At 72.3% G+C, this 56,208-nt stretch carries 50 protein-coding genes and 4 pseudogenes (1 of these 54 only partly in view); 37 read left to right on the forward strand and 17 right to left on the reverse strand.

Annotation, left to right across the window (positions count from 1 at the left end; translation table 11 throughout):
- From IE153_RS23290 to IE153_RS23310, 5 genes and pseudogenes are all read left to right on the forward strand, one after another.
- Positions 1 to 397, forward strand: a pseudogene (locus tag IE153_RS23290) (alpha-glucosidase C-terminal domain-containing protein); the annotation flags it as partial.
- A complete protein-coding gene (gene treS, locus IE153_RS23295; protein WP_189591767.1) occupies positions 394 to 2,130 on the forward strand; it encodes a maltose alpha-D-glucosyltransferase in 1,737 nt (578 codons plus the stop codon). The pseudogene IE153_RS23290 and the gene treS, both read left to right, overlap by 4 nt.
- 28 nt (positions 2,131 to 2,158) lie before the next feature.
- Positions 2,159 to 3,529, forward strand: a complete 1,371-nt coding sequence (locus tag IE153_RS23300) for a maltokinase N-terminal cap-like domain-containing protein (RefSeq protein ID WP_189591768.1) — start codon at positions 2,159 to 2,161, stop codon at positions 3,527 to 3,529.
- Positions 3,530 to 3,532: 3 nt separating this feature from the next.
- Positions 3,533 to 5,740 carry a 1,4-alpha-glucan branching enzyme gene (gene glgB, locus IE153_RS23305; RefSeq protein ID WP_189591769.1) on the forward strand — a complete coding sequence of 736 codons (2,208 nt, stop codon included), beginning with the start codon at positions 3,533 to 3,535 and terminating at the stop codon, positions 5,738 to 5,740.
- 111 nt (positions 5,741 to 5,851) lie between these two features.
- On the forward strand, positions 5,852 to 6,940 hold the full coding sequence (locus IE153_RS23310; RefSeq protein WP_189591770.1) for a glutamate--cysteine ligase 2: 1,089 nt from the start codon (positions 5,852 to 5,854) through the stop codon (positions 6,938 to 6,940).
- Between the two features lie 28 nt (positions 6,941 to 6,968).
- Here IE153_RS23310 and IE153_RS23315 read toward each other — a convergent pair whose 3' ends face one another.
- Entirely contained in the window at positions 6,969 to 7,202 is a 234-nt protein-coding gene (locus IE153_RS23315; protein ID WP_189591771.1) for a DUF6480 family protein, read from the reverse strand.
- 151 nt (positions 7,203 to 7,353) lie between these two features.
- On the opposite strand from IE153_RS23315, the gene IE153_RS23320 reads away from it, so the two are divergent.
- Positions 7,354 to 9,252 carry an AMP-dependent synthetase/ligase gene (locus IE153_RS23320; protein ID WP_189591772.1) on the forward strand — a complete coding sequence of 633 codons (1,899 nt, stop codon included), beginning with the start codon at positions 7,354 to 7,356 and terminating at the stop codon, positions 9,250 to 9,252.
- A 117-nt stretch (positions 9,253 to 9,369) separates the two neighbouring features.
- Positions 9,370 to 9,804, forward strand: a complete 435-nt coding sequence (locus IE153_RS23325; RefSeq protein ID WP_097214726.1) for an ATP-binding protein — start codon at positions 9,370 to 9,372, stop codon at positions 9,802 to 9,804.
- Positions 9,805 to 9,889: 85 nt separating this feature from the next.
- Here the strand turns inward: IE153_RS23325 and IE153_RS23330 are convergent, their stop codons facing one another.
- Positions 9,890 to 10,261 (reverse strand): PRC-barrel domain containing protein, encoded by a 372-nt coding sequence (locus tag IE153_RS23330; protein WP_189591773.1) that lies wholly within the window; start codon positions 10,259 to 10,261, stop codon positions 9,890 to 9,892.
- A 348-nt stretch (positions 10,262 to 10,609) separates the two neighbouring features.
- Here IE153_RS23330 and IE153_RS23335 point away from each other — a divergent pair, with 348 nt between their 5' ends.
- The 9 genes and pseudogenes from IE153_RS23335 to IE153_RS23375 all read left to right on the forward strand — a co-directional run bounded on the left by IE153_RS23335 (position 10,610) and on the right by IE153_RS23375 (position 20,168).
- Entirely contained in the window at positions 10,610 to 11,002 is a 393-nt protein-coding gene (locus tag IE153_RS23335; protein ID WP_142166099.1) for an STAS domain-containing protein, read from the forward strand.
- Positions 11,003 to 11,267: 265 nt separating this feature from the next.
- Positions 11,268 to 12,155: an STAS domain-containing protein gene (locus IE153_RS23340; protein ID WP_189591774.1), complete on the forward strand. Its 888-nt coding sequence runs from the start codon at positions 11,268 to 11,270 to the stop codon at positions 12,153 to 12,155.
- Positions 12,152 to 12,571, forward strand: coding sequence for an STAS domain-containing protein (locus IE153_RS23345; RefSeq protein WP_189591775.1), 420 nt, complete (start codon positions 12,152 to 12,154; stop codon positions 12,569 to 12,571). Before IE153_RS23340 ends, IE153_RS23345 begins: the two co-directional genes overlap by 4 nt.
- Positions 12,571 to 13,011 carry an anti-sigma regulatory factor gene (locus IE153_RS23350; protein WP_189591991.1) on the forward strand — a complete coding sequence of 147 codons (441 nt, stop codon included), beginning with the start codon at positions 12,571 to 12,573 and terminating at the stop codon, positions 13,009 to 13,011. The genes IE153_RS23345 and IE153_RS23350 overlap by 1 nt, the downstream gene beginning before the upstream one ends.
- Positions 13,011 to 13,502, forward strand: a pseudogene (locus tag IE153_RS23355) (anti-sigma regulatory factor); the annotation flags it as partial. The gene IE153_RS23350 and the pseudogene IE153_RS23355, both read left to right, overlap by 1 nt.
- 423 nt (positions 13,503 to 13,925) lie before the next feature.
- A pseudogene (locus IE153_RS41735) lies at positions 13,926 to 14,531 on the forward strand (SpoIIE family protein phosphatase); the annotation flags it as partial.
- Complete coding sequence (locus tag IE153_RS23365; protein WP_189591776.1) at positions 14,528 to 16,255, forward strand: PP2C family protein-serine/threonine phosphatase; 1,728 nt, start codon at positions 14,528 to 14,530, stop codon at positions 16,253 to 16,255. The pseudogene IE153_RS41735 and the gene IE153_RS23365, both read left to right, overlap by 4 nt.
- 217 nt (positions 16,256 to 16,472) lie before the next feature.
- Positions 16,473 to 17,840, forward strand: a complete 1,368-nt coding sequence (locus IE153_RS23370) for an NAD(P)/FAD-dependent oxidoreductase (RefSeq protein WP_189591777.1) — start codon at positions 16,473 to 16,475, stop codon at positions 17,838 to 17,840.
- Between the two features lie 84 nt (positions 17,841 to 17,924).
- Positions 17,925 to 20,168 carry an FUSC family protein gene (locus IE153_RS23375; RefSeq protein WP_189591778.1) on the forward strand — a complete coding sequence of 748 codons (2,244 nt, stop codon included), beginning with the start codon at positions 17,925 to 17,927 and terminating at the stop codon, positions 20,166 to 20,168.
- A gap of 30 nt (positions 20,169 to 20,198) precedes the next feature.
- On the opposite strand, the gene IE153_RS23380 is transcribed toward IE153_RS23375, so the two are convergent.
- The 6 genes from IE153_RS23380 to IE153_RS23405 form a co-directional block, all read right to left on the reverse strand.
- A complete protein-coding gene (locus tag IE153_RS23380; protein WP_031113368.1) occupies positions 20,199 to 20,633 on the reverse strand; it encodes a hypothetical protein in 435 nt (144 codons plus the stop codon).
- Between the two features lie 28 nt (positions 20,634 to 20,661).
- Positions 20,662 to 21,498 carry a DUF1206 domain-containing protein gene (locus IE153_RS23385; protein WP_189591779.1) on the reverse strand — a complete coding sequence of 279 codons (837 nt, stop codon included), beginning with the start codon at positions 21,496 to 21,498 and terminating at the stop codon, positions 20,662 to 20,664.
- A gap of 124 nt (positions 21,499 to 21,622) precedes the next feature.
- Positions 21,623 to 22,477 (reverse strand): ANTAR domain-containing protein, encoded by an 855-nt coding sequence (locus IE153_RS23390; RefSeq protein ID WP_189591780.1) that lies wholly within the window; start codon positions 22,475 to 22,477, stop codon positions 21,623 to 21,625.
- 114 nt (positions 22,478 to 22,591) lie between these two features.
- Positions 22,592 to 22,855: a DUF5133 domain-containing protein gene (locus tag IE153_RS23395; protein WP_189591781.1), complete on the reverse strand. Its 264-nt coding sequence runs from the start codon at positions 22,853 to 22,855 to the stop codon at positions 22,592 to 22,594.
- Between the two features lie 29 nt (positions 22,856 to 22,884).
- Entirely contained in the window at positions 22,885 to 23,745 is an 861-nt protein-coding gene (locus IE153_RS23400) for a SigB/SigF/SigG family RNA polymerase sigma factor (protein WP_189591782.1), read from the reverse strand.
- Between the two features lie 199 nt (positions 23,746 to 23,944).
- Positions 23,945 to 24,379 (reverse strand): ATP-binding protein, encoded by a 435-nt coding sequence (locus IE153_RS23405; RefSeq protein WP_184907033.1) that lies wholly within the window; start codon positions 24,377 to 24,379, stop codon positions 23,945 to 23,947.
- A gap of 268 nt (positions 24,380 to 24,647) precedes the next feature.
- Between IE153_RS23405 and IE153_RS23410 the strand changes: the two genes are divergently transcribed.
- The 3 genes and pseudogenes from IE153_RS23410 to IE153_RS23420 all read left to right on the forward strand — a co-directional run bounded on the left by IE153_RS23410 (position 24,648) and on the right by IE153_RS23420 (position 26,142).
- Positions 24,648 to 24,869 (forward strand): hypothetical protein, encoded by a 222-nt coding sequence (locus IE153_RS23410; RefSeq protein WP_189591783.1) that lies wholly within the window; start codon positions 24,648 to 24,650, stop codon positions 24,867 to 24,869.
- A 277-nt stretch (positions 24,870 to 25,146) separates the two neighbouring features.
- A pseudogene (locus IE153_RS23415) lies at positions 25,147 to 25,407 on the forward strand (Orn/Lys/Arg family decarboxylase); the annotation flags it as partial.
- 279 nt (positions 25,408 to 25,686) lie between these two features.
- Positions 25,687 to 26,142, forward strand: coding sequence for a cyclic nucleotide-binding domain-containing protein (locus IE153_RS23420; protein ID WP_189591784.1), 456 nt, complete (start codon positions 25,687 to 25,689; stop codon positions 26,140 to 26,142).
- A 4-nt stretch (positions 26,143 to 26,146) separates the two neighbouring features.
- On the opposite strand, the gene IE153_RS23425 is transcribed toward IE153_RS23420, so the two are convergent.
- Both IE153_RS23425 and IE153_RS23430 read right to left on the reverse strand, forming a co-directional pair.
- On the reverse strand, positions 26,147 to 27,439 hold the full coding sequence (locus IE153_RS23425) for an MFS transporter (RefSeq protein WP_189591785.1): 1,293 nt from the start codon (positions 27,437 to 27,439) through the stop codon (positions 26,147 to 26,149).
- Positions 27,440 to 27,521: 82 nt separating this feature from the next.
- Entirely contained in the window at positions 27,522 to 28,139 is a 618-nt protein-coding gene (locus IE153_RS23430) for a LysE/ArgO family amino acid transporter (RefSeq protein WP_189591786.1), read from the reverse strand.
- Between the two features lie 69 nt (positions 28,140 to 28,208).
- On the opposite strand from IE153_RS23430, the gene IE153_RS23435 reads away from it, so the two are divergent.
- Positions 28,209 to 29,108: a LysR family transcriptional regulator ArgP gene (locus IE153_RS23435; RefSeq protein ID WP_189591993.1), complete on the forward strand. Its 900-nt coding sequence runs from the start codon at positions 28,209 to 28,211 to the stop codon at positions 29,106 to 29,108.
- Between the two features lie 4 nt (positions 29,109 to 29,112).
- Here IE153_RS23435 and IE153_RS23440 read toward each other — a convergent pair whose 3' ends face one another.
- On the reverse strand, positions 29,113 to 29,820 hold the full coding sequence (locus tag IE153_RS23440; RefSeq protein WP_189591787.1) for a TetR/AcrR family transcriptional regulator: 708 nt from the start codon (positions 29,818 to 29,820) through the stop codon (positions 29,113 to 29,115).
- A 103-nt stretch (positions 29,821 to 29,923) separates the two neighbouring features.
- On the opposite strand from IE153_RS23440, the gene IE153_RS23445 reads away from it, so the two are divergent.
- From IE153_RS23445 to IE153_RS23455, 3 genes are all read left to right on the forward strand, one after another.
- Positions 29,924 to 31,141 (forward strand): saccharopine dehydrogenase family protein, encoded by a 1,218-nt coding sequence (locus IE153_RS23445; RefSeq protein ID WP_189591788.1) that lies wholly within the window; start codon positions 29,924 to 29,926, stop codon positions 31,139 to 31,141.
- A gap of 103 nt (positions 31,142 to 31,244) precedes the next feature.
- Positions 31,245 to 31,499, forward strand: coding sequence for a WhiB family transcriptional regulator (locus IE153_RS23450; protein WP_030844076.1), 255 nt, complete (start codon positions 31,245 to 31,247; stop codon positions 31,497 to 31,499).
- Between the two features lie 117 nt (positions 31,500 to 31,616).
- Positions 31,617 to 31,967: a DUF488 domain-containing protein gene (locus tag IE153_RS23455; RefSeq protein ID WP_189591789.1), complete on the forward strand. Its 351-nt coding sequence runs from the start codon at positions 31,617 to 31,619 to the stop codon at positions 31,965 to 31,967.
- An 18-nt stretch (positions 31,968 to 31,985) separates the two neighbouring features.
- Here IE153_RS23455 and IE153_RS23460 read toward each other — a convergent pair whose 3' ends face one another.
- Both IE153_RS23460 and IE153_RS23465 read right to left on the reverse strand, forming a co-directional pair.
- Positions 31,986 to 33,659, reverse strand: coding sequence for an FAD-binding dehydrogenase (locus IE153_RS23460; protein WP_189591790.1), 1,674 nt, complete (start codon positions 33,657 to 33,659; stop codon positions 31,986 to 31,988).
- Between the two features lie 17 nt (positions 33,660 to 33,676).
- Complete coding sequence (locus IE153_RS23465; RefSeq protein WP_189591791.1) at positions 33,677 to 34,315, reverse strand: TetR/AcrR family transcriptional regulator; 639 nt, start codon at positions 34,313 to 34,315, stop codon at positions 33,677 to 33,679.
- A gap of 103 nt (positions 34,316 to 34,418) precedes the next feature.
- On the opposite strand from IE153_RS23465, the gene IE153_RS23470 reads away from it, so the two are divergent.
- From IE153_RS23470 to IE153_RS23480, 3 genes are all read left to right on the forward strand, one after another.
- Positions 34,419 to 35,042, forward strand: a complete 624-nt coding sequence (locus tag IE153_RS23470) for an alpha-ketoglutarate-dependent dioxygenase AlkB (RefSeq protein ID WP_189591792.1) — start codon at positions 34,419 to 34,421, stop codon at positions 35,040 to 35,042.
- A 119-nt stretch (positions 35,043 to 35,161) separates the two neighbouring features.
- Complete coding sequence (locus IE153_RS23475; RefSeq protein ID WP_189591793.1) at positions 35,162 to 35,908, forward strand: MBL fold metallo-hydrolase; 747 nt, start codon at positions 35,162 to 35,164, stop codon at positions 35,906 to 35,908.
- A gap of 41 nt (positions 35,909 to 35,949) precedes the next feature.
- Positions 35,950 to 37,182, forward strand: a complete 1,233-nt coding sequence (locus tag IE153_RS23480) for a DUF4032 domain-containing protein (RefSeq protein ID WP_189591794.1) — start codon at positions 35,950 to 35,952, stop codon at positions 37,180 to 37,182.
- A 13-nt stretch (positions 37,183 to 37,195) separates the two neighbouring features.
- On the opposite strand, the gene IE153_RS23485 is transcribed toward IE153_RS23480, so the two are convergent.
- The gene (locus IE153_RS23485; RefSeq protein ID WP_189591795.1) at positions 37,196 to 38,077 is read right to left on the reverse strand and encodes a universal stress protein; all 882 of its coding nucleotides are present in this window, start codon (positions 38,075 to 38,077) and stop codon (positions 37,196 to 37,198) included.
- Positions 38,078 to 38,141: 64 nt separating this feature from the next.
- On the opposite strand from IE153_RS23485, the gene IE153_RS23490 reads away from it, so the two are divergent.
- The 5 genes from IE153_RS23490 to IE153_RS23510 all read left to right on the forward strand — a co-directional run bounded on the left by IE153_RS23490 (position 38,142) and on the right by IE153_RS23510 (position 45,122).
- On the forward strand, positions 38,142 to 38,495 hold the full coding sequence (locus tag IE153_RS23490) for a VOC family protein (protein WP_189591796.1): 354 nt from the start codon (positions 38,142 to 38,144) through the stop codon (positions 38,493 to 38,495).
- 106 nt (positions 38,496 to 38,601) lie between these two features.
- Positions 38,602 to 40,278: an FAD-dependent oxidoreductase gene (locus tag IE153_RS23495; protein WP_189591797.1), complete on the forward strand. Its 1,677-nt coding sequence runs from the start codon at positions 38,602 to 38,604 to the stop codon at positions 40,276 to 40,278.
- The gene (locus tag IE153_RS23500; RefSeq protein WP_189591798.1) at positions 40,275 to 41,720 is read left to right on the forward strand and encodes an ATP-binding protein; all 1,446 of its coding nucleotides are present in this window, start codon (positions 40,275 to 40,277) and stop codon (positions 41,718 to 41,720) included. The genes IE153_RS23495 and IE153_RS23500 overlap by 4 nt, the downstream gene beginning before the upstream one ends.
- Positions 41,717 to 42,070, forward strand: a complete 354-nt coding sequence (locus IE153_RS23505) for a UBP-type zinc finger domain-containing protein (RefSeq protein ID WP_189591799.1) — start codon at positions 41,717 to 41,719, stop codon at positions 42,068 to 42,070. The genes IE153_RS23500 and IE153_RS23505 overlap by 4 nt, the downstream gene beginning before the upstream one ends.
- A gap of 76 nt (positions 42,071 to 42,146) precedes the next feature.
- Positions 42,147 to 45,122, forward strand: a complete 2,976-nt coding sequence (locus IE153_RS23510) for a helix-turn-helix transcriptional regulator (RefSeq protein WP_189591800.1) — start codon at positions 42,147 to 42,149, stop codon at positions 45,120 to 45,122.
- Here IE153_RS23510 and IE153_RS23515 read toward each other — a convergent pair.
- The 3 genes from IE153_RS23515 to IE153_RS23525 form a co-directional block, all read right to left on the reverse strand.
- Positions 45,094 to 46,362 (reverse strand): SGNH/GDSL hydrolase family protein, encoded by a 1,269-nt coding sequence (locus IE153_RS23515; RefSeq protein WP_189591801.1) that lies wholly within the window; start codon positions 46,360 to 46,362, stop codon positions 45,094 to 45,096. The two genes, IE153_RS23510 and IE153_RS23515, sit on opposite strands and share 29 nt — an antisense overlap.
- A 123-nt stretch (positions 46,363 to 46,485) precedes the next feature.
- The gene (locus IE153_RS23520) at positions 46,486 to 48,318 is read right to left on the reverse strand and encodes an alpha-galactosidase D (RefSeq protein WP_189591802.1); all 1,833 of its coding nucleotides are present in this window, start codon (positions 48,316 to 48,318) and stop codon (positions 46,486 to 46,488) included.
- A gap of 23 nt (positions 48,319 to 48,341) precedes the next feature.
- Positions 48,342 to 49,529, reverse strand: coding sequence for an ROK family transcriptional regulator (locus tag IE153_RS23525; RefSeq protein ID WP_189591803.1), 1,188 nt, complete (start codon positions 49,527 to 49,529; stop codon positions 48,342 to 48,344).
- Positions 49,530 to 49,772: 243 nt separating this feature from the next.
- Here IE153_RS23525 and IE153_RS23530 point away from each other — a divergent pair, with 243 nt between their 5' ends.
- The 6 genes from IE153_RS23530 to IE153_RS23555 form a co-directional block, all read left to right on the forward strand.
- Positions 49,773 to 51,068 (forward strand): CAP domain-containing protein, encoded by a 1,296-nt coding sequence (locus tag IE153_RS23530; protein WP_189591804.1) that lies wholly within the window; start codon positions 49,773 to 49,775, stop codon positions 51,066 to 51,068.
- A gap of 73 nt (positions 51,069 to 51,141) precedes the next feature.
- A complete protein-coding gene (locus IE153_RS23535; RefSeq protein WP_189591805.1) occupies positions 51,142 to 51,819 on the forward strand; it encodes an AIM24 family protein in 678 nt (225 codons plus the stop codon).
- Positions 51,820 to 51,991: 172 nt separating this feature from the next.
- A complete protein-coding gene (locus tag IE153_RS23540) occupies positions 51,992 to 53,050 on the forward strand; it encodes a tetratricopeptide repeat protein (RefSeq protein WP_189591806.1) in 1,059 nt (352 codons plus the stop codon).
- Positions 53,047 to 54,267, forward strand: a complete 1,221-nt coding sequence (locus IE153_RS23545; protein WP_229829128.1) for a polyprenyl synthetase family protein — start codon at positions 53,047 to 53,049, stop codon at positions 54,265 to 54,267. Before IE153_RS23540 ends, IE153_RS23545 begins: the two co-directional genes overlap by 4 nt.
- Positions 54,268 to 54,388: 121 nt before the next feature.
- On the forward strand, positions 54,389 to 55,348 hold the full coding sequence (locus IE153_RS23550) for a threonine/serine dehydratase family protein (protein WP_189591807.1): 960 nt from the start codon (positions 54,389 to 54,391) through the stop codon (positions 55,346 to 55,348).
- 339 nt (positions 55,349 to 55,687) lie between these two features.
- A protein-coding gene (locus IE153_RS23555; protein WP_189591808.1) for a serine/threonine protein kinase crosses the window boundary here: on the forward strand, positions 55,688 to 56,208 show its beginning. It continues 1,126 nt past the right edge of the window; only the first 521 of its 1,647 coding nucleotides appear in the window; the start codon lies at positions 55,688 to 55,690; its stop codon lies off the right edge, out of view.

Below are 56,208 nucleotides of genomic sequence, written 5' to 3' on the forward strand. Positions count from 1 at the left end.
CGAACGCGAGGGCCGCACCATCGCCCCGCTGCTCACCCGCCTCAACACCATCCGGCGGGAACACCGGGCACTGCACCAGCTCAGAAACCTCCGCTTCCACCACACCGACAACGACGCGCTCATCGCGTACAGCAAGCGCAGCGGATCCGATGTCGTCCTGGTGGTGGCCAACCTCGACCCGCATCACGCCCAGCAGGGCACGGTCTCGCTCGACATGCCGCAACTCGGCCTGGACTGGCACGAGTCGGTGCCGGTGCGCGACGAGCTCACCGGCGAGACCTACCACTGGGGCAGGAACAACTACGTGCGGCTGGAGCCGGGGCGGGCTCCCGCGCACGTCCTTCACCTCCAGTCCCCGCCCGCCGCGCACGCGACCCCAGGGGCAGGAACGTCATGACCGTGAACGAGCCCGTGCTGGACACCTTCGAGGACACCCCCGCGAGGGACCGGGATCCTGACTGGTTCAAGCGCGCCGTCTTCTACGAGGTGCTCGTCCGCTCCTTCCAGGACAGCAACGGCGACGGCGTCGGCGACCTCAAGGGCCTGACCGCGAAGCTGGACTACCTCCAGTGGCTCGGCGTCGACTGCCTGTGGCTGCCCCCCTTCTTCAAGTCCCCCCTGCGCGACGGCGGCTACGACGTCTCCGACTACACGGCCGTGCTGCCGGAGTTCGGCGACCTGGCCGACTTCGTGGAGTTCGTCGACGCCGCCCACCAGCGCGGCATGCGCGTGATCATCGACTTCGTCATGAACCACACCAGCGACCAGCACCCGTGGTTCCAGGAGTCACGCAAGGACCCCGACGGGCCCTACGGCGACTACTACATGTGGGCCGACGACGACAAGGGCTACCCGGACGCGCGGATCATCTTCGTCGACACGGAGACCTCGAACTGGACCTTCGACCCGGTGCGCGGCCAGTACTTCTTCCACCGCTTCTTCTCCCACCAGCCGGACCTGAACTACGAGAACCCACGCGTCCAGGAGGAGATCCTGGCCGCCCTGAAGTTCTGGCTGGACCTGGGCATCGACGGGTTCCGGCTGGACGCGGTGCCCTACCTCTACGCGGCCGAGGACACCAACTGCGAGAACCTGCCCGCCTCGCACGCGTTCCTCAAGCGCGTCCGCCGCGAGATCGACGCCCTGTACCCGGACACGGTGCTGCTGGCGGAGGCCAACCAGTGGCCCGAGGACGTCGTCGACTACTTCGGCGACTACGCGACCGGTGGCGACGAGTGCCACATGGCGTTCCACTTCCCGGTCATGCCCCGAATCTTCATGGCGGTGCGCCGCGAGTCCCGCTACCCCGTCTCGGAAATCCTGGCCAAGACCCCGGCCATCCCCTCGGGCTGCCAGTGGGGGATGTTCCTGCGCAACCACGACGAGCTGACGCTCGAGATGGTCACGGACGAAGAGCGCGACTACATGTGGGCCGAGTACGCCAAGGACCCCCGCATGCGCGCCAACATCGGCATCCGCAGGCGCCTGGCCCCGCTGCTGGACAACGACCGGCACACCATCGAGCTGTTCACCGCGCTGCTGCTCGCCCTCCCCGGTTCGCCGATCCTGTACTACGGCGACGAGATCGGCATGGGCGACAACATTTGGCTCGGCGACCGGGACGCCGTCCGGACCCCCATGCAGTGGACACCGGACCGCAACGCCGGCTTCTCCACCTGTGACCCGGGCCGCCTCTACCTCCCGGCGATCATGGACCCGGTCTACGGCCACCAGGTGACCAACGTCGAGGCGTCGATGTCGTCGCCGTCGTCGCTGCTGCACTGGACCCGCCGCATGATCGAGATCCGCAAGCAGAACCCGGCCTTCGGACTCGGCTCGTACACCGAACTGCCCTCCTCCAACCCGGCGGTGCTGGCGTTCCTGCGGGAGGCCCCCGTTTCCGGGGAAGGAGAGGACGACCTGGTCCTGTGCGTCAACAATTTCGCGCGGTTCGCGCAGCCCACCGAACTGGACCTGCGCGAGTTCGCGGGTCGGCACCCGGTGGAGCTGTTCGGAGGGGTGCGCTTCCCCGCCATCGGCGAGCTGCCGTACCTGCTGACCCTCGGGGGCCACGGCTTCTACTGGTTCCGGCTCACTCGAGTCGCATCCCGCATCGGCCGGCGACTGTGAGCCTGCGCCGAGACAAGGAGGCGTGACCATGCCGAAGACCGCATCCCTGCGCTCGGACCTCCCGCGCCTGGCCGAGCCCATGGAGTCGCTCGGCGGGCTGCTGCGCGACTGGCTGCCCCGGCAGCGCTGGTTCGCGGGCAAGGACCGGCCGGTCACCGAGCTCGGCCTGCTGTCGATGACCGAGCTCTTCCCGGGCTGTCTGCATCTGCTGGTCCACGCCGGTCACGCCGGCCATACGGGCGTGCCCTCGCCCGGCGGGGCTCCCCCGGCCGGCGACTGCTACCAACTGCTGCTCGGCGTGCGCGAGCACCCCTCACCGCGGCTCGGGCGGGCGCTGATCGGGCGGGTGCAGGACGGGCCCCTGGCCGGCCTGACCGTCTACGACGCGCTGCACGACCCCCGTTCGGCCCAGCTGCTGCTGGACCGGCTGCGGCATCCGGGCACCGCGGGCCCCCTGCGCTTCGACTGCGACCCGGACCAGCGGGTGCCCGCCGGACTGGTGCCGCGGCTGCTGAACGCCGAGCAGTCCAACTCCTCGCTGGTCTACGGCGACGAGTACATCCTGAAGGTCTTCCGGCGCATCCAGCCGGGCGTCAACCCGGACCTGGAGGTGCCGGGCGCGCTGGCCCGTCAGGGCTGTCACCGCGTGCCCGCGCCCGTGGCCTGGTTCCAGACGAACCATCCGTTCAAGGCCACCCTCGGCGTGCTCCAGCCGTATCTGAGGGACGCCTCCGACGGTTGGACGCTGGGGCTGAACGCGCTGGCCGCCGGGGACGACTTCACGGTCCAGGCCCGGGCGCTGGGCGCGGCCACGGCGGAGGTGCACCTCGCGCTGGCGTCGGCGTTCCCCGTCGGCGGGCCCGGGGAGAACGGGCAGACGGCGGCCGCGATGATCGAGCGGCTGGACGCCGCCGCGCACTGCGTGCCCGCGCTGCAGCCGTTCGTGCCGGGTCTGCGGACCGCGTTCGCGGCCCTCACGAGCTGCGATCCCGGACCGCCCGCCCAGCGCATCCACGGTGACCTGCACCTGGGTCAGGTGCTGCGGGCGGGGCGCGAGTGGTTCGTCATCGACTTCGAGGGCGAGCCGTCCCGGCCGCTCTCCGAACGGCGCAGCGCCCACTCCCCCGTGCGGGACATCGCCGGGATGCTGCGTTCCTTCGACTACGCCGCCCGGCAGCGCCGCCCCTGGCGCCCGGAGTGGGCCCGCCGTTGCCGCGAGGCCTACTGCGCGGGCTACGCGGCCCGCGCCGGCTGGGACCCACGCAAGAAACACGGACTGCTCCGCGCCCACGAGACGGACCGGGCCGTGTACGAGGTGCTGTACGAGGCACGGCACCGCCCCGACTGGCTGCCTGTACCGATGGCGGCGATCGAGCGCCTCGCCGTGAGAGGAGACTGAGCCGTGGCCCTGCGCGACACCTCAATCCCGGAGCCGTCCGGCCCGGTCCCGAGCACGACCGCCCCCGCCCTGAGTCCCGAGGACCGCGGGCGCCTGCTGGCGGGTGCCCATCACGATCCGCACGCGCTGCTGGGTGCCCACCCGGCGCCCGGCGGGATCGTGTTCCGGGCGCTGCGCCCCTTCGCCCGCGCGGTGAGCGTGGTGATCGGCGGCAGGCGCACGGCCCTCGTCTCGGAGGGCGACGGCCTCTTTTCGGGCGTGCTGCCGCTGGACGCGATCCCCGAGTACACGCTGCACGTGGCGTACGAGGCCGGTGAGCAGGAGACGCACGACCCGTACCGCTTCCCGCCCGCGCTCGGCGAGCTCGACCTGCACCTGATCCGCGAGGGCCGGCACGAGGAGCTGTGGCAGGCGCTCGGCGCGCAGCCCATGACCCACGAGGGCGTGACCGGCACCCGGTTCACGGTGTGGGCGCCGAACGCACAGGGCGTGCGGGTCGCCACCGACTTCACCCACTGGGACGGCACGCAGTTCCCGATGCGGTCCCTGGGCGCCTCGGGTGTGTGGGAGCTGTTCCTGCCGGGTGTCGGCGAGGGCACCGCGTACAAGTTCGAGATCCACTCCCGGCACGGGCACCGCTTCCTCAAGGCCGACCCGATGGCCCGGCGCTGCGAGGAGCCGCCCAACACCGCGTCGATCGTGACGGCGTCGCACTACGAGTGGGGCGACACCGAGTGGATGGCGCACCGCGCCGACACGCCTGTGCACGAGGCGCCGTTCTCGGTGTACGAGGTGCACCTGGCGTCGTGGCGGCCGGGGCTGACCTACCGGCAGCTCGCCGAGGAACTCCCGGCGTACGTCAAGGACCTGGGCTTCACGCACGTGGAGCTGATGCCGGTCGCCGAGCACCCCTTCCACGGGTCCTGGGGCTACCAGGTCACGGGGTTCTACGCGCCGACGTCCCGGCTGGGCACGCCGGACGACTTCCGGTTCTTCGTCGACGCCTGTCACCGGGCCGGTATCGGCGTGATCATGGACTGGGTGCCGGCGCACTTCCCGAAGGACGACTGGGCACTGGCCCGGTTCGACGGTGAGCCGCTGTACGAGCCCGGTGACGACCGGCGTGCGGAGCACCCGGACTGGGGCACGTACGAGTTCGACTTCGGCCGCACCGAGGTGCGCAACTTCCTCGTCGCGAACGCCGTGTACTGGTGCGAGGAGTTCCACATCGACGGGCTGCGCGTGGACGCGGTCGCCTCGATGCTCTACCTGGACTACTCGCGCGAGGACGGCCAGTGGGAGCCCAACGCCTACGGCGGCCGGGAGGACCTGGCGGCGATGGGGTTCCTCCAGGAGATGAACGCGACCGTGTACCGGCGGGCGCCGGGCGTGGTCACCATCGCGGAGGAGTCCACCGCCTGGGGCGGCGTGACCCGGCCGACCGACACCGGCGGGCTCGGGTTCGGGCTGAAGTGGAACATGGGCTGGATGCACGACTCGCTGGAGTACATCGCCCACGAGCCGGTGCACCGCAAGTACCACCACCACGAGATGACGTTCTCGATGGTGTACGCGTACAGCGAGAACTACGTGCTGCCGATCTCCCACGACGAGGTCGTGCACGGCAAGCAGGCGCTGGTGTCGAAGATGCCCGGCGACTGGTGGCAGCGGCGCGCCACCCACCGGGCCTACCTCGGCTTCATGTGGGGCCACCCCGGCAAGCAGCTGCTGTTCATGGGGCAGGAGTTCGCGCAGGGGGCCGAGTGGTCGGTGGAGCAGGGCCCGGAGTGGTGGCTGCTCGACGACGGCTACCACTCGGCGGGTGACCACCGGGGCGTGCGCGACCTGGTCCGCGACCTGAACACCGCTTACCAGGGGACGCCGGCGCTGTGGCAGTGCGACACCCGCCCGGAGGGCTTCCGGTGGGTGGCGGTGGACTCGGCCGACGACAACGTCTTCGCGTTCCTGCGCTACGACGCCGAGGGCCGTCCGCTGCTGGCGGTGTCGAACTTCTCCCCCGTCGTGCGGCAGGACTACGGCCTGTGGGTGCCGGGTGACGTCGTCGCCTGGGAGGAACGCCTCAACACCGACGACACGCGCTACGGCGGCAGCGGCGTCACCAACCCGGATCCGGTCAAGCCGGAGGACGGCCGTGTCCACATCACGCTGCCTCCGCTCGCCACGGTGTGGCTGACGCCGTTCGCCATGTGAAGTCCTGTCGCCTCGGCAGGTGTCCCACCCGCCTGTGAGGGGCACTGGGGGTCGTACCACCGGGAGCACCCGGTGGTACGACGCGGCAGGGCACAGAAGGGCGGGCATCAGGTGCGCACCGTGGGTGTGGAGGAGGAACTTCTCCTGGTCGATCCGGAGACCGGGGAACCGCGGGCACTGTCTGCGGCGGTGCTCGCCCGGGCGGAGAAGGACGACGCGGATCAGGACGTCTTCGAGAAGGAACTCCACGAGCAGATGCTGGAGTTCGCCACGCATCCGCAGTCGTCCATGGAGAGCCTGCGCGCGGAGATCGTCCGGTGCCGCAAGGAGGCCGCCCGGCACGCGGGGGAGATCGGCTGCACTGTGGCGGCGCTCGCCACCTCACCGCTGCCCGTCAGCCCGGCCATCGGCGTCAACCGGCGCTACCAGTGGATGGCGGAGCAGTACGGCATCGCCACCCGGGAGCAGCTCGTCATGGGCTGTCATGTGCACGTGTCGGTGGAGTCCGACGAGGAGGGCGTCGCGGTCGTCGACCGGCTGCGGCCGTGGCTCTCGGTGTTGCGGGCGCTCAGCGCGAACTCGCCGTTCTGGCAGGGCAAGGACACGGGGTACAGCAGTTACCGCAGCAGGGTGTGGGGGCGCTGGCCGTCGGCCGGCCCGGCCGAGATCTTCGGCTCGGCGGAGCGGTACCACCGTCTGATCTCCGACATGGTGGCGACCGGCGTCATCCTCGACGACGGGATGATCTACTTCGACGCCCGGCTGTCCCAGCAGTACCCGACGGTGGAGATCCGGGTCTCGGACGTCTGCTTGCACGCCGACACGGCCGCGTTGATCGCCACCCTCGTCCGCGGGCTGGTCGAGACGGCGGCGCGGGAGTGGCGGGCCGGCCGGGAGCCGCTCGGCCACGGTGTCAGCCTGCTGCGGCTGGCCGACTGGCAGGCCGCCCGCTCCGGCCTTTCGGGCGAGCTGCTGCACCCCGAGACCATGCGGCGCACGCCCGCCGAGGCCGTGGTCCGTGCCCTGCTGGACCATGTCGAGGAAGCCCTCGCGGGCACCGGCGACCTGGAGCGGACCCGGACCGCCTGCGAGGAACTGCTGAGGAGCGGCAACGGCGCTCAGGTGCAGCGCGCGCTGATGGAGCGCACGGGGAATCTGCGGGACGTCGTCACCGAGTGCGTCCGCCAGACGCAGGCGTGAGGCGTTCCGTCCTGCTCGGGCATGGGGTTCAGAGGATCAGGACGAGGGCGTAGGCCAGGAAGAACGCCGCGATCAGCACCGCGATGACGATGATCACGGCCAGCGGGGCCCTGGCCCATCCCTTGGTCGGATTGTGGGTCTCCCGCGGCAGCGTTTCCGGCATGCTGCTCTCCGCGGGCGGGGTCTCGCCCGGCGGTACTCCGCCGCCGGGTTCCAGACCGGTGGTGCGTTCGGGTTCCGGATCGGGGCTGATGTGAGTCATGTCCTCCGGGTCCCCCGATCACGCCGAGATCATCAGCGGGTCCACTTCCGTATTTTCCGACCCCGAAGGGTCCTGACTCGACTACATTCGAGCACCGCCGATGACGGTACCCGTCGGCAATGTCACACCCCGTACACGTCAGGAGCAGTGCATGCGCGACCTCGCCCTCGCTCCCCCGGCCGTGGCGCCCCTGACCGGCGGGCTCGCCGACAGCGTCTTCGAGGCGGCGGACCGCGAACCGACCCGGCCGATGCTCGCCCGCCGGGCCGACCCCGCCTCCACGACCTGGGAGGAAGTGACGGCGATCGAGCTGCGCGACCAGGTGGTGGACGTGGCCAAGGGACTGATCGCCTCCGGGATCGCGCCGGGCCACCGCGTGGCGATCATGGCGCGCACCCGGTTCGAGTGGACGGTCCTGTGCTACGCGCTGTGGGCCGTGGGCGCCGAGGTCGTCCCGGTCTACCCGACGTCCTCGCGCGACCAGGTGGAGTGGATCCTGCGGGACGCCGGCTGCGTGGCCGTGGTCGTCGAGGACGAGCAGGGCGTCATGACCGTCGGCTCGGTGTGCGCCTCGCTGCCGCTGCTGCGCCACGTATGGCAGCTGGACGCGGGCGCCCTGGAGGAGCTGACGGACCGCGGGGAGTTCATCCCGATCGCCACGGTCGACTCGATGCGGCGCATCGTGCTGCCGGACTCCACGGCCGTCATCGCCTACACCTCCGGCACCTCCGGACACGCCATGGGCTGCGCCCTCAGCCACCGCAACCTGGCCGGCCCCTGCGACACGCTGCTGGCGGGCTGGGGGCACACGGCGGCGCCGCGCGGGGAGCAGGGCTCCGTGCTGGCGTTCCTGCCCTTCTCCCATGTGTACGGGCTGATGATCCAGGGGCTGTGTGTGCGCGGCGGACTGCTGATGGGGCACCAGGGCGACCTGAGCGGGGAGGCGCTGTCGTCGGCGCTGCGCACCTTCCGGCCGACGTACCTCTACGCGGTCCCGTCGGTCCTCGAGAAGATCTACAAGAACTTCCTGCGCACGGCGCAGCAGGGGGGCCACGGCGGACTGTTCGAGCGGGCCGCCGAGACGGCCCGGGACTTCGCCGCGGCCCTGGAGCGCCAGCGGCTGGGCCGCGGCCGCGGGCCCGGCTTCGACCTGCGGCTCCAGCACGCCCTGTACGAGCGCACGGTGTACCGCAGGCTGCGGGCGGCGCTGGGCGGGCGGGTGCAGCGGGCGACGTCCGGCGGCTCCCCCCTCAGCCGCGATCTGTCCCTGTTCTACGAGGGCATCGGCATCTACGTGCACGACGGGTACGGCCTGACGGAGACCGCCGGCGGGGTGACGATGCAGCCGCTCGGCCGGGAGAAGTCGGGGACGGTCGGGCAGGCCCTGCCGGGCATGGAGATCCAGGTGGCCGAGGACGGGGAGATCCTGGTGCGCGGCCCGTCGGTGTTCCAGGGGTACGTGGGCGACCAGGCCGCCACCCGGGCCGCGCTGCGCGGCGGGTGGCTCGCCACCGGGGATCTCGGGCGGCTGGACGCGGAGGGCTATCTGACGATCACCGGCCGCAAGAAGGACATCATCATCACCAGCAGCGGCAAGAGCGTCGCCCCGCTGGCCCTGGAGCAGCGGCTGCGGATGCACCCGCTCGTCCACCAGGCCGTGGTCGTGGGGGACAACCGGCCCTGTGTCGGCGCCCTGATCACGCTGGATCCGGAGTTCCTGGCGCACTGGCGGGCCGGGCTGGCGCTGCAGGGCGAGATGCGGGAGGCCCGGGAGGAGAACGCGCTGCGGGAGGAGGTCGCGCGGGCCGTGGCCGCCGCCAACAGTGTCGTGTCGCCGTCGGAGTCGATCCGGGTGTTCCGGGTTCTGCCGGAGTCGTTCGACGTGACCAACGGGCTGCTCACGCCGTCGATGAAGCTGCGCCGGGACGAGATCGTGCGGCACTACGCTTCCGAGATCGACGCGATGTACCAGTCACGCAGGCGTCCGGGGCGGCGGAGCGCCCCGGACGAACCATCGAACTGGGACGATTCCGACAACGTGTTCCGCTGAGCGTGCGGCCGGACGCGTAGGCCACGCCCACTCGGGAACACGCAACAGTGGCGACGCAAGAGAAAGGACGACAGCCCTGACGACAGCTCTCGCTGACGCCCGGGCCGGAAAGGCGATATGTCAACCGAGCCGCGTGGGGACGACGCCCTGACCTCCGAGGAGATCCCGAGCCGCACGAACAGCTTCGTGGGCGAGCCGCACGACGTGACAGGTGCGCGGCTGGCCGCGGAGGAGTTCTTGCGTGATCTGGCACGCTCCTCCCCGCCCTCTGCCCCCGAGTACTGGGACGACATCCTGCTGGTGGTGACGGAACTGGCCGCCAACGCGGTCCAGTACGCCCCGGGTCCGTTCGCGCTGCGGATGCGCCGGACCTTCGACGGGGTGCATGTGGTCCTGCACGACACCAGCACCACGGAGCCCGCCCCTCGCCCCTTCGATCCGCGTAGCGGCGGCGGGGGCATCGGCTGGCACCTGATCCACACGCTCTGCGACCAGGTGAGCGTGGTGGCCGACGACCGCGGCAAGGACGTGCACGTGTTCTTGCCCTGGTGAGACTTGCCGTGATGAGTCTTGCCTGGTCGAACTTCTCACCCTGACGAGCCGGGAGCGTCACGGGCGCTGTGCGCCCGTGACCGGCTCAGACCGAGGCCGTCTCGCGCGGCGGCAGCCGGTCGTAGTAGTCCCCCACGGCCCGCAGGTACTCCTGGTCCCTCGTCTCACTGTCGGTCTGGAAGCGGGGCGCCGCCTTGGCGTCTGCCCTGCTGCAGGCCAGTGTGACCTTCCTCCCCTGCGTGTCGATGCCGGTGACCACTCCGGCCGGCACCAGGACGCTGCGGCCGAACACCCAGACGCCGGTGTCGATGACCAGGTGCCGCATGTCGTGCGGGGCTGCCTCCCGGTCCACGTGCCCGATCGTGCCGTCGGTCGCGGCGACGGCGTACCCGGTCAGGTCCTGCCCCTCGGTGTGACCGCTGTCCGGCGCGTACGACCAGATTCTGTCGATGGCCACGCTGCCCCATCCTCCCTGGCGATGTGCTGATCGCGATTGCTGCGGCGGACGCCTCGCGCCCGACCCGTTCCACAGCAGCAATTACCCTGCTGCCGCAAGCGCATTCGGCGCACACACCTACGACCGCGGGCGACTTCCGGCGGGCCGGTCCCGACAATGTTTCCGGGGGCGGTGCATGGAGGGTGGTTTCCGGGGTAATCGCGGGGGCGCGGTGACATCCGAAGCCCGTCAGTGAAGGGAGGCGCATGAGAATCGGCATTCGAGTCCGGAGAACGACCGGGATCCCCTCGCACCGCGGTCATCCCCAGAGGTGACCAGCCCAGGCCGTAGCACTTGTTGGAGGTATCCGTGCCCCTCGCCCAGAACCCGCTGTCCGTGGAAGTCGAACTGCCCCGGGAGGACGTGGCCCTGATCACGGTCGACGGCTACCTGGACGTCGACACCGCGACCGAGTTCCAGGCCCACCTGGCCAACCAACTCCACCACGGCCGACGGCATTTCCTCATCGACCTCTCGTCCGTGCCCTTCATGGACTCGTCCGGGATGAACATCATTCTCCGGGTGTACCAGGAGACCCGTAAGACCGAGGGCAGCGTGCACGTCATCAGCCCGACGCCGGCCGTGCGGCGCATCCTCGATCTGACCGGCGTCAGCATCACGGTGCCGATATCGGAGAGCGTCGACGAAGCCCTGGCCCGCGTGGACGCGGGGCCGGACCTCCCGGAGGAGCCGAGCGTCTGACGGTCCGGGTCCCCTCGGGCACGGCGCCGGCGAAGACCGGTGGTCCGGTGCCCTCGCTCCGCCGTGCCCGGACGGCGGCTCACCCCTTCGCACGCCGGAAACGGCGGGCGCCAACCGCCGTTCGCCCGAACCGGATCGGTTGCCCCGGAGCAGGTGTCGTACGAGGTCGGCGCATGGTTAGAGTTGTCGCCCGGCAAGTGTCACATCGCCGTCTCGTTGCCAGAAGCGGGCTCGGTCGACGCAACGCGGATGAGGAGAGAACCAGGTGCCGGAGCACGAAGCGGACGGACAGCTCGCCACGCCCACCGACGAGGTCAGGGACTTCCTGCACCGCCGGCGTGAGCAGATCGCCCAGCGGTGGGCGGACGAGCCCCTGTTCCGCACCGTGTTCACCGTCTCGCGCGACGAGGCGGTGGAAGCGGGCAAGGTCATCGTGGACGCGCTGGCCCAGGTGGCCGACTCGGGCCAGGTGGAGGACCCGGACGCCGCCGGTTTCAGCGCCGTGCGCGAGCAACTGGGCCGGATGGGAGCGGCCCGCTCCCGCGCCGGGCTGTCCAACACCCAGATCTCCAGCGAGCTGGCCGCCCTGCGGCCGCCCGTGGAGAACCTGCTGGCCGCCGATCTGGAGCAGGCGCCACCCGAGCACCTGCGGGCCTGTTCGACCGCGCTGACGGTGCTGATGGGCACCCTGCGGCTGGTGGCCATGCAGACCGCGCTGAGCGAATGGCAGGCGCTCAGCGACCGGCAGCGGATGCAGCTGATGGAGGTGGCCACGCCCGTCATCCGGCTGTGGGACGGCATCGTGGCCGTGCCGCTCATCGGGACGCTCGACAGCGCCCGCAGCCAGATCGTGATGGAGACGCTGCTGAACGCCGTCGTCGAGCAGCACGCGCGCTTCGCGATCCTCGACATCACCGGGGTGCCGACGGTCGACTCGCTGGTGGCGCAGCACCTGATGAAAACGGTCGCCGCGGCGCGCCTCATGGGCGCCGAGTGCATCGTCTCGGGCATCCGCCCCGCCATCGCGCAGACCATCGTGCATCTCGGCCTGGACCTGGACGTGATCACCCGTGCGAGCCTCGCTGACGCACTGGGGTACGCGCTGCACCAGCTCGGCGCCGACATCGTGAACTCGGGTGCGGGTCAGCGGTGAACGACGCCCATCCCCGCCCCGTGACCGGCCATGTGCCGGTCCTCCGGCTCGGCGACGTCCTGCTGGTCACGCTCCAGGGGGACCTGCACGACAGCACGGCGCAGCAACTCCAGCAGGACCTCTCGGAGACCATCTCCCGTACCGGGGTGCGCGGGGTCCTCATCGACATCTCCGGTGTGGAGATCGTCGACTCCTTCCTCGGCCGGGTGCTGGCCGAGATCGCCGCGCAGTCCAAGCTGCTGGCCGCGCGCACCGTGGTGGCCGGTATGCGCCCGGCGGTCGCAATCACCCTGGTCGAACTGGGTCTGACGCTCCCGGGGCTGAGCACCGCGCTCAGTACCGAGGCGGGCATGGAGCTCCTCGCGCGGCAGGCCCCGGTGCCCCGTCCCGGCAGCCCGCGTCAGGAGAGTCCGTGATGCACACCGCCGCGGGCGTCGAGGCCTGCCTCCCCATCCGGTCGGACATGGACCTGGTATGGGTGCGACAGCACGTACGGCAGGCCGCTGCCCGGCTCGGCTTCGGCCTGGTGGACCAGACCAAGCTCGTCACCGCGGCCAGCGAGCTGGCCCGCAACACCCTGGTGCACGGTGGTGGCGGACAGATGGAGGCGACGCAGGTCGGCAGGGCGGGCGCGCAGGGGCTGCGGCTGGCCTTCACCGACGAGGGGCCGGGCATCGCCGACCTCGACCTGGCGCTGAGCGACGGCTACACCTCCGGCGGCGGCCTGGGGATGGGGCTGAGCGGCGCGCGTCGGCTGGTGCACGACTTCGACATCGACACCGCGCCGGGCTCGGGCACCACGGTGCGGGTGACCTGCTGGGTGGGCCGGCCGCCACGTCCGCGCGAGGAGGTCTGATGCCGCGCGTGTGGGACGTGCCGGTGCGTGACTCGACCCGGGTGCACGACGCGCGGGTCGCGGCGGAGGCCGCCGCCGCGCTGGCCGGACTGGACGAGCGGCGCACCGCGGCGGCCGCGCTGGTCGCGACCGAGCTCGCCACGAATCTGCTGAAGCACGCCGAGGGTGGCCAGGTGCTCATCGACGTCGTGGCTCCGCCGGTGCTGCGGGAGGGCCGGGAGGGGCCCCGGGCGGTGCAGATCGCCGCGATCGACCACGGCCCGGGCATCGCGGACGTGCCCGCGGCTCTGCGCGACGGCTTCTCCACGGGCCGCTCGCTCGGCGCGGGCCTCGGCACGTGTCTGCGCCTCTCCGACGACTTCGCCCTGCACAGTGTCCCCGGCCGCGGCACGGTCGCGGTGGCCCGCGTCAGCACAACGCCCCGGGGCGGTGAGGTGCCGGTGCGGCCCGAGGACGGGGCCTTTGCCGGCGGGCAGTGGCCCGGTGGCGAGCCGCCGTTCGGCGCGGTGGCCTGCGGCGGCCTGACGGGCCACCCGGCGGTGTCCGGCGGAGCGCCGGGCTTCGCCGGAGAGACCCAGGGCACCACCGCCGGTCCCGCGCCTGCCGCGGGCCGTGCGCAGGGGACCGGGCAGGGGCCGTACGAAGCACCGGGCCAGGCTCCCCCGGGCACCGGCACGCCGCCCCCTCCGACGGCACCGATTCACGCCCACCCGCGCACCGGCACGCCGGTCCCTCAGTCATCGGCTCACGGCCTCACGGACACAGGCACGCCGGGGGCCGACCAGGGTTCCCGACCGGCGCCGCCCGACGGCCTCGGGGAGGCCGGTGCCGACCCGGTCCGCCGGACGGCACCGGCCGGCGCTTACCCGGACTCCGGGTCCGCCCCGCAGAACCGTTCCTTGCGGGTCGCCGGGGTGCGGGCCGGTGGGGTCAACATCCCCTACGGCGGAGCCGAGTACTCGGGGGATGCCTGGGCGTGGGTCCGGGCCGGGGACCGGGTGACGTTGATGCTGGCGGACGGGCTGGGGCACGGGCCCGAGGCCGCGCGGGCCTCGTCGGCCGCGGTCGCGGCGCTGTACCGCTGGGCCCACCTCTCCCCCGCCGAGTCGCTGGGGCGCCTGCACGACGCGCTGAAGGGCACGCGGGGCGCGGCCGTCGCCATGGCCCAGCTCGACCTGGGGGCCGGGCGGCTGCGCTTCGCCGGCATCGGCAACGTGGGGGCGCGACTGCACACCGGCGGCACCTGGCACCACCTGCTGTCGCGGCCCGGCATCGTCGGGGTGCACCGGCCCGCCACCCTCCGCGAGGAGGAGGCCGACTGGATGGACGACCCTCTGCTGATCCTGCACACCGACGGCCTGCCCAGCCGCTGGACGCCGCCGTCCGGGCCAGGGCTGCCCGCGGCCGACCCGGCCGTGACGGCCGCCGTGACGATACGTGACACCAGCAGTCCCGCCCGGCCGGTGCGGGACGACACCGCCGTGGCCGTGCTGACCTCGACCCCGCCGGAACGCCCATGATGCGCACTTGGCAGATCACCACCGTCACCGACGCGGCCCGCGCCCGCATCTCGCTCGCGCGCCTGGCCGCCGCGTACGGTGTGCCCACCGTCGAACGGACGCGGCTGGCCGCGGACCTCAGCGCCCACCTGCGCCAGTGCCTCACCAAGGGCGGAACCTGGCGGCTCACCATGGACCTGGCGGGCTCCCCCGCCGAGGAGGGGCTGCTGCACGTCGTGGTGACCCCGTCGCCGGAGGCGTGCGCCGCCGGGGAGCCGCTCTGGGAGGTCACCGTCCCCTGCCCCGAGGCGGCCGAGGCCACCGAGGACGGCACCGTCGCCGACGACCCCGCCGCCCTGTCGGAGGCACTTCTCGGTGCCGACGAGGACACGGCCGTGGTGCTGGACAAACTTACCGAGCAGGAGGATCTGGTCCTCTTCCACCGCGAGGAGCTGCACCAGACCAACCAGGGCGTCCTGGCGCTGCACGCCGAGCTGGACGCGGCCGGGCGGGCCCAGCGCGAGGCCTTCGCCGCCGAGCGCAGCGCCCGCAACGAGGCGGAGAGCGCCCGGCGCCGGCTGACGTTCCTCGCGGACGCGAGCGCCGTGCTGACGGCGTCGCTGAACCACGAGGAGATCGTGCGCCGGCTGCCGGACCTGCTGGTGCCGGAGTACGCGAGCAGCGTCGACGTCTGGCTGTTCGACCACGAGGAGGACAGGCGCCGCTCGGCGCCGCATCCGGCCGCGGCCGTGGTCGCAGCCCGTACCGGGCGGCCCCAGTACGCCGCCGACCATCCCGGCAACCTGCCCGGCGTGGAGGACCAGCCGCCGTCGGCGCTGGAACCGGGTCGGCCGCTGCTGTGTGTGCCGCTGCCGACGCGGCGGGCGCCGCTGGGGGTCCTGACGCTGTCGCCGCCCGGCGCGCGCTGGGACCCGGACGACGCGGTGATGCTGATCGAGCTCACCCGGCGGGCCAGCATCGCGATCGACAACGCCCGGCGCTTCGAGCACAACCGCGACATCGCCGAGACGCTGCAGCGCGCCCTGCTGACGGATCTGCCGACCACGCCGGGCCTCAGCCTGGCCGCGCGGTACCTTCCGGCCACGCACGGGCTGAACATCGGCGGCGACTGGTACGACGCGTTCCCTCAGCGGGACGGCGGTCTCATCACCGTCATCGGTGACGTGACCGGCCACGGTCTGCACGCGGCGGTCATGATGAGCCAGCTGCGCACCGCGCTGCGGGCGTACGCCGTCGACGGCGACAGCCCGGGCCGGCTGCTGACCCGGCTGCACCGGTTCCTGCACCATCTCCAGCCGGACCTGTACGCCACCGCCGTCATCGCCCGGTTCCACCCGGACGAGCCCACGCTGACCTGGGCCGCCGCGGGGCACCCGCCCCCGGTGCTGCGGCTGCCCGACGGAACCGTGCGCACCCTCGACGCCAAGCCCGGCGCGATGCTCGGCATCCCGCTCCGCCAGGAGATCGCCGACCACACGGAGCAGCTGGAACCCGGCTCGACGCTCGCGCTGTACACGGACGGGCTGGTGGAGCGGCGTGCGCAGGGCATAGACCCGGGGATCGAGCGGCTGGCCACGGCGCTCGGCGGGTTCCGTTCCGCGGAACTGGACGCGGATCTGGAGGGGTCGGCGGACCGGCTTCTGCATCCGTTGCTGAGCGATTCCGAGCGGGACGACGACGTGTGTCTGTTGCTCTGTCATTTCCAAGGCGGCGTTGGCTCCTGACGGCGGGTCCGACCGGCCCGGTGTGCACGCGTTCTTCACTCCCGCCTGGTGCTTTTCGGCCACGGTGCGGGCATGGTGGTGATCGACGCGTTCGTCTGCCTGCCGCGTCCGACTGGCGCACCGGCGGGACACACGGTGGGATCGAAAGGGTGCGAACCAGCGATCCAGGGGCAGTCGGAAGGCGTTCGAGGCAGACCGCCTGGAGCCGCAGAAAGGGATGAACACCGTGACACGACCCAGGATCCTGGTGGTTGGCGCAGGCTTCGCCGGCGTGGAGTGCGTCCGCCGTCTGGAACGGAAACTCTCCCCGGACGAGGCCGACGTCACGCTGGTGACGCCGTTCGCCTACCAGCTCTACCTGCCGCTGCTCCCCCAGGTCGCCTCCGGCGTACTGACGCCGCAGTCGATCGCCGTCTCCCTGCGCCGCAGCAAGAAGTACCGCACGCGGATCATTCCGGGCGGCGCCATCGGCGTGGACCTGAAGTCCAAGGTCTGCGTCATCCGCACCATCACCGACGAGATCGTCAACGAGCCGTACGACTACATCGTGCTGGCGCCCGGCAGCATCACCCGGACCTTCGACATCCCGGGACTGACGGACCACGCGTTCGGGATGAAGACGCTCGCCGAGGCGGCGTACATCCGTGACCACGTCATCTCGCAGCTGGACCTGGCCGACGCGAGCCAGGACCCCGTGGAGCGGGCCTCGCGACTGCAGTTCGTGGTGGTCGGCGGCGGTTACGCGGGCACCGAGACCGCGGCGTGCCTGCAGCGGCTGACGCATGCCGCGGTCAAGCGCTACCCGCGACTGGACCCGAGTCTCATCAAGTGGCACCTGATCGACATCGCGCCGAAGCTGATGCCGGAGCTGGGCGACAAGCTCGGCAGCAGCGCGCAGGAGATCCTGCGCCGGCGGGGCATCGACATCTCCCTGGGCACCTCCATCGCCAAGGCGGGCCCCGAGGAGGTCACCTTCACCGACGGGCGCGTGATCCCGACGCGCACGCTCATCTGGACCGCCGGGGTGGTCGCCAGCCCGCTCATCGCCACGTTGGGCGCGGAGACCGTCAAGGGGCGGCTCGCGGTCGGCTCCGAGATGAACCTGCCGGGCGAGGACGGGGTGTTCGCGCTCGGCGACTCCGCCGCCGTGCCCGATCTGGCCAAGGGCGACGGCGCCATGTGCCCGCCCACCGCTCAGCACGCCCTGCGGCAGGGCAAGCACGTCGCCGACAACGTCATCGCGTCCCTGCGTGGCCAGGCGATGAAGCCGTACGTCCACAAGGACCTCGGGCTCGTCGTCGACCTCGGCGGCACCGACGCGGTGTCCAAGCCGCTGGGGATCGAACTGCGCGGGCTGCCCGCCCAGGCCGTGGCCCGCGGCTACCACTGGTCGGCGCTGCGCACCAACGTGGCCAAGACGCGGGTGATGACGAACTGGCTGCTCAACGCGGTCGCCGGCGACGACTTCGTACGGACCGGGTTCCAGGCCCGCAAGGCCGCGCGGCTGAAGGACTTCGAGTACACGGACGCCTACCTGACGCCGGAGCAGGTGCGGGAGCAGGTCGACGGGCCCCGGCCGGACTAGGAGCGGGCCGGGCGGGGGCTTCCGCTCGTGGCATGTCATGCTGAGATACGGATCTTGGTGTGAGTCGGAAGAGAGTGCGGCGGCGTGAGGGCAGCGGGACGCGCGGTGCGGGAACGACTGCGGGACCGGATCGCGGCGTCCGACCCGGGTCTGCTGCGTCTGACGGCCGGGTTGCGGACGGTCGGCGCGATCGCGCTGACGCTGGCCGTGCTCTCCCTGCTCGGCGCCGACGTGCACATTCTGGTGGCGGGGGCCATCGCGGCGATGGTCGCCACCTTCGCCATCCGGGAGAAGCAGCTCGGGGCCCAGGCCGTGACCCTGGCTCTGGGGCTTCCGGTGGCCCTGGCCTCGGTGTCCCTGAGCGCGGTGCTCAACACGCGGGTCGTGGTCGGTGACGTCTTCTTCGTCGTCCTGATCTTCTGCGCGGTCTACGGCCGCCGCTTCGGCGACCGGGGCACCGCGCTCGGGTTGATCGGCTTCCAGGTCTACTTCCTGTCGCTGTTCGTCGGGGCCACCGTCGACACACTGCCCGAGCTGTGCGGTGCCATGGCCGTGGCGTTCTGCTCCAGTGCCCTGATGCGCTTCGCGGTCGTGCCCGCGACGCCCACGGGTGTGCTGCTGCGGCTGCGCCTGGCCTTCCGCGCCCGGCTGGCCCAGCTGGTGTCGGCGCAGCTCGAACTCCTCGACGCCCCCGCGGAGGAGATGGACAAGGCGCTGAAGGCCCTGCGCGACGGCACCGCGCGGCTGCACGAGACGGCCATGATGATCCAGGGACAGCTGGAGGAGGGCACCCCGGACGAGTCGGCGGCACGCCTCGTGCAGCGCAGGATCGCCGACGCCGAGATCGCCGCCGAGCGGCTCGGCCTGTTGCTGCTGACCGCCCGCACCGCCGAACGGGCCGACACACTGACCCTGCACCTGCCGGGCGCGCCCGCACCGACGATCGCCGGTGCGGACATGCCGGACGAGGCCGGCGCCACGCTCCGCCGCGATCTGCTGGCGCTGCACACCCTGGTGCTGCGGGCGGGAAGCGGCGACACGGGCACCGGGCTGGCCCATGTGCGCAACCGGCTCCTCGGCTACCGGGACGAGGAGAACCTGCCGCCCGCGTCGGCCGCCCTCCAGGACGTCTTCCGCGGCATCGGCGAGTCGGCCCGCTCCGTGCTGGGGCTGCGGATCGCGCTGGACGGCCCCCAGGACGAGTCGGACGACTCCCCGGCGACGGCACGTTCCCGCGAGGAACTGGACGCCGAGGACGCCGCGATCGACGGCGGCGGCGAGGAGGCCGAGCAGGAGGAGCAGACCGGACTGCGGCGGCCCACCACCCGTGCGGCCGTGCAGGTCGCCGTCGGCTCGTCGCTGGCCATCGTGGGCGGCGAGCTGCTGTCCACGCAGCGCTGGTACTGGGCGGTGCTGACGTGCTGGATCGTCTTCATCAACACGTCGTCGACGGGCGAGATCCTGGTCAAGGGGTACCGGCGGCTGCTGGGGACGGTGTTCGGCGTCGTGGCCGGCATCGTGCTGGCGGGCCTGGTCGGCAACCACACCTGGACGGCGTTCGCCCTGGTCCTGGTGCTGATCTTCGCGATGTTCTACTCGGCGCCGCTGTCGTACACCCTGATGTCGTTCTTCGTCACCGCGATGCTCGGGCTGCTGTACACACTGCTGCACACCTACAGCCTCGATGTGCTCGTACTGCGCATCGAGGAGACGGCGCTCGGCGCGGCCTGCGGGGTGGTGGCGGCGGCGCTGGTGCTGCCGGTGCAGACGGACCGCCGTACGAACGAGCTGCTCGGCACCGTGCTGGAGCGGCTGGCCGAGGTCACCGAGGCCGCCGTCGGCCAGCTCAGCGGCGGCCCGGCGGACGAGCTGCTGGACAAGGCGCGCGACCTGGACCAGGCGCTGGCCGATCTGCGGGCCGCGACCCAGCCGCTGACCCACCCGGTCACGCCACTGCGGACCCGGCGCAACACGGCCCGGTACGTGGTGGCGCTGCTGGAGACGTGCGCGTACCACGCGCGGACGCTGGCGGCGACCGCCGAGCTGCTGCCCACGCATCCCTCGATCGCGGCGGACCCGCGACTGCGCGGGGCCGCCGGGCGCACGGTGCGCAACATCGAGACCATCGCTACCCGGGTCGCCGACGAGCACGCGGACGCGCAGGTCGAGACCGGGCCGAGCATCGCCTCCCTGTTGGGATCCGACGCCGGCACACCGCGCTACGGCCGCATCACCGACCGCGTGCTGCGGCATCTGGAGCGGCTGGACGAGGCCGTGGTGGGTCTCGCCCGGCCACTGGGTGTGCCGGTGGCGGCGCCCAAGGGCTGAGCGCCGCCCACGGGTGCGGGCCGCCGCCCGTCAGAAGTCCGTGGGCAGCCCGCTCACCTCGGCGATGCCCCGCAGCTCCTCGGTCTGCTTGTGCCGGTCCCGGATGTAGTCGGCTATCTCGCCGAGGCGGACCGGGTCGGACGCGGTGGTGGCGTCCGTGACGATCCTGACCGGGCCGGTGTCGTCGACGTCGAGTTCGACCACTTCGTTGTCCAGGCGGCCGGTGACGGCGGTGGCGATGACGAGGGCCACCTCGTCACGGACCTCCTGGGGCAGTTCGTCGTTGGCGCCGGAGTCGAGCGCGAAGTCGAGGCTGGACAGGCGTTCCTCGTCGATCGCCTCCAGGACGGGTTCCACCGCGCGCATCAGAAGGCGGTAGTCCTCCGTGTCCATCCGGATGCGCAGGAGGTCCAGGTACGCGTCCACGGGCCGGCCGTCGCCATGCGGAATCTCGGAATCGCTCATTGGCATCGTGTTCCCCACGAAACGCGGCTCAGACGCGTCGCCACCGAGCCATGGCGAACGAGAACACTCCGAAGAGCACCAGCCCGGCCGCCACGCAGACCAGCAGCCAGGGGCCGAGCGGGGTGTCGGCGAAGGTGCGCAGGGTGTCGTCCAGGCCCTTGGCCTTGTCGGGTTCGTAGTCGATGGCGGCGCGGACGGCGAAGACCCCGGCCACCGCGAACACCAGCCCGCGGGCGGCGCCGCCGGCCACGCCGGTGACGTCCACCAGCTGTCGCGTCCGCCGGCTCATCTGCCCCAGCCGGAGTTTGTCGTGGTACTTGCGCAGCACCGCGCGGACGGCGATCCAGCCGCCGGCCACGACGATCCCGATGCCGGCGGCGCCGACCAGCCACTGTCCGGCGGGTATCTCCAGGACCCTGGCCGTGGCGTCCCGGGACTGCTGGTCGCTGGATCCGCCGCTCTGGTGACGGCTGAGGGCGAACGACAGCACCGAGTAGGCGACGAAGACGTAGAAGGCGAAGCGGACCGCCGCCATCAGCCGCTTGCGTGCGCTGCGGCCGTCCTTGCCGATCGAGCCGAAGAGCGCTTCGGACAGCCGCCACAGGGCCATGCCGACGAGCCCGATGCCCAGCGCCCACAGCAGCACCGCACCGAAGGGCTTCTGTGCCAGTTCCTGCAGGGCTCCCCCGCGGTCGGCCTGGCGCCCGGTGTCGCCGAAGGCGATCTGCAGGGCCAGCGCTCCGACGAGCAGATAGATCACGCCCCGGGCGGCGAAACCCGCCCGCGCCGCCCCCTCGGTCACCGAACCCCGCGCCATCCGCCGGGCCCGGAATCGACCGCTCTGTGCCATCGCACTCGTGTTCATGTCGACCTCCCGGCAGTGCGGATGCCCCGGGTCGGCGTTCACACACCCTCCACAGCCCTCGGACCAGGCGATTCCGCTTTCAGCCGGCGTTCCGGCGGCGCCGGGGCGCCGCCTCCGTAGCCGGTCAGGACCGCCGGAACCGCGATCCGCGGCCGGCGCTGCCGAGGGCGTGCAGATGTTCCAGCGCGTCCAGGACCACGGTGCCGTCGTGCCAGGCGAGCCAGCGGCCCGCCTGGCCGCCGATGGTGTCGAGGGCCTTCGTCTGGGTCGTCGTCAGTGCGTCGAGGGGCCGGTCCAGGTGGGCCGATACCATGCCGACGCACAGCCCGGACGCGGTCGTCAGGGGGACGCTGTGGCAGGACCTGCTGCCCGCCGCGAGGATGGCCTGCCGGGCCGGTTCGGTGAACACCGGAGCACTCTCCACGTCGTGCACGGTGACCTGGGCGAGGTCCCGGGCCGCCTGCGCGCAGGACGTGCCCTCCTCGCCGACGTGGGCGAAGAAGTCGACGAAGTCGTCCGTGAGGCCGGTGTGCTGCTCGATGCGCAGCCCTCCCCGGGCCGGGTCGGCGAGCTGCACATTGCCCATGTCGGTGCCGACCACCGCCAGGGTGGTACGCAGCACGGCCTTCAGGACGGCACCGCGGCTGCCGGACCCGGAGCGGTGCGCCCGGGTGAAGGTCAGGTCGGGTTCCGGCCCGCGGACGCGTTCCGGGAACCACGGCCTCCCCGGCCCGTCCGGGCGCGGCGTGGTCACCAGCACACCTGCCAGCGTGCGGAGCTTGACGTTGTAGCGCTGTGACGCCCGCTGCATCAGCGCGAAGGCGCTCTCCCCGTCGGGCAGCGCGTAGCGCTCCTGCACGATGCCCTGGGCCTGCGAGATCAGCGGGCGGACGCGAGCCCGGGCCCGCAGGTCACGCAGCTCGGCGCGCAGGTACTCCAGCTCGCCGTCGTCGGCCACTGGCCGGCGGGTTGTGGACATGGGACTCCCGGAATCTCGATGGCGGTGACGTGAACGGGCCCGGCCGCGGCTTGCGCCGCCGGCCGGGCTCTCGTTCCGGTTCGCCTTCCCCGTCGTGTCAGCGGCACACACTCATCAGGCGGGCTCCGGGGTGGGCATGCGCTGTGCGCTCGCCGGCGCGGCGGGCTCGGGGGCCGGCGCGGGTGCGGCGGCGAGCCACTGGCGGGCGGCTTCCAGGGCGCGCCGGACGTCGCGGGTGCCGGTCGACACGCACAGCGTGTACGCCAGGTCGCGTGCCCTGGTATCCAGCTCCCCCGGTCCGCGGGCGCCCTCGGTGCCCGTCAGGGCCTCGTACTCGTCGACGAGTCGGCGCAGCACGGCGGGGTGGGGCCTCAGCATGGTCGTTCGCTCCTCGTGGGGTCGGATGGTCAGGCCGTCGTGGAGGGGCCGCTGCCCCGGTTGCCCGTCCGCTGCCCCAGGACCTCGTCGCGCACCCGGGCGCAGCTGCGGCTGATGAGGCGGGAGACGTGCATCTGGGAGATGCCGAGGTGGTCGGCGATGCGGCTCTGGGTCATGTCCTCGAAGAAGCGCATGTAGAGGATGGCCCGTTCGCGTTCCGGCAGACGGCGCAGGCCTTCCTTGGCGGACTCGCGGTCCACGACGACGTCGTAGGAGGAGTCCGCCGCGCCGAGGGTGTCCGCGAGGCTGTAGCCGTCGTCGTCGGCCGAGAGCTCGGCGTCCAGCGACAGGGTGCTGAAGCTGTCCAGCGCCTCGAGCCCGGCGTTGACCTCTTCCTCGGTCAGGCCGGTGTGGGTGGCGAGGTCCGCCACGGAGGGCTCGGGGCTGCCCGGGTTCTGGGTGAGTTCGCGGCGTGCCACCCGCACCTTGTTGCGCAGTTCCTGCACACGGCGGGGGACTCGCAGGGCCCACATACGGTCCCGGAAGTGCCGCTTGACCTCACCGGTGATGGTGGGGACGGCGTAACTCTCGAAGGCACCCCGGCTCGGGTCGAACCGGTCGATGGCCTTGACCAGGCCCAGCGCGGCGACCTGACGGAGATCCTCGATCGACTCTCCGCGGTCGCGGAAGCGGCCGGCGATGCGGTGGGCCATGGGCAGCCACAGGGTGACCAGTTCGTCGCGGACGGCCTCCCGCTCGGGGCCCTCTTCCAGTTCCGCCATACGGGCGAAGAGGGCGGCTGTGTCGGGGGCGTCGTCGTGACGCCGCCGGGTGGCGGTGGTCGTCGTTTCGGGCGTGCCGGGACGATGGGTGGGCGTTTCGATGAGCATGCGGATTCGCTCCTGAACGGTGGTTTCAGGGACTGACCGCGGGATGGTTGCTGCCCGGATACGCCTGGAGGCCTCCGGGGGCAGTAGTACCGCTCCCGCTGGCGCGCCTCCGGTCCGAAGCACGAAATTGCGTCTGCCCTGGCCCTGGGGGAACAAACTCCGCTTTGCAGTGCAATTTGTTGGGCACCGCTCGCGGTGGTCAGGACAGGGGTACGACGGCAGTGATGCACTTGCCCCCGGCAGGCAGATCCGACACACGGACGTCGCGGGAGAGCCGGCAGACGATGGGCCAGCCGTGGCCGCCGTGCCGCAGCCGTCCGTGGGGATCGGTGCGGGGCATGGTCACGGGCAGTGCGTCACTGCGGTCGCTCACCGAGAGGCGTACACCGGGGCCGTCGACGTCCACCTGGAAGTCGGTCACACCGCCACCGTGCAGAATCGCGTTGGTCGTCAGTTCCGAGACGACGAGCAGCGCGTCGGACAGGGCGTCCGTGTCGCACGGGGTGTGGGTGGCCCGGCAGCGTTCGGCCACGGCCCGCTCCACCGCTCGGCGCGCCTCGGCGGGTTTGCTGGGCCGGGTACGGTGGGCGCCGGGCGGCCCGAGGACGGATTCGATCATGTGCTCGTCGCACATTCTGCAGCTCCTGACAGCGCGAACGGATACCGGGTCCGTACCGCGTACCGGGGCCGCCCGCACGGGTCTGCCCGGGGTCCACGGACCCACTGCTTGCTCCACCTGACACGGCGTTCGGGACGCGCACCGCGCGAGCGCCGCGGTCATACTCTTCGGCTCACCCCTCCCCGCATCTGCAAACCTCGGGTGCGGCCGGAAGACCCGAAAAACACCTCGAACGGTCCTGGGCCCATGCCATCTCCGGCCGCTGGGCGGGTACGCGGTGTGCATGACCGATGTGGTGGATTCGGACGAGCTGCTGCGGCGTATCCGGCGTGCGAGGGACTGCGCGGTGCAGGAGGAGCGGACGTGGCGGACCAGGAGCGAGGAGCTGGATGCGACCGACCCGCAGGGGGCCCGGGACGCGGCCGTGCGGCAGATGTCCTACGAGGCGGTGCTGCGGGTGCTGGACGAGATCGTGACTCCGGGCAAGCACGTGCCGGACGACTGACCGGGCGGAGGCGGGTGCCCGTGCGGGCGGGGCCGGATTGCGAAGGCACACGCCGGAAACCCGGCGCGTATGACCGCCGACCGCACGCGAGCAACGGTTCCGAAAAGAGCTGGACGAGTACCGACGCAAGGGGCATCTGTCGTTCACTCCCCGGGCACAAGCAGGCCCGGGGGCCGATCCGGCGTTCCGGCGTTCCGGCGTTCCGGCGTTCCGGGAGATCCTCGGTGACGCGGTGTTCCACGAGGACGTGCCGGCCTCGGGCGGTCTGGACACCGCCCCCGGCGTGCTGCGGATGGAGCAGGCGGTGCTGCCCCAGGAGGCCTTCTTCGGTCCGGCCGAGTCCGCGCCGGTGGCCGAGGCGGCGGGCGGATCGCGGCCGAGATGATCACGCCGTATCCCCCGGGCATCCCCGCGGTCCTCCCGGGCGACGCCCGACGGAGCCGGTGCTCGCGTGCCTGCGCACGGGGCTCGACGCGGGCATGAACCTGCATGACCGGAGGACCCCGAGCCGGAGACGATCCGGGTGCTCGCGGAGTGACCCCGGAAGTGAAACGGGTCACGCAGCCGGGTCCCGGGTGCGCGCAAGGCCCCTAGATGGTTTACCGTTCATTCATAAGTGGTGACGGAGTCGACCCCTCGTCCTCCGTGCATCACCGCAGTACGGCCCTGGCTGGTCTCCCCCGTCCAGCCAGGGCTTTTTCATGCCCGGACGGTCCGCCGCAAGAAGTCTCGTACGCCGAGGTGCCCAAGGCCCCACCAGCGGCTGAAATGGGCATAGGGACAGCACCGCAGTCGACCGCCCGGCGAGGAGCTCCGCATGACCAAAGCGATCAAACTCCTGACCGCCCTGCCTCCGCCGCAACGGCAGCGGCTGATGACGCTCGCCCGGGAGGTGTCCTTCCCGGAGGACGCCCGGATCTTCGAGGCGGACGGCCCGGCCGACCGCTTCTGGGTCATCCGCTCCGGCGCCGTCTCCCTGGACCAGCAGGTGAACTCCCTGCAGCGGGTGACCGTGGCCAGCCTCGGCGCGGGCGACCTGCTCGGCTGGTCATGGCTGTTCCCGCCGTACACCTGGGACTTCGGCGCGGTGGCCTTCAGTCCGGTGCGGGCCTACGAGTTCGACGCGCAGGCCGTACTGACCCTGTGCGAGGAGGAGCCGGAGCTCGGGGTGATGCTGGTGCGCAACGTCGCCGAGGTGCTCGCGCACCGGCTGGAGATGACCCGGGGCAAGCTGATGGAGCAGTACACCCTGCACCGGCGGGGAGCGCTGTGAGACGTCAGACGCGGTAGCGCCGCAGCGCCGGTACGGCGGCGGCCAGCACCAGCATCACCGCCACGACCAGGAAACCACCGCCTGCGACGGCGGTGCGGGGGCCGAAGGCGGACCCCGCGGTGCCGTGCAGCACGTCCGCGAGTCGGGGGCCGCCCGCCACGACGACGGTGAACACACCCTGCATCCGCCCGCGCATCTCGTCGGTGGCGGCGGACAGCAGGATCGCCCCGCGGAAGACCATGGAAACCATGTCGGCCACCCCGGCCAGGGCGAGGAACGCCACCGCGACCCAAAGATGGCGGCTCAGCCCGAAGCCCGCGATGGCCGCACCCCAGGCGACCACCGCCCCGATCACCATCCAGCCGTGCCGCCGGGCCCGGGAGAAGGTGCCGGAGAACACCCCGCCCAGCACGGCGCCGATGGGGATCGCCGCGAACAGCAGACCCAGCGCGAGGCCCTCGCCGTACGGGGCGTAGGTCTGGGAGGCGAGCTGCGGGAACAGGGCGCGGGGCATGCCGAGGACCATGGCGATGATGTCGGCGAGGAACGACAGCAGCAGCACCGTGTGCCCGGAGATGTAGCGAAAACCGGCGGCGATCTCCTTCACGCCCGCGCGCCGCACCGCCGTGCCGGCCAGGGGCGGCAGCGACGGCAGCCGGTACACGGCCCACACCGTCACGCACAGGGCCAGGGCGTCGATGAGGTACAGCTCGGGCAGCCCGATGACGGGGATGAGGGCGCCGGCGAGCAGAGGGCCCGCCACCTGCCCGGTCTGCATCACGGTCGAGCCGAGGGCGCCCGCGGCGGGCAGTTCGTCCTGGGGGACCAGCCGGGCTATCGAGGCGGTGCGGGCCGGCGCGTTCAGGCCCCAGAAGGCCTGCTGCACGGCGAGCAGCAGCATGAGCGCACCCACCGACTCCAGGCCCGCGAAGGCCTGGAGCCAGAACAGCAGCGAGGTGACGGCGATGCCGCTGTTGGTGATCAGCAGCAGCCTGCGACGGTCCATGGTGTCGGCGATCGCCCCGCCCCACAGCGCGAACACGATCAGGGGCACGAGCCCCGCCAGGCTCGCGGCGCCGACCCACGCCGAGGAGCCGGTGATGTCGTAGATCTGCTTGGGGACCGCGACGGCGGTGAGCTGGCTGCCGACGGCCGTGACGATCGTCGAGCCCCACAACCGCCGATAGGCGGGGCGGCGCAGGGGGCGGGTGTCCATGGCCCAGCGCCGCCAGCCGCGCCGCCGGGGCGCCTGCGGATCGGGTTCCCGCTCTTCGGTCGTGCTCTCGCTCGTGTCCACGCGCCGCTTCCTCGATGCTCGCTACATCTTTCAGGCGGGGATCACTATCGCACCAGCCGGTCCGGCCACCGCGGCCGAGGTGTCAGCTTCCGACGATGAGCACGGCGCCGAGCACGATCATCGTGGCGGCGACCAGGCCGTCCAGGACGCGCCAGGCGGCCGGCTTGGCGAGGAAACGGCCGAGCATCCGGGCGCCGAACCCGAGGGCGGTGAACCAGCACAGGCTGGCCAGTACCGCGCCCAGGCCGAAGGTCCAGCGCAGCTCGCCGTGGTCGGCCGCGACGGAGCCCAGCAGGAAGACGGTGTCGAGGTAGACGTGCGGGTTGAGCCAGGTCATCGCCAGGCAGGTAAGCACGGCCCGGCGCACCGATCCGGCCGCCTCCCCCTCCGTGCGCAGCGCGTCACCGCCGGGCCGCAGCACCCGGCGGGCGGCCAGCGCTCCGTAGACCAGCAGGAACGCGCCGCCGACCCAGCCGACCACCGTCAGGGCCGCCGGCCACTTCACCACCACCGCGCCGACCCCGCCGACGCCGAGCGCGATCAGCGCCGCGTCCGACAGGGCGCAGATGGCGACCACGGCGAGGACGGCCTGGCGGCGGATCCCCTGGCGCAGGACGAAGGCGTTCTGGGCGCCGATGGCGACGATGAGGGACAGTCCGGTGCCGAAACCGGCGGCGCCGGCGGTGAAGGTGCTGGTCATGGCGTCGACGCTACGGACGCGCCCCATCCGGGTCCAGCTAAAGATTCTTACGTATCATTAGCACGCGTGATGATGACCGATCTCCCGCTGGACCAAGTGCGGACCCTGCTCGCCGTCGTGGACGAGGGGACGTTCGACGCGGCGGCGGCCACGCTGCATGTGACGCCGTCGGCGATCAGCCAGCGGGTGAAGGCGCTGGAGCAGCGCACGGGCCGGGTCCTGCTGCTGCGGACCAAGCCGGTGCGGCCGACCGAGTCGGGTGAGGTGCTGGTCCGGTTGGCCCGCCAGGTGGCACGGCTGGAGCACGACGCCTACGCGGAGCTGGGGCTGGCCGACAGCGGGGAGCCGGTCCGGGTGTCGGTCGCGGTGAACGCGGACTCGCTGGCCACCTGGTTCCTGCCCGTGCTCTCGCGCGTGCCGCAGGAGCCGCGGCTCTGCTTCGAATTGCGCCGCGAGGACGAGGACCACACGGCGGCCCTGCTGCGGGAGGGCGTGGTGATGGCCGCGGTGACCTCGTCGCCCGACCCGGTGCCGGGCTGCTCCGTGCGGTCGCTCGGGCGGATGCGGTACCTGCCGGTGGCCACGCCCGGCTTCGCCGCGCACCACCTCGGCGGGCCACTGGCGCAGGTGCTCACGGAAGTGCCCGTGGTGGTGTTCGACCGGCGTGACGACTTCCAGGACGGCTTCGTCCGCCGGCTCACCCGGGGGCGGAGCGGCGCGAGCGCGCTGCGGCACTACGTGCCGACCTCGGAGGGGTTCGTCGAGGCCGTCGCCGCCGGGCTGGGGTGGGGCCTGGTGCCGAAGCCCCAGGCGGATCCGCTGCTGCGCGACGGCCGGCTCGTCGGTATCGCCCCGGGCCGCGCGGTCGACGTGCCGCTGTACTGGCAGCAGTGGAAGCTCGACTCGCCGGCGCTGGCGCAGGTGGCGGACACGGTGACGGCGACGGCGGCCGGGACACTGCGGGCCTGACGACTCAGCCGCGGATGCCCTCCAGCCGGGCCGCCGCGCTGTCCAGCAGCATCTCCAGAGCCGTCGGGTAGGCGCTGGTGAGCATCCGGGTGGCGAGCAGGGGGGCCGCCTCGGCGATGCGGGGATGGGTGGTGGCGGGCAGATGGGCGTACGTCGAACGCCACATGTCCTCGTCGGCGTGCAGCGAGTCGCTGGGCAGGGCCAGCGAGGCGGCGTCCAGCGCGGCGAAGGCCAGGGTCTGGTCGATGAAGGCGTGGTAGATGCGCACGGTGTCGGGCAGGGGGAAACCGGCCCTGCGCAGGACGTCCAGGACGGCCTCGTCCGCGGCCAGCTCGTGGGCCCGTCCCGTGACGCGGTTGGTGGTGAGCAGGGCGGCCTGCGGATGGGCGAGGTACGCGGCGTGGATGCGCAGCCCGAAGGACCGCAGGTCCGCCCGCCACTCCCCCGTGGACCGCCAGCCCTGAAGGGCCTGGCCGATGAGCGCGTCGCCGATGGCGAGGGTCAGGTCGTCCATGCCGCGGAAGTACCGGTAGAGCGTGCTCGGGTCGGCGTCCAGGGCGAGGCCCAGCCGGCGGGCGGTGAGTCCGGCGCTGCCGTGTTCGCGCAGCATGCGCAACGCGGTCTCGACGATCAGCTCCTCGGACAGCACGGTGCCGCTCTTGGTGGGCCGGCGCCGGCGGCGTTTCTCCTCGGGCACCACGGGCTTGGGCACGACGTCTCCCTCCTTATGCCAACGCCATTGACCTTATGACACGGGGCGGCGTTTCATCTCTGCAAGGACGCGTCACGTTCTTCGCAAATAGGGAGTTTCTGTCATGCGTGTACTGCTCGTGGGTGCCGGTGGTGTGGGCGGGGCGATCACCCGGATCGCGGCCCGGCGGCCGTTCTTCGAGGCGATGGTGGTGGCGGACTACGACCCGGGCCGGGCCGAGGCGGCGGTCGCGGCCCTGAACGGCGACGCGCGGTTCACCGCGGAGCAGGTGGACGCGGGCGACGAGGCGGCGGTCGAACGCCTGCTCCGGTGGCATCACTGCGACGTCCTGCTCAACGCCACCGACCCCCGCTTCGTGATGCCCCTGTTCCGCGCGGCCCGCGCCGCGGGCGCCACCTATCTCGACATGGCGATGTCGCTGTCCCGCCCACACGCCGAGCGCCCCTACGAGGAGTGCGGGGTCAAGCTCGGCGACGAGCAGTTCACGCAGGCCGCCGACTGGGAGAAGGAGGGGCTGCTGGCCCTCGTCGGCATGGGCGTGGAGCCGGGCCTGTCGGACGTCTTCGCGCGGTACGCCGCCGACGAACTCTTCGACGAGATCGAGGAGATCGGCATCCGCGACGGGGCGAACCTGACCGTGGACGGCTACGACTTCGCGCCCTCGTTCAGCATCTGGACCACCATCGAGGAGTGTCTCAACCCGCCGGTCGTCTACGAGACGGGCAAGGGCTGGTTCACCACGGAGCCGTTCAGCGAGCCCGAGGTCTTCGACTTCCCCGAGGGCATCGGCCCGGTCGAGTGCGTGAACGTGGAACACGAGGAGGTGCTGCTCGTTCCGCGCTGGGTCGACGCGCGCCGGGTGACCTTCAAGTACGGCCTGGGCCGGGAGTTCGTCGAGACGCTGAAGACGCTGCATCTGCTGGGCCTGGACCGCACCGACCCGGTGGCCGTGCCCGGGCCGGACGGACCGGTGAAGGTATCGCCGCGGGACGTGGTCGCCGCGTGCCTTCCCGACCCGGCCACCCTCGGCGAGCGGATGCACGGCAAGACGTGTGCGGGCACCTGGGTGCGGGGCGTGAAGGACGGCGAGCCGCGTGAGGTGTACCTGTACCACGTGGTCGACAACCAGTGGTCGATGGCGGAGTACGGCTCCCAGGCGGTGGTGTGGCAGACGGCGATCAACCCCGTCGTCGCGCTCGAACTCCTCGCCACGGGCGCCTGGTCCGGTGCGGGGGTGCTCGGCCCGGAGGCCTTCCCGGCCCGGCCGTTCCTGGACCTGCTGACGGACTACGGCTCCCCCTGGGGCATGCGGGAGCAGTGAACGACTGTCTGGGAACGCCCTGTTTCAGCGCGCATCGACAGGTCACCCGAAAAGGAGTAAGCAGACGAGAGAGCACGTTTCTACTGCGATGCAGGTGACTTCGATGGACAACTGGCGAGACCACGCTGCCTGTCGGCACGAGGACCCCGAGCTCTTCTTCCCGATCGGCACCTCCGGCCCGGCTCTGTTGCAGACGGAGCAGGCCAAGGCGGTGTGCCGACGGCGCTGCCCTGTGCAGGAGCAGTGTCTGCAATGGGCCCTGGACACGGGTCAGTCCATCGGCGTCTGGGGCGGGACGAGCGAGAACGAACGGCGTGCGCTGAAGCGCCGCACGGCCGCCCGCCGCCGCTCCGGCTGACATCGGCCCGCACCCCTGGGGATGCTCGCTGCTCCGCAGCCGTCCCCAGGGGTGCGGGCGTCCGGCCGGGGTTAGGCTCGCGGCACGTATCCGTTTCGCCGCGGAGAGGACCCGACCATGAGCGTGCGCGTGCGCCGCGTCTACGATCCCGCCGAGCCGGAGGACGGGGTGCGGGTGCTGGTCGACCGGCTGTGGCCGCGCGGGCTGGCGAAGGACGCGGCCCGGGTGGACGAGTGGCCGAAGGCGCTCACCCCGTCGACGGAGCTGCGCCGCTGGTACCACGCGGGCGAGGGCTCGTACGAGGAGTTCGCCGAGCGGTACGAGGCGGAGCTCGCCGCCGACGAGGCCGCCGAGGCGCTCGACAGCGTGCGTGATCTGGTCCGCGAGGGCGACGTGACCCTGCTGACCGCGTCGAAGACGCCGGAGCAGAGCCACGCCACCGTGCTGGTCCGCCTCCTCGAAGACTGAGCAGGGCGCCCGCGTCCGTCAGGCGGTCTGCTTCGCCGCCGCCCGGCCCGCCGCCCGGCCCGAGAAGAGACAGCCGCCGAGGAAAGTGCCCTCCAGGGCGTTGTAGCCGTGGACGCCGCCGCCGCCGAAGCCGGCGACCTCGCCGGCCGCGTACAGCCCCTCGACCGGCTTGCCGTCGGTCCCGAGGGCGCGGGAGTCCAGGTCGGTCTGGATGCCGCCGAGGGTCTTGCGGGTGAGGACGTGCAGCTTGACGCCGATCAGCGGGCCGGCCGCCGGGTCGAGGATGCGGTGCGGGGTGGCGACCCGGCCGAGGCGGTCGCCGATGTAGCGGCGGGCGTTGCGGATGCCCTGCACCTGGGCGTCCTTGGCGTAGGGGTTGGCGATCTGCAGGTCGCGGGCCTCGATCTGGCGCTTGATCCCGGCCGCGTCGAGGAGCGGCTTGTCGGTGAGTTCGTTCATCTTCCCGACGAGCTGTTCGACGGTGGACGCGGTCACGAAGTCGGCGCCCTTGCGCAGGAACGCGTCGACCGGTCCGGGCGCGCCCTTGCCGAGGATGCGTTCCTTGAGGAATCCGGCGCGGTCCTTGGCGGTGATGTCGGGGTTCTGCTCGGAGCCCGACAGGGCGAACTCCTTTTCAATGATCTTCTGCGTGAGGATGAACCAGGAGTGGTCGTATCCGGCGATGTCCTCGGTGGTGCGCAGGTGCTTCAGGGTGCCGAGGGTGTCGTAGCCGGGCAGGAAGGGCCCGGGCAGGCGGCGGCCGAGGGCGTCGAACCACATCGAGGACGGTCCGGGCAGGATGCGGATGCCGTGGCCGGGCCAGATCGGGTCCCAGTTCTGCAGGCCCTCGGTGTAGTGCCACATGCGGTCGCGGTTGACCAGCCGGACGCCCGCCTCGGCACTGATGTCGAGCATCCGCCCGTCGACGTAGGCGGGAACGCCGGTGACCATCTCGCGCGGCGGGGTGCCGAGGCGCTCGGGCCAGTAGCGGCGGACGATGTCGTGGTCGGCGCCGATGCCGCCGCTGGTGACGATGACGGCCTGGGCGGTGAGTTCGAACTCGCCGATCGCGTCGCGGCTGGAGGCGACGCCCCGGGGTGAGGGGTCCTCGGCCAGGACCGTGCCGCGCACGCCCCGGGCGGTGCCGTCCTCGACGACGAGCGCGTCGACGCGGTGACGGTGGTGGAAGGTGAGCAGCCCGTCGCGGGCGGCCTGCTTGGCATAGTGGACGAACGGTTCGACGACTCCGGTGCCGGTGCCCCAGGCGACGTGGAAGCGGGGCACGCTGTTGCCGTGTCCGTGCGCGGTGAGGTCGCCCCGCTCGGCCCAGCCGACGGTGGGCAGGAACGTGATGTGGTGCCCGTCGAGCCAGGAGCGCTTCTCCCCCGCGGCGAACTCGACGTAGGCACGGGCCCAGCGCACGGCCCAGGAGTCCTCGTCCTCGAGCCGGTCGAAGCCCGCGCTGCCCCGCCAGTCGCTCCAGGCGAGGTCGAAGGAGTCCTTGATGCCCAGGCGGCGCTGCTCGGGTGAGTCGACGAGGAACAGCCCGCCGAAGGACCAGAAGGCCTGGCCGCCGAGGTTGCTCGCGTTCTCCTGGTCGACGAGAGCGACCCGCCGGCCCCTGCTGGTCAGTTCGTGCGCCGCGACCAGGCCGGCGAGGCCCGCTCCGACGACGATGACATCGGCATCCATGGCGACCGTTCCCTTCTTCAGTTCTTCGTGTGATCGAGGGTGCCGCTGCCATCGGTCAGCAGGGCCGTGAGCAGTTGCTTCAGCCAGGCGCGGGCGTGGTCCAGGTCCCGGTCCAGCAGCAGTTGCGTGGTGACGCCGTCGTACGCGGCGACCACGGCGTGGGCGGCGCCGTCCGTGTCCCCCAGTACGGCGGGCAGCGCGGTGTGGCCGCGGGCCCGGCCCAGCCGCTCGGCGATGGCCTGCCGCAGCCGTGCGCGGTGTTCGAGCAGGCTGCGCGCCACCTCCGGGTCGCGGGCGGCGTGCACGAGGAAGTCCGTCTTCACCAGGAGCCAGTCGCGGTCGAGGAGCAGCACGTCGGTGACGCGGTCCACGGCGGCGGGCACGTCGAGGTCGGGCCCGTCGAGGGCGAGGGCGCCGGAGACCTGCTCGGCGATCAGGTCGGCCCGCTCGCGGTAGAGGGCGAAGAAGAGCTCGTCGAGGCTGGAGAAGTTGGAGTAGAAGGCGCCCCTGCTGTAGCCCGCGGCCTCGCAGACCTCCTCGATCGAGACGTGCCCGAAACCCTTGGCCGCGAACACGGAGAACGCCGCGTCCAGGAGGTTGGCGCGGGTGTGGACACGACGCCTGGTCACGCGCCCGGTCCTTCCATCGACAGCCATGCCCGACCCTCCTTTCGATACAGGACTGTATTGGATACACCGATGTATCGAAAGAGCGAACCGTTCATGGAACATATTTTCGATTAAGGGGTACGCTGACTGCATGCACCTCCAGGGCTCCCTCTTCGACCAGGCCGACGAGCTCCGCCTCGGCTCTCTCGACGGGATCAGCCGTACCCACCTCGGCTTCGGCGCCTGGCTGGACACGCTGCCCGGGTGGCTCGGCGGCTCGGACGAACTGTTCGAACGACTGGCCGCCGAGGTCCCGTGGCGGGCGGAACGGCGCAAGATGTACGACAGCGTCGTCGACGTCCCCCGCCTGCTCGCGTTCTACGGCGTGGACGACCGGCTGCCGCACCCGGTGCTGGCCGAGGCACGGGACGCGTTGAGCGCCCACTACGGCGAGGAGCTGGGCGAGCCGTTCACCACCGCCGGGCTGTGCTACTACCGCGACGGCCGGGACAGCGTCGCCTGGCACGGCGACCGGATCGGACGCGGGGCGCGCGAGGACACGATGGTCGCGATCCTGTCGGTCGGAGCACCCCGTGATCTACTGCTCCGCCCGCTGCGCGGGGGCCGGGACACCGTGCGCCGCCCACTGGGCCACGGGGACCTCGTCGTGATGGGCGGCTCCTGCCAGCGCACCTGGGAGCACTCGATCCCGAAGAGCGCCCGGGCGACGGAACCGCGCATCAGCATCCAGTTCCGTCCGCACGGCGTGCGCTGAGCACGTGAACGCCCCTGCCGCATGGCTCCGTTGCGGCGGACCCGGCGATTCCGTCCGCAGCGGGATCTGCTTGTCTTCTCCCGTCGGGCCGGTACCGGGACCACACGAGGCGGGCGATCATGCGGGCGGACGTACAGCAAGTCGCGGACGGCACCTACCTGGTGCACGGCTCGAACACCAACTGGGTGATCCTCACGGAGGGGGACGCCGTCACACTGGTCGACACCGGCTACCCCGGTGACCGGGAGCAGGTCCTCGCCTCGCTCGCGCAGGTGGGCAGCTCCCCGGAGGCGGTCGCCGCCGTGCTGATCACGCACGCGCACAACGACCACCTGGGCAGCGCGGAGTACCTGCGCGCCACGTACGGCACGCCCGTCTACCTGCACGAGGCCGAAGTGCCGCACGCGCGCCGGGAGTTCCTGCACCAGGTGTCCGTCGGGACGGTACTGGGGAACGGCTGGCGGCCGGGGGTGCTGCCGTGGGCGGTGCACGCGCTGCGTTCGGGCGGCACGACCCCCGTCCCGGTGACGGCTCCGCGGGCGTTCCCGACGGCGGGCGCGATGGACCTGCCCGGACGGCCGGTGCCGGTGCACACCCCGGGTCACACCGACGGGCACTGCGCCTACCACCTGCCCGGCACCGGAGTGCTGATCTCCGGGGACGCCCTGGTCAGCGGACACCCCACCTCGCGGGTCGAGGGACCGCAGCTGCTGCCGGACATGTTCCACCACGAGCGGCCCCGCGCCCTGGCCTCCCTGGACGTCCTGGCGGAGCTGGAGGGCGAGCTGCTGCTCCCCGGACACGGGCCGCTGCACCGCGGGCCGGTGCGCGACGCCGCTCGGCGGGCCCGGGAACGCGCCCTTTAGAGTGATGCCACGATCGGCGGCGAGACAAGGACACCGGGCGCATGGCACTGCAGATCAACGCGACCAACCCCGAACACCCCGCGCTCTTGCTGGAACTGCCGTGGCACCTTCCCCTGGAGGACTGGCCCGAGGAGTACCTCGTCCCGCTGCCCCGCGGCATCTCCCGGCACGTGGTGCGCTACTCCCGCGCCGGTGACGAGGTGATCGCCGTCAAGGAGCTGGCCGAGCGGCCCGCGCTGCGCGAGTACGAGCTGTTGCGCGACCTCGACCGGATCGGCATCCCCGCGGTGGACCCGCTGGCCGTGGTCACCGGCCGCACCGACGACAGCGGCGCCCCGCTGGAGAGCGTCCTGGTCACCCGGCACCTGGGTGGCTCGATGCCGTACCGCTCGATGTTCGAGACGACCATGCGCCCCGCCACCATGCACCGGCTGATGGACGCGCTCGCCGTGCTCCTGGTGCGCCTGCACCTGGCCGGGTTCGCCTGGGGCGACTGCTCGCTGTCCAACACCCTCTTCCGGCGCGACGCGGGCGCCTACGCCGCGTATCTCGTGGACGCCGAGACCGGTGACCTGCACCCGCAGCTCAGCACCGGGCAGCGGGAGTACGACCTCGATCTCGCCCGCGTGAACATCAGCGGGGAGCTGCTGGACCTGGAGGCGTCCGGGGCGCTGCACCCGTCCGTGGACCCGATCGAGTTCGGCATGGAGATCTGCGCCCGCTACCGCGGCCTGTGGGACGAGCTGACCCGGGCCTCCGTCTACCCGGCCGGCAAGTACCACTACATAGAACGCCGGATCCGCCGCCTGAACGACCTCGGTTTCGACGTCGCCGAGATGCAGATCGAGCACGCCTCGAACGGCGACACGGTCAGCTTCGTGCCCAAGGTCGTCGACGCGGGCCACCACCAGCGCCAGCTTCTGCGCCTGACCGGTCTCGACACCGAGGAGAACCAGGCCCGGCGGCTGCTGAACGACCTGGAGAGCTGGATGGCGACCCAGGACGACTACGCGCCCGGCGACCCCCTCGGAGCCCGCCCCGAGGTGCTGGCCCACCGCTGGGTGCGGGAGGTGTTCCGGCCGACCGTGCGGGCCGTGCCGGTCGCACTGCGCGGTGCGATGGACCCGGCGGAGATCTACCACCAGCTCCTCGAACACCGCTGGTACATGTCCGAGCACGCCCAGCACGACATCGGCATCGAGACCGCGGTCGAGGACTACATCGCGAACATCCTGCCCAAGGCGAGCAGGACGCTGCAGCCGACGGCGGAGTGAGGGGCCGGAGCCCTCACGCGTGGGGCACCACCGCCACCGGGCAGTCCGCGTGGTGCAGCATTCCGTGGGCCACCGAGCCGATGCGGGCCCCGGCGGCCGTGCGGTGGGCCCGGCGGCCGACCACCATCAGCTGGGCCGTCCCGGCCACCGACAGCAGCACCTGGCTCGCGCTGCCCATCTCCACGTGCTCCTCGACCGGCACGTCGGGGAAGCGTTCCCGCCACGGCCGGACCGCGGCGGCCAGGCTCTTCCTCTCGTATGGTTCCAGTCCCCCGGCCTCGTCGAGGAGCTTCAGCGAGCCCGGGCTGTAGGCGAAGACGGGCGGCAGGTTCCAGGCGCGTACGACCCGCACGGTCGCCCCGCGCGCGGCGGCCGTCTCGAAGGCGAAGCGCAGTGCGTCGGCGCTGTCCTCCGGGTCGCCCTGCTGGCCCACGACGACCTCCCGCCCGGCGGCCTCGGACGAGGGCTGGTCGCCGGCCCGGACGAGCACCACGGGCCGGGTGGTCGCGGCGATCACCTGCTGGCCGACCGAGCCGAGCAGGAACCCGACGATGCGGCCGTGCCCGCGCGAGCCGAGGACCAGCATCTCGGCGTCCGCCGCGGCGGCGACCAGGGTGTCGGCCACCGGGCCCTCGACGACGTCGGTGGTCACCGCGAGGTCGGGATGCCGTTCGGTGACGGTCCCGACGGCCTCGGTCACCGCGCCGTGCACCCACTCGGCCTGGCTGTCCGCGTCCCCGGCGATCCCCGCCTCGATCACCTCCTGGGAGTGGACCCGCCAGGCGTGCACCACCCGGAGCGCCAAGCCGCGCCGCACCGCCTCTCGCGCCGCCCACGCCAGGGCGGCGAGGCTCTCCTGCGATCCGTCGACCCCTGCGGTGATCGGGCGTGTCATCCGGCTGTCTCCCCTCGTCGAAAATCACTGCGTGCTCATGATCAGTCTTCACTACACTGCGCGCATGTCACTCGAGTGGGAACAGGTAATGGTGGACTCGGCCGATCCCGAGACGCTCGGGCGCTGGTGGGCCGAGGCTCTGGGCTGGGTGGTGGTGAACGACGAACCCGACGAGTTCGAGATCCGGCCCACCCCGGACCGGACGCCGGGACTGCTCTTCACTTCGGTGCCCGAGCGTAAGAAGATCAAGAACCGTCTCCACCTCGATTTCCGGCCCGACGACCAGAAGGCCGAGGTGGCGCGGCTGCTGGCGCTCGGCGCCCGGCACGCCGACATCGGGCAGGGCGAACAGCCGTGGGTGACGCTCGCCGACCCGGAGGGCAACGAGTTCTGCGTGCTGGGGGCCTTCCACAGCTGATCCCCGTATCCGGGCGCTGCGCGGCGATCGAACATACGATGGGCGGAGGTCGGCGCGGTGCTCCGGGGCGCCGTGCCGTGAGTCGACCGCCCGGCGTGGGGGACGTATGGCACAGGCCGCCGATACGGCGCGGACCGTCATCATGACCGTGGACGACGACCCGGGTGTCTCCCGGGCCGTGGCCCGGGACCTGAGGCGGCGGTACGGCGCGTCGTACCGGATCGTGCGGGCGGAGTCCGGCGCGTCCGCGCTGGACGCGCTGCGCGAGCTGAAGCTGCGCGGCGATCTCGTGGCGGTGATCCTGGCCGACTACCGGATGCCGCAGATGAACGGCATCGAGTTCCTCGAACAGGCCCTGGACGTCTACCCGGGCGCCCGGCGCGTGCTGCTGACCGCGTACGCGGACACCAACGCCGCGATCGACGCGATCAACGTCGTCGACCTCGACCACTACCTCCTCAAACCGTGGGACCCGCCCGAGGAGAAGCTGTACCCGGTCCTCGACGACCTGCTCCAGGCGTGGAAGACCAGTGACTTCCGGCCCGTGCCCAGTACCAAGGTCGTGGGGCACCGGTGGTCGTCGCGCTCCTCGGACGTGCGGGAGTTCCTGGCCCGCAACCAGGTGCCGTACCGCTGGTACTCCGCCGACGAGCCCGAGGGGCGGCGGCTGCTGGCCGCGGCCGGCGAGGACGGGATGCGACTGCCGGTGGTGATCACGCCGGACGGATCACCGCTGGTCGAGCCGGAGGCCGTGGACCTCGCCGCCCGGGTCGGTCTGGCGACGACCCCGACGGCCGACTTCTACGACCTGGTCGTCATCGGCGGCGGCCCGGCCGGGCTCGGCGCGGCGGTCTACGGCGCCTCCGAAGGGCTGCGGACCGTGCTGGTGGAGCGGTCGGCGACCGGCGGGCAGGCGGGGCAGAGCTCGCGCATCGAGAACTACCTGGGCTTCCCCGACGGCGTGTCGGGGGCGCAGCTCACCGACCGGGCGCGGCGGCAGGCGTCGAAGTTCGGCGCCGAGATCCTCACCGCCCGCGAGGTGACGGCCCTGGAGGTCAACGGCGCCGCGCGGATCGTGCGGTTCTCCGACGGCTCGGCGGTCGCCGCGCACAGCGTGATCCTGGCGACCGGCGTGTCCTACCGGCAGCTGGCGGCGCCCGGCTGCGAGGACCTGACCGGCTGCGGCCTGTACTACGGGTCCGCCCTGACGGAGGCCCCGTCCTGCCAGGACCAGGACGTGTACATCGTCGGAGGCGCCAACTCCGCCGGGCAGGCGGCCATGTACCTGTCCCGGGGCGCCAAGTCGGTGACCCTGCTGGTGCGCGGCGAGTCGCTGTCGGCGTCGATGTCGCACTACCTGATCCAGCAGATCGAGGAGTCCCCCAACATCCAGGTCCGGTCCCGCACGGTCGTGGAGGCCGCGCACGGCGACGGCCACCTGGAGCGGCTGACCCTGCGGGACGCGGACAGCGGACAGACCGAACAGGTCGACGCGCAGTGGGTGTTCGTGTTCATCGGCGCGGCCCCGCTGACCGGCTGGCTGGACGGCACGGTGCTGCGGGACGAGCGCGGGTTCATCCTCGCCGGGCCCGACCTGAGCGCGGACGGCCGCCCGCCGGAGGGCTGGGAGCTGGACCGGCCGCCGTACCACCTCGAGACCAACGTGCCCGGCGTGTTCGTGGCGGGCGACGCCCGCTCCGAGTCCGCCAAGCGGGTCGCGTCCGCCGTCGGAGAGGGAGCCATGGCCGTGATGCTCGTCCACCGGTACCTGGAGCAGTCATGAGCGGGCAGTCGGTGCCGTGCAACCCGCAGGAGATCGGCGCGCTGTTCCTGTTCGAGAAGCTCACGCCCGAGCAGCTCGGCAGGCTGTGCAGCGAGGGGCGGGTGGAGCGCTTCGAGCCCGGGCCGGTGTACACGGAGGGCGAGCCCGCCACCTGCTTCTACGTGATGCTCGAAGGTTCGGTGGTGCTGTACCGCCGGGTCGGCGGGGACGACGTGGAGGTGACCCGGACCTCCCAGCGGGGGGTGTACGCGGGATCCATGCAGGCGTACCTGGGCGACCGTGTGCGGCAGGTCTACAACAACTCCATGCGCGTCACGGAGCCGACGCGGTTCTTCGTGCTGCCCGCCGACACCTTCGCGGGCATCATGCAGGAGTGGTTCCCGATGGCCGTGCATCTGCTGGAGGGGCTGTTCTTCGGTTCGAAGAGCACCCAGCGGGCGATCGGGCAGCGCGAACGTCTGCTGGCGCTGGGCTCGTTGTCCGCCGGCCTGACGCACGAGCTCAACAATCCGGCCGCGGCGGCCGTCCGGGCGACCGCGACCCTGCGGGAGCGGGTCGGCAAGATGCGCCACAAGCTGGCGATCATCGCGCAGGGTTCCTACTCCCCCGAGGTCATGGCCAACCTCATCGACATCCAGGAGCGCACGGCCGAACGGGTCGCGAAGGCACCGGGCTTGAGTCCGCTGGAGGCGTCCGACCGCGAGGACGCCGTGACCGACTGGCTGGACGACCAGGGCATCCCGGAGGGCTGGCGGATCGCGCCCACGTTCGTGCAGGCCGGTCTCGACGTGGACTGGCTGGAGCAGATCGCGGCGGCGGTGGACGAGGACATCCTGCCCAGCGCGATCGGGTGGCTCAACTACACCGTCGAGACCGAGCTGCTGATGGACGAGATCAACGACTCGACCACCCGCATCTCGCACCTCGTCGACGCGGCGAAGCAGTACTCGCAGCTCGACCGGGCGCCCTTCCAGAACGCCGACGTGCACGAACTCCTCGACTCCACCCTGCTGATGCTGTCGGGCAAGATCGGCAAGCAGATCAAGGTCGTCAAGGACTACGACCGAACGCTGCCGAAAATCCCCGCCTACCCCGCCGAACTCAACCAGGTGTGGACGAACCTCATCGACAACGCGGTCGCGGCGATGAACAGCGCGGGCGGGGAGGGGACGTTGACCGTGCGGACGGCCCCCGACCACGACCGGCTGCTGGTGGAGTTCCGTGACACGGGCGTCGGAATCCCGGCGGAGGACCGGGGGCGGATCTTCGACCCCTTCTTCACCACCAAGCCGGTGGGTGAGGGGACCGGGCTCGGACTCGACATCTCCTGGCGGATCGTGGTCAACAAGCACCACGGGAGCATCCAGGTGGAGTCGGAGCCGGGGGACACGCGTTTCCAAGTACTGCTTCCGCTGACGGCGGTCGAGGAGGAGTCTGCATGAGTGGCGAGAACGGCATCGACCCGAGCGTGCCGCCGAGCGGCAGCGGGTGCGCGGAGTGTGATGCGGCCGGGGGGTGGTGGTTCCACCTGCGGCGGTGTGCGCAGTGCGGGCACGTGGGATGTTGTGACAGTTCACCGGCGAAGCACGCGACGGGGCATTTCCGGGAGACCGGGCATCCCCTGGTGCAGAGCTTCGAGCCGGGTGAGGACTGGTACTGGGACTATGCGACGAACGAGTTGTACGAGGGCGGGCCGGAGCTGGCCGCGCCGGTGAGTCATCCGGCCGATCAGCCCGCGCCGGGGCCGGCGGGACGGGTGCCGGCGGACTGGGCGAAGGTGTTGCGGGCCTAGGAGCTCGAGGCTGTCCCGCCGATGCGTGGCAGCAGGTGGTAGGTGGTCGGGCGCGGCCACGCGGCGGAGCCGCACAATGTCACTGTCCCGCGCCCCCAGGAGAGTTGGTCGAGTGCCCCGGATTTCATTCATCACGCCGGTCGTAGGACGGGAAGCCGAACTCGATCGGCTCTCGGGCCTGCTGAAACGCGCACGGGCCGGCGAGGCGCGGGCCGTGCTTCTCGCCGGAGACGCCGGCGTCGGCAAGACGCGGTTGCTGGACGAGATCTCCGGGCGCGCCCGGGACGACGGGATGACCGTGGTCACCGGGCACTGCGTGGATCTCGGCGACGTCGGGCTGCCCTATCTGCCGTTCACCGAGATTCTCGGGGTGCTTGCCGCCGACGAGCGGTTCGCCGGCGCTCTCGCCGCCCATCCCGTGGTCGAGCGGCTGCTGGGGGCCGGGTCCGACTCCGTGCGGGACGTGGACGGGCGGTTGCGGCTCTTCGAGGGGATGGCGGGGCTGCTGGCCGAGGTCGCCGAGGTCGCGCCGCTGCTGCTCGTCCTGGAGGACCTGCACTGGGCGGATCAGTCGTCGCGGGACCTGCTGCGGTTCCTCCTCGGCCGGGGCGTGCTGCGGCACCGGCTGGCGGTCTTCGCCTCGTACCGGGCCGACGACCTGCACCGCCGGCATCCGCTGCGGCCGCTGCTCGCGGAGCTGATACGGCTGCCCCCGGTCGAGCGGCTGGAGCTGCGGCCGCTGGCCGATGCCGACGTGGACCGGCTGGTGCGGGCCCTGGAGCCCGGGCCGCTGCCCGACGCCACGGTGCGCCGGATCGTGGAACGGGCCGAGGGGAACGCCTTCTACGCGGAGGAGTTGCTCGCCGCGACCGACACGCAGTCGGGCGGGGTGCCCAGCGGGCTCGCCGATGTGCTGCTGATCCGTTTCGAGCAGCTGTCCGAGACCGCGCAGCAGGTGCTGCGGACCGCCGCCGTCGCCGGACGCCGGGTGGAACACGACCTGCTGCGGGAGGCGGTGGGGCTGCCGGAGGCGGAGCTGGAGTCGGCGCTGCGGGAGTCGGTCGGGCGGCAGTTGCTCGTCGCCGGGGACGACGACACCTACTCCTTCCGGCACGCCCTCGCCCGTGAGGCCGTCTACGCCGATCTGCTGCCCGGGGAGCGGGCGCGTCTGCACGGCGCGTTCGCACGGCTGCTCGCCGGGCGCGGGCACCTCGCCGAGAGTGCCGCCGAGCGCGCCCACCACTACCGGGAGAGCCACGACCTCGCCGAGGCGCTGGCCGCGTCCCTGGAGGCCGCCGATCACGCCCAGCGGGTCGGGGCGCCGGCCGAGGAGCAGCGGCACCTCGAAACGGCCCTGGACCTGTGGGCGGCGGTGGACCCCGCGAGTCGGCCGTCGGGCGGGGGCGTCGACCGGGTCACGCTGACGCTGCGGGCCTCGGCGGCCGCCGCGCACGCCGGTCGGCTGCACCGCGCGGTCGCCCTCACCCGGTCCGCGCTGGCCGAGCTCGGCCAGGACGCCGACTCCGAACTCGCCGCGCGGGTCCGCTACACCCTCGCGGGGAACCTGCTGAGCGTGGACAGCCAGACGGCCGCGTTCGCCTACAGCAGCGAGGCCCTGGCGATGATCCCGGAGGAACCTCCGTCGCGCACGTGGGTGTGGGCGGCGGCCACGCATGTCCTGGCCGCACGCCACGTCGGGGAGAACGAGACCGCGCTGCGGGTCGCCCGCCGGGCCCTGGCCGTGGCGGAACACCTGGGGGTGACCGACGCCCGGGCGGACCTGCTGATCTCACTGGCCGTTTTCGACGGGGCGGGGCGGCGCGGCCCGGAGGGCCGCGAGCGGCTGGTCAAGGCCCGTGACCTGGCCCGGAGTTCGGGCAACGCACCCGTGGAGCTGCGGGCCCTGTTCAACCTGGCGATGGGCTGCTACGAGTCCGGTGCCCTGTCGGAGTGCGTGCCCTGGCTGACCGAGGGCCTGGACCGGGCCCGGCAGGCCGGGCTGCTGTCCTCGACGTACCCGCTGGAGATGCGGTACCTGCGGCTGCTGGTGCTGCATGTGCTGGGCCGTTGGGACGAGTGCCTGCGCGCGGCGGCGGCCGATGACCCCGAGGTGCCGCAGACGGCCGGCGGCTACACGGTCGGTCCCGCACTGTACGTGGCGCTGGCGCGTGGCGATCTGGGAGCCGCCGACCGGGCACGTGCGCTGCTGGAGGGCCCCTTCGACTGGATGGCCACCCTGGTGGCGGGCATCGTGCTCACCGACGCCGCGGCACTGCGTGGCGATCCCGAGGACGCGGTGCGGTGGATGCGGTCCACGGTCACGGCCCTGGCCGACGAGGCGGTCCCCCGCCCGGGCGTGACGGTCCGGCTCGCCGCCTTGGCGCTGTCCGCGGTGGCCGACGCGGCCACCGGGCTGCGGCTGACCGGTGACGAGGCGGGGGCCCGCCGGTGGAGCGACACCGCGACCGAACTGGTGGAACAGGCGCGGGCCGTCGCCACGCACGGCGAGGACGGCACACCCCAGGGGCCGGAGGGGCAGGCCTGGCTGGCCCGGGCGGAGGCGGAGTGGATCCGGGCCACCGAGGGGCCGGACGCGGCGGCCTGGTCGGAGGCGGTGACGGCGTTCGGCTACGGCGATGTCTACGAGCTGGCGCGCTGCCGTGTGCGGTACGCCGAGGCTCTGGTGGCGGCGGGGCGTCGCGAGGAGGCGGCCGCCGAGGCCCGGGCGGTCCGTGAGACCGCCGACGACCTCGGCGCCACGCCGCTGCGGGAGCAGGTGGACGCGCTGGTGCGGCGCGGCCGGCTGTCCGACGCCTCGGGCGACGACGACCGGGCCGGCACGCTCACGGCGCGCGAGCATGACGTGCTGCGGCTGCTCGCCCTCGGCCGCAGCAACCGGCAGATCGGCGAGGAGCTGTTCATCAGCGGCAAGACCGCGAGCGTTCACGTCTCCAACATCCTCGCCAAGCTGGGCGCGTCGAGCCGCGGCGAGGCCGTGGCGATCGCCTACCGCGAGGGCCTGATCACCCCGGAGCCCTCGGCGTCCGGCTGACGGCCCGGCCGGTCCCGCAGTCGAGGCTCCGCGGATCGACGGCGTCGGCCATCGCCTGCATGCCCTTGTCGTTGGGGTGCAGATGGTCGCCGCCGTCGAAGGCGGGGAGCATCCGCTCGGGGTCGTAGGGGCTGCGCAGGACCCGGTCGAAGTCGGTGACCCCGTCGAACTCCCCGCTGTCGCGGATGAAGGCGTTGACCCGCTGCCGTACCGCCTCCCCCGCGGGGTCCCACTCCTGCCAGCCCTTGTAGGGAGCGATCGTGGCGCCGACGACGCACTTCCCGGCCGCGTGCGCCCGGTCGATCAGCCTGCGGTACCCGGCGATCAGCCCGCCGCTCGTGGCGCCGGGCTCGGCCTTGATGTCGTTGACGCCCTGGAAGAGGAAGACCGTGCGCACACCCGGAAGGGACAGCGCGTCCCGCTGCATGCGGTTCAGGGCGCTCTCGCCGGGGCCGTCGAGGAGGACCTTGTTCCCGGCGATGCCCGCGTTGGCCACGCCCTTGACCTCGGTGCCGGAGGTGCCGAGCCGGCGGGCGAGGTAGTCGGGCCAGCGGCGGTTCCGGTCGATCGTGGAATGCCAGCCGTCGGTGATGGAGTCGCCGAGGGCGGCCACGGCACCCGTCCCCTTGCGGGGGCGCACGGTGACGGCGTCGAGGTAGGACCAGGAGCCGTCCCGCTGCTTCCAGTTCGCCGCAGCCTCCTCCGCGGTGTGGTCGCCGTCGGTGGTGTAGGACGTCTGCATCGCCATCCAGTGCCCGGTGAGCGTGCCGCCTGCCCGGGGGACGTACAGGCTGACGGCGAGGGTGCGCCCGGCGGGGACGTGGCCGGGCAGCGGGTCACTGTAGACGATGCCGCCGGCGGGAACGGTGACGGAGCGGGCGCCGTCGAAGGTCAGGCGTCTGTTGCTGCCGGGGACGAGGGCGGCGCCGTCCCGTTGCAGGCCCGCGTGGACGTTGTCGAAGGTCACCGGCTCGTCGCCGAAGGCGTTGGTCAGCCGCACCCTGAGACCGGTGCCGCCGACGCTGGTGTGCACCATCAGCCGGTAGCCGCGGCCGTCGGTGGCCTCGCCGATGTGACCGGCGGAGGAGGCCCAGGTGACCACGCCGTGCCCGGCTGCCGCCGGGGCGCTGGACGGCGGGTTCGGCCGGTCGCCCTGCGGCGCCGTGCCGGTCCCGCAGCCCACTGCCACGCAGCAGGAGAGGGCGGCCAGGGCGGCACGGGGACGTGTGGTGCGGGACATGCGGCGGGCGCTCCTTCGGCCGGTCGGTCGGTGCGGGCGGGGTCGTCCCGGCGTACGCCACCGTAGTGGTGCGGCCGGCGGCGCCGTGCAGGCGGCCCTCGACGGGCGTGCCGTCCGTGCCGGTCAGGGCGACTTCGGGACGTCGATCCGGTCGATGTCCGGGGCGTAGCCCCGACCGCTGTCGAAGGTGATCGTGTTGGTGCCGGTCTTCAGGGTCACCGGGAGGCCGACCGTCTCGACGGTGCTCCAGTCGCCCGTGGAGGGGAACGTGTGGGAGGTGGCGGGGCCGCCGTTCGCGGAGACCTCGACCGGGCGGGCATCGCCGCTCACGTAGGCGACCTGGACCTGGTAGGTGCCGGGACGGTCGACTACGACCTTCTCGAAGGTGAGCTTGCCGCCGAGGTAGAGGTTGCCGACCTTTCCGTCGCCCGAGCAGGCCGGGCAGTCGGCGGTGGTGGCGTTGCCGGAGAGGGTGTTGTCGGCGGACTCGGCCTCGTGGCCGGTCGTGGTGAGGGCGCCGCCGCGCGGGGTGACGGTGAAGAGGCGGGAGCCATGGGCGGGCAGGGACTCGGTGATCCGGCTCTTGTGGGTGCCGAGGTTCCGGTGGTTCCACAGGTCGCGGACCGCTGCCTTGCCGGTGAAGCCGAGGGAGGCCCAGTGGGCGGTGACGGCCGCGGGCCGGTCGGCGAGGTTGAACAGGGCGACGGTGTAACCGCCGTCAGGGTTCTTCGCGGCCCACACCTGCTGCGGGTCGGACGGGGTGACGGGGCGTGCGGGCGGGGTGGCGCCCTGGTTGACGACGATGACCTCGCGGTTGGTCAGCAGGGACAGTCCGTAGGAGTCGAGGCGGGTCAGGTCGTCGCCGGTGTAGAGGGGCGACTTGGCGATGGCCCACAAAGTGGCGTAGCTCTGCCGCTCCGCCTGGGTGAGGCCGTCCATCTCGCCGTTGCCGACGTCGAGGGAGTCGAGGTCGTTCCAGCCGCCGGGGCCTGCGTGCCGGGTCCAGCCGGGGGTGTCGTCCCACCGGTCGTCGACGGAGTTCTCCCAGCTGACGAGGGTGTTGCAGTAGCACTCGACGTCGGTGTCGATGCGCCAGCCCTGGGAGTGCTTCCTCCAGTCTGCGGCGCGCCCGATGTCGAGGGACCAGGACAGCTCCAGGTGGACGGGGCGGCCGGTGGCGGCGATGGCCTTCTGCCAGGCGGCCACGTCGGCAACGTTGTCGTACTGGTCGCCGCTCTTGCCGGAGCCGGGCCCGACGCCGTCGAGTTTGAGGAAGTCGTAGCCCCAGTCGGCGAACATCCGCGCCTGGGAGTCGACGTACTTCTGCGCGCAGGGGCTGGAGAAGTCCAGCTTGTAGGCGCTGTCCCAGCCGTTGGTGGTGCGCAGGTCGTCGTGGACGATGTCGGCGGTGGTGCAGTCGTCCGTGTTCCGTATCGGCGACTTGCCGTCGTTGTACGCCTCCTTCTCCAGGCCGACGGGCAGGTAGATGCCGGCCTTGAGGCCCTTGGCGTGGATGTGGTCGGCGACGGCCTTCATGCCGCGCGGGAAGCGGACCGGGTCGGCCTGCTGCCGGGCGTAGTGGTCGAAGCCGGGCTTCCAGGCCTGGTCGCGCCACCAGCCGGCGTCGATGTTGACGTACGCGTAGCCGTACTTCTTCAGCTTGGCGGCCAGGGCGTCGGTCTGTTTCAGGACATTGGCCTCGGTGAGGTAGCTGTAGTCGCCGTCCGGGTTGAGGCCGGGGTACTTGGAGGACTGCATGCTCCAGCTGGACCAGCCCATGTAGGGCTTGGCGGCGAGGGTGGGCGTGGGCGCGGTGCTGTCGGCCCGGGCTTCGGGGGCCGCGGTGGTGTCGGCCCGTGTTTCGGGGGCCGCGGTGACGGCGCCCGCGGCGAGGGCCAGCACCACGAGGGCTCTCAGGGCGCGTGCGGGCAGGACGGAGTACGAGGGTGACCGCATGGGCCGTACCTCCCGGGGTCGGTTCAGCGGCCGGGCCGCTGCTCGTCGGCTCTGATGAAGGACTGGATCGCGGTGGCGGCGGCCCCGCGTGCCCACTGCTCGAAGGGCAGGGGGCGGGTCTGCACGTCACAGCGCGCGGCGGAGCCGAACGCGGCCGCCCCGAAGGCGTCGCGGATCTGCTCGGCGAACAGGTCGTGGGCGGCCAGGCCCTCGCCGGAGATGATCACGCGTTCGGGTCCGAGCAGGTTGGCGACGGTGGCGATGCCGCGGCCGATCGCCGCGCCCGCCCTCGCGTACACCTCCCGCGCTCCGGCGACGCCCCGGTGGGCCAGGGCCAGGGCGTCCCCGGTGTCCGCGACGGTCAGGCCCGTGGCCTCGCGGACCTGGCGGACGATCGCCGCGTCGCCCGCGATGGCCTCCACACAGCCCCGGTTGCCGCAGTGGCAGGGTGGTCCGGCCGGGTCGACGGTGACGTGCCCGATCTCCCCGGCGACGCCGTGGGCCCCGGCGACGACCCGGCCGTGCACGACGAGACCGCAGCCGATGCCGGCGCCGACGGTCACCACGGCGAAGTCGGAGAGCCCCACCCCGGCGCCGAACCACTGCTCGGCGACGGTCAGCGCCCGTACGTCGTTGTCGACGGTGACCGGCAACCCGGTGGTGGTGCAGGCGAGTTCGGCGAGCGGCACGTCACGCCACTCCAGGAAGGGCGAGTACCGCACCGTTCCGGCCCCGCGGTCCACGTCGCCGGAGACGGCGACGCCGAGGCCGAGCACTCCGGCGCCGAGGCCGTGCGCCTCGGTCATCAGGTCCTGCACCAGCGCGGCCAGCGCGGCGAGCACGGCCCGGGGATCCGGGGCGGACAGGGGCACGTGCCGGGAGATCCGCACCTGGCAGCACAGGTCGGTGAGAACGCCGATGATCTCGTCGCCGGTCACCTTGGCCCCGATGAACAGGGCCCGGCCGCCGTTCACCCGCAGGGGGTTGGCGGGCCGCCCGAGCGTCGGACGGGCCTCCGCGTCGGCGTCCTCCGTCAGGTATCCGGCCTCGATCAGCGGCCGTACCGCCTTGGTGACGGCGGCCGGCGACAGTCCGGCCCTGCGGGCGGCCTCCAGCCGGGTGAGGGGGCCGTGGGACAGGACGGTGGTGAAGACCTGTGAGGCGGCCGGGGTGTTCGCCGGGAACGTCTCGGCACGACGTGTCGAGTGCATGACCGGAACGTAGGAGGATTAATTTCCGCTGTCAATAAAAGAAGCGGGATCGCTCCGCGTGCCGACCGTCTTACTCTGATTCATCCCGGGGGCCCGGCAGCCCGGGAGCCGGGACCGGCAAGGGAACCCTCGCGCTCCGGCGGCCGTTGTCCGGGCAGGCGAATCCCTCGGGGGGAGGGGCGGCCGGCGTGATGCGCGGGGAGGGGCGGCCGGCGTGATGCGCGGGGAGGGGCGGGCGGCGTGATGGGCGAGTTGGTTCCCGGCGGCAATCTGGCGCTGCCGGGCGGTGCGGTGACGGTCCGGGTGCCCGGGCCGTTCGACGTGTCCGCGCTCGTGACCGACGACGGCGGACGAGTCCGGGACGACGGCGACTTCGTCTTCTACAACCAGCCGGCGGCTCCGGGAGCCGTCCTGCGGGGCGACGCGCTCACCGTGGACCCGCCGGGACTGCGCACCGGCGCGACCCGGGTCACCGTCGTCGTGAGCCCCGCCGACCCCGGGACCGCCCTCGGCCGCCTGCCCTCCCCCACGCTGCACGTCACCGACGCGGGAGGCCGCACGCTCGCCCGCTTCACCCCGCCGCGCCCCGGCCCGGAGACGGTACTGCTGCTCGCGGAGCTCTACCGGCGCGGCGACCGCTGGAAACTGCGCGCCCTGGGCCAGGGATACGCCGACGGACTGGCGGGACTCGCACGGGACTTCGGCGTCGACGTCGTGGACGACACCTCCCCCACCGCTCCCGCGAGTGACACCGCCGCGCCCGATCCGGACGGCTTCCTGCCCCTGGTCAACTCCGCCCGTGCCACGGCGGGTTCGCCACCGCTCTCCCTGGACGCCCGCCTGATGTCGGCGGCCCGGGTCCATGCCGTCGCCATGGCGGCGGCCGGACGCCTCGGCGTCGAGACGCACGACGGCGTCTCCGTCTACCAGCGTGTCATCGGTTCCGGGTTCGCGTATCTCACCGTCGGCGAGCACCTGGTGTCCGGACCGCGCACGGCCGCCGAGTTCGTCGCGTACTGCCTGCGCACGGACGGGCCCCGGCGCACCCTGCACGACCCGGCGTTCACCCACGCCGGACTGGCCCAGGTGCACGACGGCCCCTCCGGTGACGTCTACTGGACGGCACTGTGGGCCAGGCCCTTCACCCCGGACGGGCTCGCCGCCACTGCGGCGGCCGTCATCGACCTCACCAACCGGGAGCGCACCCGGCACGGGCTCCCGCCCCTGTCCGCCGACCCGCCGCTCACCACGGCCGCCCAGGCGCACAGCGCGGACATGGTGGCCCGCGCCTTCTACGCGCACACCGCACCGGACGGCAGCCGGCCCTGGGACCGGGCCGCCGCCGCGGGTTCCACCCGGCGTTCCATCGGCGAGAACATCGCCTGCGGCCAGCGCTCCCCCGCCGACGTCGTGGAGGGCTGGATGAACAGCCCCGGCCACCGGGCCAACATCCTCAAACCCGGCTTCACCCACATCGGTGTCGGCTTCGCCGGCGGCGGGCGGGCCGGCATGTACTGGACGCAGCTCTTCGGCGGTTGACGTCCGGCCGCTTCACGACCGGGCCTCCTGCGCGATCTTGGCGGAGGGAATCGCTCCGGGCGAGGATGCCGGTATGAAGGGTGATCTCTTTTCCAATGAGCACATGGTGCAGCCGGCCGTGGCGCCGGGCATGACCGTCGAGAACGCCAAGTGCATCCGGTACACGGTGAACGGCGAGATGCTCGCGCGGCAGGGCGCGATGATCTCCTACCGCGGCAACCTCCAGTTCGAACGCAAGGGCCAGGGCGTGGGCGGCATGCTCAAGCGCGCGGTCACCGGTGAGGGGCTGCCGCTGATGGCGGTGCGCGGGCAGGGCGAGGCCTGGTTCGCGCACGAGGCGCAGAACTGTTTCATCGTCGACGTCGAGCCCGGCGACGAGTTCACGGTCAACGGCCGCAACGTGCTGTGTTTCGACGCCACGTTGTCGTATCGCATCGCGACAGTGAAGGGCGCGGGCATGACCGGCGGCGGCCTCTTCAACAGCGTCTTCACGGGGCACGGCAAGCTGGGCCTGGTGTGCGAGGGCAATCCACTCGTCATCCCGGTCTCGCCGCACTACCCGGTGTACGTCGACACGGACGCGATCGTCGGCTGGACCGCGGGGCTGCAGACCTCGCTGCACCGCTCCCAGTCCATCGGGTCGATGCTGCGCGGCGGTTCCGGCGAGGCCGTGCAACTGCTGCTCCAGGGCGAGGGGTACGTCGTCGTCCGGCCGAGCGAGGCGACACCGCACAAAGCCGGCCAGCACTGAACACCCATCAGGTGATCTGCGCCTCACAGGCAACCCGGTCCGTCCCGCCGACGTCTTGATCGGCAACAGGTGCTGCCCTGGCCCTTGTGGCCAGGGCAGGTTTTCACCCTTCTATGCACACCATGTATACGCGCTATGTATAGATGGGGTGCATACGGACCGAAAGGCATCGATGTACGGCAAGGCATTCGCCCCGGAGTACCAGGGCGCGCTCACCACTCTGTCCGTCAACTCCTCCCTGACCGACGTCCTGGCCGCCGGTACCGAGCAGTTGAGAGCGGCCGAGCGCGCCGGACAGCCCGGGGAGGCGGCGCGTTCCGGACTCGCGGTGGCCGAGGCGCACCGCCGGCTGGGCCGGGTCGACGACGCGGACCGGGCCTGGAAGGCGAGCTACCGCGCGGCCCGGCAGGCCGGGGACGTCGGGGCGATGGCCTGGGCGCTGTGGAGCGGCGGCACCCTGGCCCGGCAGCGCGGCGCGCTCCGGCTGGCCCGCAGGCTGCTCCAGCTGGCCGCCGACCTCGGCGAACGCGGCGGCGACATCGTCGTGCGCGGCTACTCGCTGGCCGGCCTGGCCGAGACCGGCCGCATCCAGGGCGACTACGAGGCCGTCGGCCGGCTGCACGAGCAGTTGCTCGCCGAGGCCCGGCGGCGCGGGGAGGCGCGGCACACGGTGTGGGCGCTGGAGGGCATCGCCCAGATGCACCGCAACACCGGGCGCTACGACACGGCGTACGCGCTGTTCGAGGAGGCCGCCGAGATCGCCGCCCGGGCCGACGACCGGCGCGGTCACGCCTGGGCGCTGCGCGGGCTGGCCGACGTGGTGTCGGTGCGCGACGGGGACACCGAGCGGGCCCTGGAGCTGCTGAGCGAGGCGGAGACGGCGTGCCGCGCGATGCGGCTGTCCAGCGCGCTGGCCTACAACCACAAGATGCGCGGCAACGTCCTGTACCGGGCGGGGCGTTACGCCGAGGCACGGGAGCTGTACGAGCAGGCGCTCGCGGAGTTCCGTGAGATGAGCGAGCCGCGCGGAGAGGCCCTGTCGCGCCTGGGACTCGCCAAGTCCCTGGCCCGCCTGGGCCGTGACCGTGCCGAGACGGCGGCCGAACTGGCCGACCTCGCCGTCCTGCTGGAGCGCATCGGCCTCCAGCACGCCCGCCGGATGGTGGCCCGGGCCCACGAGGAACTCGGCCTACCGGCCGCCGAGCAGGCGGCGACGGAGGCGGCACGGTGACGGCGCCGCCCACGACGATGGGGACGGCACGACGGGGCGCCACGACGGCATCGCCCCCGGCGGCCGACCGGCCACGGCGGCAGGACGCGGCGCACGAGGCTTCCGCTGCGGCACGGCCGACGCCGCAGGGCACGGCGCATGAGGCTCTCCGTACGGCACGGCCGGCACGGCAGGGTGAGCCGGGCGCTCTCACGGCCGGCGTTCTGGCAGCCGGCGTCGACGACGTCCCCCAGGTCCTCGAGCGCTGCCGCGCCCTGGTCAGGCCCGCCCTGGAGAAGGCCGTCGGGCGGCTGCACCCCTGGGTCGGTGAGATGGCCGCCTACTCCTTCGGCTGGTGCGAGGTCGGCGGTGCGCCGGCCGTCGCCTCCGGCGGCAAGGGCGTACGGCAGGCGCTCGCGGTGCTCGGGGCCGAGGCGGCCGGTGCGCCGGAGCGGGCCGGGGTGGCCGCGGCCGTCGCGGTGGAGCTGGTGCACACCTTCTCCCTGCTGCACGACGACATCATGGACGGCGACGCGGACCGGCGAGGCCGCCCGACCGTGTGGAAGGCCTACGGCACGGGGCCCGCGGTGCTCGCTGGCGACGCCCTGTTCGCCCTGGCCGTCGAGACGCTGGCCGCGGAGCCGGGTGGCGCGGGAGCCGTGGGGACCCTGTCCGTGGCGCTGGGCGACCTGGTGCGCGGGCAGGCGGACGACCTGCTGTTCGCCGACCGCCCGTGGACCGGGCCCGAGCGGGTGCGGCCCGACGAGTACCGGGCGATGGCGGAGCACAAGACGGGCGCGTTGCTGGGCTGCGCGGCCGCCCTGGGTGCCGTGCTCGGAGGTGCCGGCCCCGAGACGGTCGCCGCGCTCGACCGGGCGGGTCGGCATCTCGGGGTCGCGTTCCAGGTCGTCGACGACGTGCTGGGCATCTGGGGGGATCCCCGCGTCACCGGCAAGCCGGTCCACGGCGATCTGCGCGAGGGGAAGAAGACGTTCCCCGTGCTGGTGGCACTCGATTCCCCGATGGGCGGCCGGATCGCCGGCCTCCTGGAGTCGGGGGACGCGCCGGAGACGGCGGCGACCCTGATCGAGGAGGCGGGCGGCCGGGCGACGGCCCTGGCGGAGGCCCGGCGGCACATCACCGCCGTCGAGACGGCCCTCGCCGACGTGCCGTCGACCGCCCGGGCCGCCGACGAACTGCGTTCGCTGCTGGGCTACCTGGTGCGGCGCGAGGTCTGAGCGACGCGAGCGGGTGTCCGACGCCGACGCCGTCGCCCCACACCGCGTTGACCTGGACCCCTGTTCACGTCAGGGTTCGACACGGCGCGTTTCACGACCCCGCGCCGGAAGGATGGCTGCCATGATCGGCATCTCGGAGATCGAAGCCGCGGCGGAGCAGATCGCCGGGCACGTCGTGCGCACCCCGACGATGGACAGCCCGGGGCTGTCGGCGTTGCTCGGTGCTCCGGTCACCGCGAAGCTCGAACTGCTGCAGCGCACCGGTTCGTTCAAGGCCCGGGGGGCCACGGCGAAGCTGCTGTCGCTGAGCGAGGCGGAACGGGCCGCGGGCGTGGTGGCGGTCAGCGGCGGCAACCACGGGATCGCCCTCGCGGTCATGGCCGCGGCTCTCGATGTGAAGGCCACGGTGGTGATGCCACGCTCGGCGCCCGCCCGTGCCGTGGAGATCGCGGAGGCGGCCGGCGCGTCGGTGCGGCTGACCGATGACATGGACGGCGCGTTCGCGCTCATGACGCGGCTCCAGCAGGAGGGGCTGACCTTGGTCCACCCCTTCGACGACCCGGTGGTGATCGCCGGACAGGGCACGGTCGGGCTGGAGTTCGCCGCCGACGCCGGTGAGCTCACCGACGTCCTCGTGAGCATCGGGGGAGGCGGCCTGATCGCCGGCGTCGCCGCCGCGCTGCGTGCCCGCCGGCCCGGGGTGCGGGTGTGGGGCGTGGAGACCGAGGGCGCGCAGGCCATGTCCGAGGCGCTGGCGGCGGGTGGTCCGCTGCCGGTCGCCCTGTCGTCGATCGTCTCCACGCTCTGCGCGCCGTCCGTGTCGCAGCTGACGTACGACCATGTCTCCGCCCTGGTCACCGAGGTTCTGGTGGTTCCGGACCGAGAGGCCGTGCGGGGCTCGCTGGATCTGGCCGACCACGCCAAGGTGTGGGCCGAACCGGCGGCCGGCTGCCTGCTGCCGGCCGCCCGGCAGGTCCTGGAGCGGGTCGGCGACGGGGCCAGGCTCGGCCTGGTGGTGTGCGGGGGCAACGCGACGACGGGCGATCTGTTCGCCTGGTCGCGTCGCTTCGGTCTGCGCTGACGTTCCGGTGGCTCCCGGGGAATCCCGTGCGAAATTCATCGGAGGGCTTCGAGTTCGGACGTTGTACACGTCCGCATTTACCAACGGTTACCACCAGGCCGGGCGGGAATTTACGAATCCGCGGGCGGTGGCGGGCGAATTCTCCGCGCCCGCCGCGGACCCGGCGACCGAGGTGAACCGCGCGAGGCGGCGAAAGACCGTTTTTGCTCGCACAGTTGCTCCCATCTCTTGAACAAAAGACAGGAATGAACACGGAGTTGCGATCCATTTGAACGCAGGGTGCCTCATCCCCCGTACCTCTGGAAAAGGTCAGAGCCAGGTTTCCAGCGAGGGATGGCCATGGGCAGGGCGCACGTCTCCACACACCAGTTGGTCGCCGGCCGGTACCGGCTGCTAGAGATCATCCAGCGCGAGACCAACCGCATCTGCTGGTATGCCGAGGACACCGGGGCCGGTGAGATCTCCCGTCCGTGCCTCGTGACCCAGGTCGGGCTTCCGGAGGACCCGGGCGGGGCCGAGCGCCGGGCCTCCGCCCGCCTGCTGCGCACCACCGAGAACATGGCACTGCTGTGCCCGGGTCGGATCGCCACGGTCGTCGACGCCGTCGAGGAGGCCGGTGCCCTGTGGACCGTGAACGAGTGGATCGACGGCACCCCGCTGGGCGAACTCCTCTCGGAACAGGGCACGTTCAACTACGTGCGGGCGGCGCGGATCGGCCTGGAGCTGCTCGACGTGCTGGACGCCGCGCACGCCGCGGGCATCACGCACGGCGAGCTCAGTCCCGGTCAGGTGTTCGTGCGCGAGGACCACTCGGTCGTCGTCACCGGCTTCGGTCTGGCCGGTGCGACCCTCGCGCCCCG

Origin of the sequence: Streptomyces massasporeus, from assembly GCF_014648995.1 — a bacterium.
GTDB lineage: Bacteria > Actinomycetota > Actinomycetes > Streptomycetales > Streptomycetaceae > Streptomyces > Streptomyces massasporeus.

Excerpts from the sequence above, each read along its gene's own strand:
- IE153_RS23530 (WP_189591804.1), top strand. The coding sequence starts at position 49,773 with ATGGGCGAGTTGGTTCCCGGCGGCAATCTGGCGCTGCCGGGCGGTGCG.
- IE153_RS23390 (WP_189591780.1), bottom strand. The coding sequence starts at position 22,477 with ATGTCCACAACCCGCCGGCCAGTGGCCGACGACGGCGAGCTGGAGTAC.
- IE153_RS23485 (WP_189591795.1), bottom strand. The coding sequence starts at position 38,077 with ATGACACGCCCGATCACCGCAGGGGTCGACGGATCGCAGGAGAGCCTC.
- IE153_RS23410 (WP_189591783.1), top strand. The coding sequence starts at position 24,648 with ATGACCGATGTGGTGGATTCGGACGAGCTGCTGCGGCGTATCCGGCGT.
- IE153_RS23405 (WP_184907033.1), bottom strand. The coding sequence starts at position 24,379 with ATGTGCGACGAGCACATGATCGAATCCGTCCTCGGGCCGCCCGGCGCC.
- IE153_RS23450 (WP_030844076.1), top strand. The coding sequence starts at position 31,245 with ATGGACAACTGGCGAGACCACGCTGCCTGTCGGCACGAGGACCCCGAG.
- IE153_RS23445 (WP_189591788.1), top strand. The coding sequence starts at position 29,924 with ATGCGTGTACTGCTCGTGGGTGCCGGTGGTGTGGGCGGGGCGATCACC.
- IE153_RS23540 (WP_189591806.1), top strand. The coding sequence starts at position 51,992 with ATGTACGGCAAGGCATTCGCCCCGGAGTACCAGGGCGCGCTCACCACT.
- IE153_RS23430 (WP_189591786.1), bottom strand. The coding sequence starts at position 28,139 with ATGACCAGCACCTTCACCGCCGGCGCCGCCGGTTTCGGCACCGGACTG.
- IE153_RS23380 (WP_031113368.1), bottom strand. The coding sequence starts at position 20,633 with ATGAGCGATTCCGAGATTCCGCATGGCGACGGCCGGCCCGTGGACGCG.
- IE153_RS23325 (WP_097214726.1), top strand. The coding sequence starts at position 9,370 with ATGTCAACCGAGCCGCGTGGGGACGACGCCCTGACCTCCGAGGAGATC.
- IE153_RS23550 (WP_189591807.1), top strand. The coding sequence starts at position 54,389 with ATGATCGGCATCTCGGAGATCGAAGCCGCGGCGGAGCAGATCGCCGGG.
- IE153_RS23395 (WP_189591781.1), bottom strand. The coding sequence starts at position 22,855 with ATGCTGAGGCCCCACCCCGCCGTGCTGCGCCGACTCGTCGACGAGTAC.
- IE153_RS23525 (WP_189591803.1), bottom strand. The coding sequence starts at position 49,529 with ATGCACTCGACACGTCGTGCCGAGACGTTCCCGGCGAACACCCCGGCC.
- IE153_RS23495 (WP_189591797.1), top strand. The coding sequence starts at position 38,602 with ATGGCACAGGCCGCCGATACGGCGCGGACCGTCATCATGACCGTGGAC.
- IE153_RS23535 (WP_189591805.1), top strand. The coding sequence starts at position 51,142 with ATGAAGGGTGATCTCTTTTCCAATGAGCACATGGTGCAGCCGGCCGTG.
- IE153_RS23350 (WP_189591991.1), top strand. The coding sequence starts at position 12,571 with ATGCACACCGCCGCGGGCGTCGAGGCCTGCCTCCCCATCCGGTCGGAC.
- IE153_RS23505 (WP_189591799.1), top strand. The coding sequence starts at position 41,717 with ATGAGTGGCGAGAACGGCATCGACCCGAGCGTGCCGCCGAGCGGCAGC.
- IE153_RS23385 (WP_189591779.1), bottom strand. The coding sequence starts at position 21,498 with ATGAACACGAGTGCGATGGCACAGAGCGGTCGATTCCGGGCCCGGCGG.
- IE153_RS23400 (WP_189591782.1), bottom strand. The coding sequence starts at position 23,745 with ATGCTCATCGAAACGCCCACCCATCGTCCCGGCACGCCCGAAACGACG.
- IE153_RS23320 (WP_189591772.1), top strand. The coding sequence starts at position 7,354 with ATGCGCGACCTCGCCCTCGCTCCCCCGGCCGTGGCGCCCCTGACCGGC.
- IE153_RS23455 (WP_189591789.1), top strand. The coding sequence starts at position 31,617 with ATGAGCGTGCGCGTGCGCCGCGTCTACGATCCCGCCGAGCCGGAGGAC.
- IE153_RS23300 (WP_189591768.1), top strand. The coding sequence starts at position 2,159 with ATGCCGAAGACCGCATCCCTGCGCTCGGACCTCCCGCGCCTGGCCGAG.
- IE153_RS23420 (WP_189591784.1), top strand. The coding sequence starts at position 25,687 with ATGACCAAAGCGATCAAACTCCTGACCGCCCTGCCTCCGCCGCAACGG.
- IE153_RS23315 (WP_189591771.1), bottom strand. The coding sequence starts at position 7,202 with ATGACTCACATCAGCCCCGATCCGGAACCCGAACGCACCACCGGTCTG.
- IE153_RS23510 (WP_189591800.1), top strand. The coding sequence starts at position 42,147 with ATGTCACTGTCCCGCGCCCCCAGGAGAGTTGGTCGAGTGCCCCGGATT.
- treS (WP_189591767.1), top strand. The coding sequence starts at position 394 with ATGACCGTGAACGAGCCCGTGCTGGACACCTTCGAGGACACCCCCGCG.
- IE153_RS23365 (WP_189591776.1), top strand. The coding sequence starts at position 14,528 with ATGATGCGCACTTGGCAGATCACCACCGTCACCGACGCGGCCCGCGCC.
- IE153_RS23460 (WP_189591790.1), bottom strand. The coding sequence starts at position 33,659 with ATGGATGCCGATGTCATCGTCGTCGGAGCGGGCCTCGCCGGCCTGGTC.
- IE153_RS23465 (WP_189591791.1), bottom strand. The coding sequence starts at position 34,315 with ATGGCTGTCGATGGAAGGACCGGGCGCGTGACCAGGCGTCGTGTCCAC.
- IE153_RS23490 (WP_189591796.1), top strand. The coding sequence starts at position 38,142 with ATGTCACTCGAGTGGGAACAGGTAATGGTGGACTCGGCCGATCCCGAG.
- IE153_RS23370 (WP_189591777.1), top strand. The coding sequence starts at position 16,473 with ATGAACACCGTGACACGACCCAGGATCCTGGTGGTTGGCGCAGGCTTC.
- IE153_RS23520 (WP_189591802.1), bottom strand. The coding sequence starts at position 48,318 with ATGCGGTCACCCTCGTACTCCGTCCTGCCCGCACGCGCCCTGAGAGCC.
- IE153_RS23515 (WP_189591801.1), bottom strand. The coding sequence starts at position 46,362 with ATGTCCCGCACCACACGTCCCCGTGCCGCCCTGGCCGCCCTCTCCTGC.
- IE153_RS23470 (WP_189591792.1), top strand. The coding sequence starts at position 34,419 with ATGCACCTCCAGGGCTCCCTCTTCGACCAGGCCGACGAGCTCCGCCTC.
- IE153_RS23435 (WP_189591993.1), top strand. The coding sequence starts at position 28,209 with ATGATGACCGATCTCCCGCTGGACCAAGTGCGGACCCTGCTCGCCGTC.
- IE153_RS23500 (WP_189591798.1), top strand. The coding sequence starts at position 40,275 with ATGAGCGGGCAGTCGGTGCCGTGCAACCCGCAGGAGATCGGCGCGCTG.
- IE153_RS23480 (WP_189591794.1), top strand. The coding sequence starts at position 35,950 with ATGGCACTGCAGATCAACGCGACCAACCCCGAACACCCCGCGCTCTTG.
- IE153_RS23475 (WP_189591793.1), top strand. The coding sequence starts at position 35,162 with ATGCGGGCGGACGTACAGCAAGTCGCGGACGGCACCTACCTGGTGCAC.